47 protein-coding genes (1 of these 47 only partly in view) are annotated in these 57,671 nt (G+C 71.4%); 28 read left to right on the top strand and 19 right to left on the bottom strand.

Annotation, left to right across the window (positions count from 1 at the left end; all coding sequences use genetic code 11):
- Positions 1-885: the 3' portion of a helix-turn-helix domain-containing protein gene (locus ACIBCM_RS27735; protein ID WP_399247800.1), read on the top strand. Its footprint begins 294 nt before the window's first position; 885 of the gene's 1,179 nt are visible here — the last part of the coding sequence; its start codon lies beyond the left edge, outside the window; the stop codon is at positions 883-885.
- A gap of 492 nt (positions 886-1,377) precedes the next feature.
- Here ACIBCM_RS27735 and ACIBCM_RS27730 read toward each other — a convergent pair whose 3' ends face one another.
- The 4 genes from ACIBCM_RS27730 to ACIBCM_RS27715 form a co-directional block, all read right to left on the bottom strand.
- The gene (locus ACIBCM_RS27730; RefSeq protein WP_399247798.1) at positions 1,378-2,229 is read right to left on the bottom strand and encodes an EamA family transporter; all 852 of its coding nucleotides are present in this window, start codon (positions 2,227-2,229) and stop codon (positions 1,378-1,380) included.
- Positions 2,226-2,714, bottom strand: coding sequence for a YbaK/EbsC family protein (locus tag ACIBCM_RS27725; RefSeq protein WP_399247796.1), 489 nt, complete (start codon positions 2,712-2,714; stop codon positions 2,226-2,228). Before ACIBCM_RS27725 ends, ACIBCM_RS27730 begins: the two co-directional genes overlap by 4 nt.
- A 242-nt stretch (positions 2,715-2,956) precedes the next feature.
- Positions 2,957-4,597, bottom strand: coding sequence for a penicillin-binding transpeptidase domain-containing protein (locus ACIBCM_RS27720; protein ID WP_399247794.1), 1,641 nt, complete (start codon positions 4,595-4,597; stop codon positions 2,957-2,959).
- A gap of 129 nt (positions 4,598-4,726) precedes the next feature.
- Positions 4,727-6,451, bottom strand: coding sequence for a dolichyl-phosphate-mannose--protein mannosyltransferase (locus ACIBCM_RS27715; RefSeq protein ID WP_399247792.1), 1,725 nt, complete (start codon positions 6,449-6,451; stop codon positions 4,727-4,729).
- Between the two features lie 510 nt (positions 6,452-6,961).
- On the opposite strand from ACIBCM_RS27715, the gene rsmI reads away from it, so the two are divergent.
- The 8 genes from rsmI (at position 6,962) to ACIBCM_RS27675 (ending at position 14,256) form a co-directional block, all read left to right on the top strand.
- Positions 6,962-7,876, top strand: coding sequence for a 16S rRNA (cytidine(1402)-2'-O)-methyltransferase (rsmI, locus tag ACIBCM_RS27710; protein ID WP_399247790.1), 915 nt, complete (start codon positions 6,962-6,964; stop codon positions 7,874-7,876).
- Positions 7,877-8,005: 129 nt separating this feature from the next.
- Positions 8,006-8,437 (top strand): hypothetical protein, encoded by a 432-nt coding sequence (locus tag ACIBCM_RS27705; RefSeq protein ID WP_399247788.1) that lies wholly within the window; start codon positions 8,006-8,008, stop codon positions 8,435-8,437.
- Between the two features lie 217 nt (positions 8,438-8,654).
- Positions 8,655-9,524, top strand: coding sequence for a TatD family hydrolase (locus ACIBCM_RS27700; protein WP_399247786.1), 870 nt, complete (start codon positions 8,655-8,657; stop codon positions 9,522-9,524).
- A gap of 720 nt (positions 9,525-10,244) precedes the next feature.
- Positions 10,245-11,315 carry a ubiquitin-like domain-containing protein gene (locus ACIBCM_RS27695; protein ID WP_399247785.1) on the top strand — a complete coding sequence of 357 codons (1,071 nt, stop codon included), beginning with the start codon at positions 10,245-10,247 and terminating at the stop codon, positions 11,313-11,315.
- A gap of 19 nt (positions 11,316-11,334) precedes the next feature.
- Positions 11,335-12,219 (top strand): 16S rRNA (adenine(1518)-N(6)/adenine(1519)-N(6))-dimethyltransferase RsmA, encoded by an 885-nt coding sequence (gene rsmA, locus ACIBCM_RS27690; RefSeq protein WP_399247783.1) that lies wholly within the window; start codon positions 11,335-11,337, stop codon positions 12,217-12,219.
- Positions 12,220-12,251: 32 nt separating this feature from the next.
- Positions 12,252-13,145 (top strand): 4-(cytidine 5'-diphospho)-2-C-methyl-D-erythritol kinase, encoded by an 894-nt coding sequence (locus ACIBCM_RS27685; protein ID WP_399247868.1) that lies wholly within the window; start codon positions 12,252-12,254, stop codon positions 13,143-13,145.
- 140 nt (positions 13,146-13,285) lie between these two features.
- Positions 13,286-13,864 carry an SHOCT domain-containing protein gene (locus ACIBCM_RS27680; RefSeq protein ID WP_399247781.1) on the top strand — a complete coding sequence of 193 codons (579 nt, stop codon included), beginning with the start codon at positions 13,286-13,288 and terminating at the stop codon, positions 13,862-13,864.
- A 122-nt stretch (positions 13,865-13,986) separates the two neighbouring features.
- Entirely contained in the window at positions 13,987-14,256 is a 270-nt protein-coding gene (locus ACIBCM_RS27675) for a hypothetical protein (RefSeq protein ID WP_399247780.1), read from the top strand.
- A gap of 294 nt (positions 14,257-14,550) precedes the next feature.
- Here the strand turns inward: ACIBCM_RS27675 and ACIBCM_RS27670 are convergent, their stop codons facing one another.
- Together ACIBCM_RS27670 and ACIBCM_RS27665 are read right to left on the bottom strand one after the other, a co-directional pair.
- Positions 14,551-14,856 carry a hypothetical protein gene (locus ACIBCM_RS27670; protein WP_399247778.1) on the bottom strand — a complete coding sequence of 102 codons (306 nt, stop codon included), beginning with the start codon at positions 14,854-14,856 and terminating at the stop codon, positions 14,551-14,553.
- 90 nt (positions 14,857-14,946) lie between these two features.
- Positions 14,947-15,822 (bottom strand): glycosyltransferase family 2 protein, encoded by an 876-nt coding sequence (locus tag ACIBCM_RS27665; RefSeq protein ID WP_399247776.1) that lies wholly within the window; start codon positions 15,820-15,822, stop codon positions 14,947-14,949.
- 502 nt (positions 15,823-16,324) lie between these two features.
- Between ACIBCM_RS27665 and ACIBCM_RS27660 the strand changes: the two genes are divergently transcribed.
- From ACIBCM_RS27660 to ACIBCM_RS27650, 3 genes are all read left to right on the top strand, one after another.
- Complete coding sequence (locus tag ACIBCM_RS27660) at positions 16,325-17,299, top strand: SGNH/GDSL hydrolase family protein (RefSeq protein WP_399247775.1); 975 nt, start codon at positions 16,325-16,327, stop codon at positions 17,297-17,299.
- A gap of 628 nt (positions 17,300-17,927) precedes the next feature.
- A complete protein-coding gene (locus ACIBCM_RS27655; RefSeq protein ID WP_399247773.1) occupies positions 17,928-18,581 on the top strand; it encodes a hypothetical protein in 654 nt (217 codons plus the stop codon).
- Between the two features lie 173 nt (positions 18,582-18,754).
- Entirely contained in the window at positions 18,755-19,204 is a 450-nt protein-coding gene (locus tag ACIBCM_RS27650) for a hypothetical protein (RefSeq protein ID WP_399247771.1), read from the top strand.
- Positions 19,205-19,713: 509 nt separating this feature from the next.
- Here the strand turns inward: ACIBCM_RS27650 and ACIBCM_RS27645 are convergent.
- From ACIBCM_RS27645 to ACIBCM_RS27630, 4 genes are all read right to left on the bottom strand, one after another.
- Positions 19,714-19,926 carry a hypothetical protein gene (locus ACIBCM_RS27645; RefSeq protein WP_399247769.1) on the bottom strand — a complete coding sequence of 71 codons (213 nt, stop codon included), beginning with the start codon at positions 19,924-19,926 and terminating at the stop codon, positions 19,714-19,716.
- A 387-nt stretch (positions 19,927-20,313) separates the two neighbouring features.
- Entirely contained in the window at positions 20,314-20,667 is a 354-nt protein-coding gene (locus tag ACIBCM_RS27640) for a hypothetical protein (RefSeq protein WP_399247767.1), read from the bottom strand.
- A gap of 276 nt (positions 20,668-20,943) precedes the next feature.
- Positions 20,944-22,194 carry a helix-turn-helix domain-containing protein gene (locus ACIBCM_RS27635; protein WP_399247765.1) on the bottom strand — a complete coding sequence of 417 codons (1,251 nt, stop codon included), beginning with the start codon at positions 22,192-22,194 and terminating at the stop codon, positions 20,944-20,946.
- A gap of 130 nt (positions 22,195-22,324) precedes the next feature.
- Entirely contained in the window at positions 22,325-22,606 is a 282-nt protein-coding gene (locus tag ACIBCM_RS27630; protein ID WP_399247763.1) for a hypothetical protein, read from the bottom strand.
- Positions 22,607-23,070: 464 nt separating this feature from the next.
- Here ACIBCM_RS27630 and ACIBCM_RS27625 point away from each other — a divergent pair, with 464 nt between their 5' ends.
- Entirely contained in the window at positions 23,071-23,682 is a 612-nt protein-coding gene (locus ACIBCM_RS27625) for an SMI1/KNR4 family protein (protein WP_399247761.1), read from the top strand.
- A gap of 80 nt (positions 23,683-23,762) precedes the next feature.
- On the opposite strand, the gene ACIBCM_RS27620 is transcribed toward ACIBCM_RS27625, so the two are convergent.
- Positions 23,763-27,569 (bottom strand): DNRLRE domain-containing protein, encoded by a 3,807-nt coding sequence (locus tag ACIBCM_RS27620; protein ID WP_399247759.1) that lies wholly within the window; start codon positions 27,567-27,569, stop codon positions 23,763-23,765.
- A gap of 461 nt (positions 27,570-28,030) precedes the next feature.
- Between ACIBCM_RS27620 and ACIBCM_RS27615 the strand changes: the two genes are divergently transcribed.
- From ACIBCM_RS27615 to galK, 10 genes are all read left to right on the top strand, one after another.
- On the top strand, positions 28,031-28,399 hold the full coding sequence (locus ACIBCM_RS27615; protein ID WP_399247757.1) for a nuclear transport factor 2 family protein: 369 nt from the start codon (positions 28,031-28,033) through the stop codon (positions 28,397-28,399).
- 121 nt (positions 28,400-28,520) lie between these two features.
- Entirely contained in the window at positions 28,521-29,981 is a 1,461-nt protein-coding gene (locus ACIBCM_RS27610) for an acyltransferase family protein (protein WP_399247755.1), read from the top strand.
- A gap of 61 nt (positions 29,982-30,042) precedes the next feature.
- Positions 30,043-31,887: an ABC-F family ATP-binding cassette domain-containing protein gene (locus tag ACIBCM_RS27605; RefSeq protein ID WP_399247753.1), complete on the top strand. Its 1,845-nt coding sequence runs from the start codon at positions 30,043-30,045 to the stop codon at positions 31,885-31,887.
- Between the two features lie 664 nt (positions 31,888-32,551).
- Positions 32,552-33,973, top strand: coding sequence for a PQQ-binding-like beta-propeller repeat protein (locus ACIBCM_RS27600; RefSeq protein WP_399247751.1), 1,422 nt, complete (start codon positions 32,552-32,554; stop codon positions 33,971-33,973).
- Between the two features lie 349 nt (positions 33,974-34,322).
- Positions 34,323-36,116 (top strand): PQQ-binding-like beta-propeller repeat protein, encoded by a 1,794-nt coding sequence (locus ACIBCM_RS27595; protein ID WP_399247749.1) that lies wholly within the window; start codon positions 34,323-34,325, stop codon positions 36,114-36,116.
- Positions 36,117-36,486: 370 nt separating this feature from the next.
- Positions 36,487-37,176 carry a LuxR C-terminal-related transcriptional regulator gene (locus ACIBCM_RS27590; protein ID WP_399247747.1) on the top strand — a complete coding sequence of 230 codons (690 nt, stop codon included), beginning with the start codon at positions 36,487-36,489 and terminating at the stop codon, positions 37,174-37,176.
- Between the two features lie 334 nt (positions 37,177-37,510).
- Positions 37,511-38,104, top strand: coding sequence for a hypothetical protein (locus ACIBCM_RS27585; protein WP_399247745.1), 594 nt, complete (start codon positions 37,511-37,513; stop codon positions 38,102-38,104).
- 501 nt (positions 38,105-38,605) lie between these two features.
- Entirely contained in the window at positions 38,606-39,649 is a 1,044-nt protein-coding gene (gene galT / locus ACIBCM_RS27580) for a galactose-1-phosphate uridylyltransferase (protein WP_399247743.1), read from the top strand.
- Positions 39,646-40,605 (top strand): UDP-glucose 4-epimerase GalE, encoded by a 960-nt coding sequence (gene galE / locus ACIBCM_RS27575; RefSeq protein ID WP_399247741.1) that lies wholly within the window; start codon positions 39,646-39,648, stop codon positions 40,603-40,605. The genes galT and galE overlap by 4 nt, the downstream gene beginning before the upstream one ends.
- The gene (gene galK, locus ACIBCM_RS27570) at positions 40,602-41,708 is read left to right on the top strand and encodes a galactokinase (RefSeq protein ID WP_399247739.1); all 1,107 of its coding nucleotides are present in this window, start codon (positions 40,602-40,604) and stop codon (positions 41,706-41,708) included. The genes galE and galK overlap by 4 nt, the downstream gene beginning before the upstream one ends.
- A 151-nt stretch (positions 41,709-41,859) precedes the next feature.
- Here the strand turns inward: galK and ACIBCM_RS27565 are convergent, their stop codons facing one another.
- The gene (locus ACIBCM_RS27565) at positions 41,860-43,170 is read right to left on the bottom strand and encodes a M14 family zinc carboxypeptidase (protein ID WP_399247737.1); all 1,311 of its coding nucleotides are present in this window, start codon (positions 43,168-43,170) and stop codon (positions 41,860-41,862) included.
- 363 nt (positions 43,171-43,533) lie between these two features.
- Between ACIBCM_RS27565 and ACIBCM_RS27560 the strand changes: the two genes are divergently transcribed.
- The 3 genes from ACIBCM_RS27560 (at position 43,534) to ACIBCM_RS27550 (ending at position 47,649) form a co-directional block, all read left to right on the top strand.
- Positions 43,534-44,949, top strand: coding sequence for a HesA/MoeB/ThiF family protein (locus ACIBCM_RS27560; protein ID WP_399247864.1), 1,416 nt, complete (start codon positions 43,534-43,536; stop codon positions 44,947-44,949).
- Positions 44,946-46,229: a hypothetical protein gene (locus ACIBCM_RS27555; RefSeq protein ID WP_399247735.1), complete on the top strand. Its 1,284-nt coding sequence runs from the start codon at positions 44,946-44,948 to the stop codon at positions 46,227-46,229. The genes ACIBCM_RS27560 and ACIBCM_RS27555 overlap by 4 nt, the downstream gene beginning before the upstream one ends.
- Positions 46,230-46,827: 598 nt before the next feature.
- Positions 46,828-47,649, top strand: coding sequence for a LuxR C-terminal-related transcriptional regulator (locus ACIBCM_RS27550; RefSeq protein WP_399247733.1), 822 nt, complete (start codon positions 46,828-46,830; stop codon positions 47,647-47,649).
- Here the strand turns inward: ACIBCM_RS27550 and tamR are convergent.
- Positions 47,608-48,105, bottom strand: coding sequence for a MarR family transcriptional regulator TamR (gene tamR / locus ACIBCM_RS27545; RefSeq protein WP_399247732.1), 498 nt, complete (start codon positions 48,103-48,105; stop codon positions 47,608-47,610). The genes ACIBCM_RS27550 and tamR overlap by 42 nt on opposite strands.
- A 227-nt stretch (positions 48,106-48,332) precedes the next feature.
- Here tamR and ACIBCM_RS27540 point away from each other — a divergent pair, with 227 nt between their 5' ends.
- Positions 48,333-49,157 carry a trans-aconitate 2-methyltransferase gene (locus ACIBCM_RS27540; protein WP_399247730.1) on the top strand — a complete coding sequence of 275 codons (825 nt, stop codon included), beginning with the start codon at positions 48,333-48,335 and terminating at the stop codon, positions 49,155-49,157.
- Positions 49,158-49,345: 188 nt separating this feature from the next.
- Here the strand turns inward: ACIBCM_RS27540 and ACIBCM_RS27535 are convergent, their stop codons facing one another.
- Positions 49,346-50,029: a TetR family transcriptional regulator gene (locus ACIBCM_RS27535; protein WP_399247728.1), complete on the bottom strand. Its 684-nt coding sequence runs from the start codon at positions 50,027-50,029 to the stop codon at positions 49,346-49,348.
- Positions 50,026-51,021, bottom strand: coding sequence for an acyl-CoA desaturase (locus tag ACIBCM_RS27530; RefSeq protein WP_399247726.1), 996 nt, complete (start codon positions 51,019-51,021; stop codon positions 50,026-50,028). Before ACIBCM_RS27530 ends, ACIBCM_RS27535 begins: the two co-directional genes overlap by 4 nt.
- Positions 51,022-51,264: 243 nt before the next feature.
- Between ACIBCM_RS27530 and ppc the strand changes: the two genes are divergently transcribed.
- On the top strand, positions 51,265-54,006 hold the full coding sequence (ppc, locus tag ACIBCM_RS27525; protein ID WP_399247724.1) for a phosphoenolpyruvate carboxylase: 2,742 nt from the start codon (positions 51,265-51,267) through the stop codon (positions 54,004-54,006).
- Between the two features lie 256 nt (positions 54,007-54,262).
- Here the strand turns inward: ppc and ACIBCM_RS27520 are convergent, their stop codons facing one another.
- The 4 genes from ACIBCM_RS27520 to ACIBCM_RS27505 all read right to left on the bottom strand — a co-directional run bounded on the left by ACIBCM_RS27520 (position 54,263) and on the right by ACIBCM_RS27505 (position 57,561).
- Positions 54,263-54,733 carry a hypothetical protein gene (locus tag ACIBCM_RS27520; protein WP_399247722.1) on the bottom strand — a complete coding sequence of 157 codons (471 nt, stop codon included), beginning with the start codon at positions 54,731-54,733 and terminating at the stop codon, positions 54,263-54,265.
- A gap of 58 nt (positions 54,734-54,791) precedes the next feature.
- Positions 54,792-55,388, bottom strand: coding sequence for an aminoacyl-tRNA hydrolase (gene pth, locus ACIBCM_RS27515; protein WP_399247720.1), 597 nt, complete (start codon positions 55,386-55,388; stop codon positions 54,792-54,794).
- 219 nt (positions 55,389-55,607) lie between these two features.
- A complete protein-coding gene (locus tag ACIBCM_RS27510) occupies positions 55,608-56,207 on the bottom strand; it encodes a 50S ribosomal protein L25/general stress protein Ctc (protein ID WP_399247718.1) in 600 nt (199 codons plus the stop codon).
- A 376-nt stretch (positions 56,208-56,583) separates the two neighbouring features.
- Positions 56,584-57,561, bottom strand: a complete 978-nt coding sequence (locus tag ACIBCM_RS27505; RefSeq protein ID WP_399247716.1) for a ribose-phosphate diphosphokinase — start codon at positions 57,559-57,561, stop codon at positions 56,584-56,586.
- Positions 57,562-57,671: the final 110 nt, after the last annotated feature.

Genomic DNA, 57,671 nt, shown 5'->3' with positions numbered 1-57,671 from the left:
TCTCGTGAGGACCTTGCGGCTGGCCTTGAAGAGGCGGCACGACTCCGTGCAGGCACAAAGTATCTAGAGCTTGCGCGCAAACTGCCCACGCTGTTGGGGCAGGCAACAGCAACTGCTATGGATGCGGGTGGCGACGCCGTCGCATGGGGACAGGTAGCAGACCTCTACGGGTGCGCGTACACAGTGGCTCACCGCTTCGGTCAACCGGATCTCGCCGACATGATCGTGTCCCGCCAGCAGTGGGCGGCATCGCGCACATGGAATCCGACAGCGGAAGCCGCCGCTGCATGGAATGAAGCGGGAACTCATCAGAGTGCGGGTGCATATGGTGACGGCCTAGCGATTGTTGAGCGGGCCATCAGTCAATATGAGAATGCCAGAGGTGAAGGGCCCGAGTACGTGACCGTGCTGGGTGCTCTGCATCTCCGTGGAGTGGTTCTTGCGTCCCGGCAGAAAGAAGAGACCGCGACGCGATCGCATCTGCTTCGAGCGAAAGGTCTGTCTGCTCAGCTTCCCCGTGACTTGCTCCAGCACAATCTAACCTTCGGTGCAGGAAACACCGCACTCTACGAGTTGGCCGCCCTTGTCGAGATGGAGCAGCCCCACAAGGCTGTAGAAATGGCCGCGCCGATGCTCAAGAATATGCCTGTTGGCCTCGGGCCCGGCAGGATCGGCCGCTTCTATATTGACGTCGCGCGTGCCAGCCTTGCCGTAAAGGATCTCGCTGGTGCGGAAGCGGCACTGAGGAGAGCGTTCGAGGTGTCCCCGCAAATGACGGAGATTCACCCCATGAGCCGTGAGGTTTTGCGGGTCTTGTTTGTCATGCATCAACGCACAAGGCCCTCCCTCATGGCGATGGCCAAGCGTACCGGTCTGACCAAGTAGCTGTGGCGAGAGAGTTCACCGGATTGGCCACGCTGTCACTGTTTGAGCCCCTAACCCTTGAGGTTGGGGGGCTCGTCCACATGTCTGAGACGAGCGCTAGGGCTAGCTGAGTTCGGCACGGGCAGGTGATGGGTAGGGTGTGTTTAGAGGAAGTGCCTGCCCAGAATGTAGTCGTACACACGCGCTGAGTGCGCGCGCCCCGTGTCGATCCGGTCCCTCGCACTGCCGTCGTGTGCCATCCCGCAACTCCCGTCGTTTCGCGGATGGTTCAGGAGTGTAAGGGCTTCACGGGCGGACGGCCGCCCGTCGTCGTTTCCGGGGCCGCGCGAGGGGGACCGTAACCCGCCCGCCGGGCCGTATTCGGGCCGTACGCGGTTGCCCGCCACGGGGTCCCCGGGCGGCCGGGTGGACGGCGATACGGCCGGGGCTCCGTCAGTTCCGCGCCGCGCCCCGTTCAACCGGCCCCCGGCACAGGGCCGTTGCCCAAGACTCTCAGCCCTCCCGCAGCATCAGCCCGATGCCCACCACCATCAGCGCCGCCGCCACGATCCTCGGCGTCCCGAAGCGTTCCTTGAACAGGAGCGCCCCGATCGCCGCGCCGACGATGATCGAGGACTCGCGCAGCGCGGCCACGGGTGCGAGCGGGGCGCGGGTCTGGGCCCACAGGACCAGTCCGTACGCGGCGGTCGAGACCGCAGCGCCGAGCAGCCCGCGGGCCGCGTACGGGCGCATCCGGGGCAGGAGTTCACCGCGCAGCCGCACCAGGGCGTACAGGGGGACCAGCCCGCCCTGGAGGACCAGCAGCCAGGCGAGACAGCCGAGCGACGAGCCGGAGGCCCGTACCCCGGCACCGTCCACGACCGTGTACGCGGCGATCAGCAGTCCCGTCGCCAGCGCCGCGGCCAGTGCGGGCCACCGGGGCCGGGACCCCGTGTCCCGGATGCCCCACAGCGCCACCCCGACCAGCCCCGCCGAGCCGATGATCACCCCCGCGAGCTGCGGTCCGTTCAGCGTCTCGCCGAGGAACAGCGCCGCGGCGGCCGTCACCACCAGCGGCGCCGTACCCCGGGCGATCGGGTACATCTGGCCGAAGTCGCCGAGGCTGAACGATTTCATCAGCAGCCACTGGTAGCCGATGTGGATCAGCGCGGAGACGATCAGGTACGGCCATGCCCCGGCCTCCGGCAGGGGTGTGAAGCAGGCGAGCACCGCACCCAGCACGGCCCCGCCGCCCGAGATGAGGGTGAACGCGGTCAGCCGGTCCCTGATGGTGTGGGCGGCGGCGTTCCAGCCGGCGTGGGCGACCGCGGCCAGGACGACCGCGGCGACCACGAGCGGTGTCACCGCGCGCGCTCCCGCACATCCACCAGCGTGCCGCCCGCGTGTGCGATCAGCGTCTTGGGGTCGAGGGGGAAGACGGTGTGCGGGGTGCCGGCCGCCGCCCACACCACGGCGTGGTCCAGCAGGGCGCGGTCCGCCAGCACCGTGGTACGGGTGGCGTGCCCGAAGGGCGGTACGCCCCCGATCGCGTAACCGGTGGTCTCCCGTACGAGATCCGCGTCCGCGCGCTTGACGGACCGCGCGCCCAGTTCTTCCCGCACCCGGTCGACGTCCACCCGCGAGGAGCCGTCCATCAGCACCAGCACCGGCACCCCGTCCGCCGTGAAGACCAGCGACTTGACGATCTCGCCGACGTCGCAGCCGATCGCGGCGGCGGCTTCCGCGGCGGTCCGGGTGGCGTCCGGGAACCGGCGTACCGGCACATCGAGCCCCAGCTCTCGCAGGGCGGCGGCGAAACGGGGGTGGGCGTCGGTGTCGTGAGTGCTCATGGTGCGGCACGGTATCGGTAGCTGTAGAAGCCATGCGAGCGGATTCACCGGGGCCCGCGGGGACCTGGTCCCGAGCCCCGCCCCGCCCGGAGCCCCGTGCCCCGCTGCCCGCGACCGTGTCCCGCCCGGAGCCCCGCACCACCCCGAGCCGTGCCCCCGTACCCCGCTGCCCGCGACCGTGTCCCGCCGGGGGCGCCGCCCTCGTTGCCGCGCCGGCCCTCAGCATCCGGCCGGCCGTCGGCTCACCGCGCCCGCAGGACCTTCGCGACCACCGGGCCCGCCGCGTCGCCGCCGTGGCCGCCCGCCTGGACGACGGCAGCGGCGGCCAGATCACCGGCGTACCCCGTGAACCAGCTGTTGCTGGTGCCCTGTCCGTCGACCTCCGCCGATCCGGTCTTCGCGCCCTTGTCCCCGCTCACCGACGCCATCGCCGTCTGCCCGGTGCCATAGGTCGCCGAGGCCCGCATCAGCGAGCGCAGGGTGTCCGCCATGGAGCCCGGCAGCGGCCGCGCACGGGCGATCTCGCGGTCGTCCAGTGACGGCGGGACGATGACGGGCTGCTTGAAGCCGCCGTTCTTCACGGTCGCGCTGACGGACGCCATGTTGAGGGCGTTCATGGTGATCCGGCCCTGGCCGATGTAGGAGGCGGCCGTCTCCGGACCGGAGGACTCCGGCACCTTGCCGTCGGCGCTCACCACCCCGGTCTGCCAGTCGAGTCCGAGGCCGAAGTACGTACGGGCGGTGTCGCCCAGCGCCGTCCCGGAGATGTCCTTCCCGTCGAGCGGTTTGACGGCCTTGATGAACGAGGTGTTGCAGGACCGGGCGAAGCTCTGCTCGAACGTCGGACCGGTGAGGGAGAACTTGTCGAGGTTCTGAAAGGTACGGCCCATCCAGGTCACCGTCGCCGGGCACTCCACCCGGGAGCCGGGCCCCCGCACCAGCCCCTGGTCCAGCATCATCGCGGCGGTGACGATCTTCATCGTCGAGCCGGGCGCCTGACCGCCCAGCATCGCCGTGTTGTAGCCGTCGGAGGGCTTGTTGGCGACCGCCAGGATCTCCCCCGTACTGGGCTTGATCGCGACGACGGACGCCTGGCGGTACTGCTTCACCGCCGCCTCGGCGGCGGCCTGCACATCGGCGTCGAGCGTGGTGGTCAGCCTGCCCTCGGTGCCCCCGGCGAGGGTGAGCAGCGGCTGGTCGGGCAGCTTCCCGTCGGTGGAGGCGATCACCAGCTCGGTCCCGGCCGTACCGCCCGCCGCCTCCCCGTACTTGGCGCGCAGCGCGTCCAGGACGGGCCCCAGCGAGGGGTACTTCTCCTTCGTCAGCACCCGGCCGGCCCGGTCGACCGCCGTGATCGGCGGGGCCGACGCCCCGGAGGTCTTGAGCGTGGTGGTGGCCGTCAGCTTCGGGTGCATGACGGCGGGCTTCCAGTCGACCAGCGCCCGGCCGGTGGTGAGCCCGCGGACCACGGTCAGGTCGGAGGCGTACGTCCACTCCTTGCTCTGTCCCCCGGAGGTCACCGTCGCCCTCACCGTGAACGGCACCTTCGCGCCGAGCGGTGTTCCCGGGGTGATCACGGCCTTGGTGACCCCCGCCTCGGACCGGTATCCGGTGAGCGACGGCTCCGCCCGTACGGCGTCGTTGGTGAGCTTGGCCGCGCCCGCCGCGTCCCCGCCCGCCCAGGCCGTCAGAAAGTCCCCGGCGGTCTCGCTGATCTCCTCCGGCGTCGGCGGCCCGGTCGGCCGCTTCCCCTCACCGGACGCGGAGCCGGACCCGTTCCCGCCCGTCATATCGCCGATGAGCCGGTAGCCGCCGTACCCCACGCCCGAGGCGACCACCAGAAAGACACTTCCGACGACGGCGACTTTCGCTCCACTGCGCATGGTGTGCGGTCCCTCCCCAGGAGCCCGGCCACTTGAAGGTGTCCAAGAGTCACTTGAACGTGTTCAAGATCTGTGTCCCCTGCACATTAGGCGACGGGAGGGCATCGGCCGGAAACCGTTATGGGACCGCTACACCCAGGTGTCCAGCCACATCCGGTCGCGCCACTCGTCCACCGGGATCGGGGTGCCCGTGTAGATCGGGTGGAAGTAGATGAAGTTCCAGATGATCAGCAGCACCAGTACGCCCGCGCCGATCGCCCCGACCGCGCGGCGGCGTTCGTCGGTGCCGGGCGGGCCGAGCAGCGCGCCGGTCATCATGGCGACGGCGAGACAGACGAAGGGGACGAAGACGACCGCGTAGAAGACGAAGATCGTGCGCTCCTGGAAGAAGAACCAGGGGACCCACCCGGCCGCGATGGCGCAGGCGATGGCGCCCGCGCGCCAGTCGCGGCGGAAGAGCCAGCGCCACAGGGCGTAGCAGATGGCGAAGCAGCCCGCCCACCACAGCAGGGGCGTGCCGAGGGCCAGGACCTCGGCGGCGCACTTCTCCGCCGTGCCCGGGGGACAGCCGTCCACACCGGGCGCCGGACTCTCGTAGTAGTACGAGACCGGGCGGCCCATGACGATCCAGCTCCAGGGGTTGGACTCGTAGGGGTGGCCGGAGGTCAGGGTCACATGGAAGCGGTAGACCTCGGCCTCGTAGTGCCACAGGCTGCGCACCCAGTCCGGGACGAAGGGCCAGGAGGTCTCCCGCCCCGGGCCGGTCGAGGCCCACTGCCGGAAGTGTCCCCTGTCGGTGAGGATCCATCCCGACCAGGTCGCCACATAGGTGACCAGCGCCACCGGCACCGTCGCCACGAACGCGGGGACGAGATCCCGCCGCAGCACGGCCGCGTACGGGCGGACCGCACCCGCCGTACGCCGGGCACCCACGTCCCACAGGACCGTCAGCAGCCCGAACGCGGCCAGATAGTAGAGGCCGTTCCACTTGGTGCCCGCCGCAAGGCCCAGCATCACCCCCGCCGCGATCCGCCAGGGGCGCCAGCCGAGCCGGAGGGTCTCCGCGACCGCGGAATCGGGCCGCAGCACCCCCTCCGCGTCCGTGGGCAGCGCCGCCGCGAGTCTCGCGCGCACCCTGTCCCGGTCGACCAGGAGACAGCCGAAGGCCGCCACCACGAAGAACATCAGCACCAGATCGAGCAGCGCGGTACGGCTCATCACGAAGTGGAGCCCGTCCACCGCGAGCAGCAGCCCCGCGAGACAGCCGAGGAAGGCCGAGCGGAACAGCCGGCGGCCGATCCGGCAGAGCAGCAGCACCGAGACCGTGCCGAGCAGGGCGACCATGAACCGCCAGCCGAACGGCGTGAAGTCGAAGATCTTCTCGCCCAGGCCGATGACCCACTTGCCGACCGGCGGATGCACCACATAGCCGGGGTCCGTCGGGATCGCGACCGAGGACGGATCGCGGATCAGGTTCTTGTCGACGTCCTTCGGCCAGTTCCCCTCGTACCCCTGGTTGATCAGCGCCCACGCGTCCTTGGCGTAGTACGTCTCGTCGAATATCACCGCGTTCGGCGAGCCCAGGTTCCAGAACCGCAGGATGCCCGCGAACACCGCGACCAGCAGCGGGCCGCCCCACGCGGACATCCGCAGCAGGGCCGCCACCGTCGACGGCGGTACGCCCAGCACCGACCACAGCCGGGGGGAGGGCCGGGTGTAGGGCGGCACCAGGCGCTCACGCAGCCCGATCACGGGCCGGGGGACATAGCCGAATCTGCGCAGCCGTTGCTGCCAGGCCCCCGGCTGCTGCTCGGCGTCCTCGCCCTGGCGGGTCTGCGGCGCGGTACTGGTCACCGCGCCATCGTAGGGAACGCCACTGTGATAGGTGCGCGACCGGCCCCAGGACGACCCCGTACCGGGCCGGTCCGGCGCCGCCCGGCGGGGCCGCCCCGGCGCCGGACCGGGGGCGGGGCCCGGGTTCCGGGCGCGGGCGTGCGCCGGGGCTCCGGGCTCCGGGGCGGGAGCCCGGGGGTGGGAGCGTGGGCCGGTCCGGACCGGGCAGCCCGGGTCTCGTACGGCTCCGGGCCCGGACCCCCGCCGCCGACCCGGACCCCCGCCGCCGGGCCCGGACCCCCGTACCAGCGTCCGACCCCTCCCCGCCGGGCCTGACGCGCACCGCCGGTCAGGCCGGGCCCGGACAGCTCCACCGGACGGCTCCGCCCGCGTGCGCCCCCGGGGAGCCGTATCCGGCGGTGGTGGGCCGGGGCCCGGGTACGGGTGTCCGGGTGCCGGTTGTGCGCCGGAGCCCGGGCGGGGAATCCGGACCGGGGCCGGGCCCGGCGCGCGCCCTGGGAGGATGGGCGGGTGAGCACTGACACCCCTTCCGCCCCGCACGCCCCGTCGGCCGGCCTGCTGATCCTCGCCGGAACGCCCATCGGCGATGTCGCCGACGCCCCGCCCCGGCTCGCCGCCGAGCTGGCGGGCGCCGATGTCGTCGCCGCCGAGGACACCCGGCGGCTGCGGCGGCTCACCCAGGCGCTGGGGGTGCAGACCGGCGGCCGGGTGGTCTCGTACTTCGAGGGCAATGAGGCCGCGCGTACGCCGGAGCTGGTGGAGGCGCTCACCGGCGGTGCCCGGGTGCTGCTGGTCACCGACGCCGGGATGCCCTCGGTCTCCGACCCGGGCTACCGGCTCGTCGCCGCCGCCGTGGCGCACGGCGTCCGGGTCACCGCCGTTCCCGGCCCCTCCGCCGTACTCACCGCGCTCGCCCTGTCCGGGCTGCCGGTGGACCGGTTCTGCTTCGAGGGCTTTCTGCCCCGCAAGGCGGGCGAGCGCCTCGCCCGGCTGCGCGAGACGGAGCAGGAGCGACGCACCCTGGTCTACTTCGAGGCCCCCCACCGGCTCGACGACACCCTCGCCGCCATGGCCGAGGTCTTCGGGGCCGAGCGCCGGGCCGCCGTCTGCCGGGAGCTGACCAAGACGTACGAGGAGGTCAGACGCGGCGGACTCGGCGAGCTGGCCGCCTGGGCCGCCGAGGGCGTACGCGGGGAGATCACCGTCGTCGTCGAGGGCGCGCCCGCCGCGGCACCCGGTGATCTCGACCCGGCCGAGCTGGTGCGCAGGGTGCGGGTGCGTGAGGAGGCGGGGGAGCGGCGCAAGGAGGCCATCGCGGCGGTCGCCGTCGCGGCGGGGGTGCCCAAGCGCGAGGTGTTCGACGCCGTCGTCGCGGCAAAGAACGCGGCCGGAAAGGTACCCGGAGACGGTAAAGGACTATCGTAAAAAGCAAAGGGCAGACCGCGTCCAGGGGGACTTGGGCATGGGAAGGCCAAAGACCGCACCATTATTCGACAGGCGCTGATGCGCTCCGGCCGGAACGGCAGTCCACTGGGGCAGTGGAGAGGAGCAGGCATGAGTGAGATCACCGGCACCGCAAAGGTCCACGAGGCGTATGCCTTTGCTTGTATGCGCTGCGGGCACGGTTGGGAACAGTCGTACGAAATCGAGCACCACGTCGATCCGACCGACCCCGCCCGCCATGAATACGTCGTCTACAAGGCGGGCGGCGTACGGGTACCGTCCCCGCTGTCGAGCCCCACGTGCGCGAATTGCGATGGGCATGTCGTCAGGATCATGCGAGCCGGACAGGTCTCGTCCGTACTCGATCTGGTCGAGCGGTCGTCGCGTACGGTGCGCCCGCCGCGCGGCAAGAAGTCCCCGGACCGGAAGCCGGAGGGTGAGCGGGAGAAGGAGGGCGCGCCCGCCGAGGGGGAGCGGGAAACCCCCGCCGAGCCGCACCACTGGCATCTGTCCGACCTGCTGCACCCCTTCCACCGCAGGTAGATCCCGGGACCGGGCCGTGGCCGGGACCGGAGCGAGGCCCGGACCACGGCCCCCGGAGTGGAGAGGAAGCCGAACGGCGGACCGGCGGACCGGCGGAACTGGGGATACGGAGCCCGGAGGCACCGGGAGGCCGGGAACCCGGGGCAGCGGGGAAGCGGCCTGGAAGGACAGGGGACAGGAGGCAGGGCCCGGTCAGGGGGCTCGTAGGATCGCGTCCATGAGTGCGAAGTCCGCCCCGCCCCCGCTGCCCGAACCGCTCAGGGTTCCGGTCGCCGATTCCCACACCCACCTGGACATGCAGGAGGGCACCGTCGAGGAGGCGCTGGCGAGGGCGGCGGCCGTGGGGGTCACCACCCTCGTCCAGGTGGGCTGCGACCTCGACAGCTCCCGCTGGGCCGCCCGGACGGCGGCCGAGCACCGGGCCGTGCACGCCTCCGTCGCCCTGCACCCGAACGAGGCACCCCGGATCGTCCTCGGCGAGACCTCGCCCGGGCCCCGGGGAGGTGCGCGGGAGCCGGGCGGGGACGCCGCCCTCGACGACGCGCTCGCCGGGATCGACGAGCTGGCCGCCCTCCCGCACGTACTGGCGGTCGGTGAGACGGGGCTCGACCATTTCCGTACGGGCCCGGAGGGAATCGCGGCTCAGGAACGCTCGTTCCGCGCGCATATCGAGATCGCCAAAAGGCATGGAAAAGCACTGGTGATCCACGACCGTGACGCACATGCCGACGTTCTGCGTGTCCTCGCCGAAGAAGGCGCGCCCGAGCGCACGATCTTCCACTGCTATTCGGGCGACGCGGAAATGGCGGAGGTGTGCGCGGCGGCCGGCTACTACATGTCCTTCGCGGGCAATGTGACCTTCAAGAACGCCCAGCCCCTGCGGGACGCGCTCGCCGTCGCCCCCCGGGAACTCGTCCTCGTCGAAACCGACGCGCCCTTTCTCACCCCGGTTCCGTACCGTGGACGGCCGAATGCGTCGTACCTCATTCCGATCACTCTGCGGGCCATGGCGGAGATCAAGGGACTGGACGAGGAGGTGCTCGCCGGTGTCGTCGCGGCGAATACCGCAGAGGCCTTCGGTTACTGAGCGCTGATGAATTCGCGCCCTTTTGCGGCGCGTACGGCGTATCGACGCGACGCTGAGTAGTCGTATTGCAGGGGAGAGTGACAAACCTCCGATATCGTCCCCGCCGCGAGACCTTCGGGCGGACCGGACATACGGAGCGTCATGAGCAGAACGGGCCTTGGGGGTAGAGACGGCGGTGGCGACGGGGGCGGCGCCGGGAGGCCGACGGAGCCGTACGCGCATCCCCGCGGGCCCGGGGCCCCCGGCGACCCCGCACCGGTGCACGCCGGACCCGATACGCCTGCCGGGCCCGCCGCTCCGGCCTCCGCCCGGACGGACACCTCCGGCGGGACCGGCACCCCCGCGCCCCCCTGGACCGCCTCACCCGCTCCGGCCCCTGCCGGGACCGACGCGCTCGCCGAGACCGGCACTCCGGCAGGGTCCGGCACCTTCGCCCGGTCCGGCACGCCCGCCGATACGCCCGCCGAGGCCGACACTCGGGCCCCCGCCGGGACCGGCACTTCCGCCCGGACCGGAACCTCGACCCGGACCGGAACCTCGACCCGGACCGGAACCTCGACCCGGACCGGCACCTCCGCCGCGACTGACACCCCTGCCCCGACCGGCGCCCCTGCCCCGACCGGCGCCCGCACCCCCTCCGGGACCAGCACCCCCTCCGGGACGGACGCCCCCTCCCCGACCGGCGCCCGCACCCCCGCCCGGCCCGGGACCCTGCGCAAGGTGCTCCCGCAGGCGCTCGTCCTCGCGTTCCTCGCGGGCACCTCCACGTTCCTCGCCGCCGACAAGGCCGTCCGGCTGACCGTCGACGGCGTACCGCGCACTACGCACACCTTCGCCGACGACGTCCGGGAGTTCCTCGACGAGGAGGGTCTCGGCGTCGGCGCCCACGACATCGTCGCCCCCGCCCCTGGTACCGCCCTCGGCGGCGGGGACGAGATCGTCGTTCGCTACGGCCGCCCCGTCACCCTCACCCTCGACGGCCGGCGCCGCCGGGTGTGGACCACCGCACGCACCGTCGACGGCGCGCTGCGGCAGCTCGGGGTCCGGGCCGAGGGCGCGTATCTGTCGGTGTCCCGCTTCTCCGTGATCTCCCGCGTCGGTCTCGACCTGGATGTCCGCACCGAGCGGACCGTCACGTTCATGGCCGACGGGCGCGAGCGTGTCATCCGCACCAACGCGGCCACCGTCACCGAGGCGCTCACCCAGGCGGGCATCGCGCTCATGGGCGAGGACACCGTCTCCGTACCGCCCGCGAGCTTCCCCTACGACGGGCAGACCGTCACCGTCACCCGGATCACCGGCACCACCCGGATCCGCGAGGTGCCGATCCCGTACGACACGGTCAGGACCGGGGACCAGGCCCGGTTCGCCGGTACGGAGGTCGTCGTCCAGCGGGGAAGCGCGGGCTCCCGCCGGGTCACCGAAGCCCTCCGCACGGTCGACGGCGTCCGGCAGAAGCCGAGGCGGATCGCCGACGAGGTGGTGCGCCGGCCCGTCACCCGCCGGATCGCGGTCGGCACCCGGCCGCGGCCGCCGTCCGTGCGGGGCACGGACGGCCTGGACTGGGACGCCCTCGCGCGGTGCGAGTCCGGGGGCCGCCCGCACGTGGTGGACCCCTCGGGGACGTACGGCGGGCTCTACCAGTTCGATCTGCGCACCTGGCGCTCCGTCGGCGGCAGCGGACGGCCGCAGGACGCCTCGGCCGCCGAGCAGACGTACCGGGCGAAGAAGCTGTACGCGCGGCGGGGCGCGAGCCCCTGGCCGCACTGCGGCAGCAGGCTGAACGGCTGAGCACCCTTAGGCTGTATCGGTGAGCACCACTGAGCCCTCCGACCTCTCCGGCCCCGATGCCTCCGGCGCCCTCCTCGGACCCGCGGACATCCGCGAACTGGCCGCGGCGCTGGGCGTACGTCCCACCAAGGCACGCGGCCAGAACTTCGTCATCGACGCCAACACCGTCCGCCGGATCGTGCGGACGGCCGGTGTCGGCGAGGACGACGTCGTCGTCGAGGTCGGGCCCGGGCTCGGTTCGCTGACCCTCGCGCTGCTGGAGACGGCACGGCACGTCGTGGCCGTCGAGATCGACGATCTGCTCGCGGGCGCGCTGCCCGCCACGGTCCTGGCCCGGGTGCCCGACCGGGCCCGGCACTTCTCGCTCGTGCACGCCGACGCGATGACGGTCGGGGAACTGCCCGGCCCGCCGCCGACCGCGCTCGTCGCGAACCTCCCGTACAACGTCGCCGTGCCCGTGCTCCTCCATATGCTCGACCGCTTTCCCGGCATCGAGCGCACCCTGGTGATGGTCCAGGCGGAGGTCGCCGACCGGCTCGCGGCCGGGCCCGGGAACAAGGTGTACGGAGTGCCGTCGGTGAAGGCGAACTGGTACGCCGAGGTCAGACGCGCCGGGTCGATCGGCCGCAATGTCTTCTGGCCCGCGCCCAATGTCGACTCGGGGCTCGTCTCGCTGGTCCGCCGCGACCCGCCGAAGACGACGGCGTCCAAGGCGGAGGTCTTCGCGGTGGTCGACGCGGCCTTCGCCCAGCGCCGCAAGACCCTGCGGGCCGCCCTGGCGGGCTGGGCGGGCTCCCCGGCCGCCGCCGAGGCCGCCCTGCTGACGGCGGGCGTCTCCCCGCAGGCGCGCGGGGAGTCCCTGACGGTGGAGGAGTTCGCACGGATCGCGGAGGCGAGGGCGTGAGCGTTACGGACGGAATCGGCGCCGCGGACGGCGTGAGTGTCACGGTACGGGTCCCGGCCAAGGTCAACATCCAGCTCGCGGTGGGCGGCGCGCGCCCCGACGGCTTCCACGACCTGGCGAACGTGTTCCTCGCGGTGTCCCTGTACGACGAGGTCACCGTGCGCCCCGCGCCCGCCCTCACCCTCACCTGCGAGGGCCCGGGCGCCGCGCAGGTCCCCCTGGACCGTACGAACCTCGCGGCCCGCGCCGCCGCACTGCTGGCCGAGCGCCACGGGCTCTCCCCGGACGTCCACATCCACATCGCCAAGGACATCCCCGTCGCGGGCGGCATGGCGGGCGGCAGCGCGGACGGCGCGGGCGCGCTCCTCGCCTGCGACACCCTGTGGGGCCTGGGCACTCCGCGGTCCGAACTGCTCTCCCTCTGCGCCGAGCTGGGCTCCGACGTCCCCTTCAGCCTCCTCGGCGGCGCGGCCCTCGGCACCGGCCGCGGCGACCGGCTGACCCCCCTCGGCGTCGGCGGCACCTTCCACTGGGTGTTCGCGGTCGCCGACGGGGGGCTGTCGACCCCCGCGGTGTACGGCGAGTTCGACCGCCTCACCGCCGGCACCACCGTCCCCGCCCCCGAGGCGTCCGCCCCGCTCCTCGCCGCCCTGAGCACGGGCGACGCGCCCGCCCTCGCGTCCGCCCTGGCGAACGACCTCCAGCCCGCGGCCCTCTCCCTGCGCCCGTCCCTGCGCGCCACCCTCGACACGGGCCTGGCCGCGGGCGCGCTCGCCGCCCTCGTCTCGGGCTCGGGCCCCACGACGGCGTTCCTGGTCAAGGACGAGGAAGCGGCCCCCGCGGTCGCCACCGCCCTCCAGACCTCCGGCACCTGCCGCACGACCCGGATCGCTTCCTCCCCGGTCCCGGGAGCGGTGGTCCGCTGACGACTCGCGGGGTTCCGCTCGTCGGCCGGGCATCGGCCGTGCCCCCGGTCTCCGGGACCCGTTCCCCGGGAATCCCGGCCGGGCCCGGTTCCCCGGCGCGGGAGCGTACGATCCGGGGACCGACGAGGGAGGGGCGCGGTGTGCCAAGGGTCCGTGTGCGTCCGGACATCGACGCGGCGGCGGCGAGGATCCCCGCGGTCGGGCTGAAGAGGGAGATCTACCGGCTGCCCACGCTGCTGCCATGGGGCGAGACGGTGGACATCCTCGCGACCGGCGAACGCGGGAAGTACCGCATCCAGTGCCTGGTCGTGCTGACGAACATGCGGCTGTTCTGTTTCCGGTACAGCCTGCTGACGGGCAGGCTGGATTCGTTCCGCCACGAGGACATCAGCGATGTCGCCTGGTTTCCGCGCCGGCTGTCGGGGACCCTGAAACTCACCGTCGACGGGACACCGGAGAAGATCGTACGGATTCCGGTCTCCTCGGGGGCCGAGCTGAAGGACCGTCTGCTCGCCATCCTGGAGGCGGGCCGTGCCGGGCCCTCATCGGAGCCGTTGCCGGAGCCGTCGTCCGTGCCGGCCGATTCAGGGACGCATTCGCCCTCGCCCGAGCAGGACATCGTCAGCCGCCTGGCCACGCTCGACCGGCTGCGCGACACCGGAACGATCACGGACACCGAGTACCAGGAGCAGCGCCGCAGGATCCTGGACCGCATCTGAGCCGTCCGGATCTTTCGGGTGATCAGTACACCGGCCCGGTGTGTGGTGCCGCTCCCGTCCGCGCTCGCGTGATCGATTGCTCTCCATGCCCGGTTCCGGTGACCGGGCCCGGAAAGGAATCCATGAAGAACACCCTGGCCAAGGCGCTCGTCATCGCAGGCGCCGCACTGTCCCTGGCCGCCGTCGGGGCCCCCGCCCACGCGGAGGTCTCCGCGGGCGGCTCAGGCGAGTACATCGCCTCCGCCGAGCACCCCTTCGTCTTCGCCGCCTCCGAGGAGTACGGCTTCGCGGCGACCGACAAGGTCTTCGCCGGGGGCTACAGCTGGAACTGGGCCACCGGCACCGCGGCGGGCAGCGGCTTCGAGGGCGTCGTCTTCGTCGACGGCAACTGACGTACGACCGGGGGCCGGGCGCGGGGCCACGAGGGCTCGGCGCCCGGCCCCGGCACGTCCGGGCGGCTGCCCCGGCCCGTCCGGACCGCCGCCCCGGACGTTTCCCCATGCAGGGGCAACGGCGAACGTGACGACATCACTTCACAGGGGCGTACACCGTCGGAAACGCACTGACCGGCGTCCCACTCCACCGGGGCGCTGCGCCTCCGACCGGGCGCACGGGCCTGTGAAACTCCTCGTCAGGGACGGTACGTTCGCAGGACGGCAGGCACGACACCTCATGCATGTGGGCCGTCAAGCAGTGGGGTGTTCGCGGCCCCATCGCGCCCGCAGGACCTCGGCCCAGTCGCCGGCCTCCGGACCCGGATCCACCGGCTGCGGCACTGGGCCGGGAGCCGTCTCGATCAGGTGCACGAGCGTCCAGGCGAGGCCGTAGCAGTCGTCGGGGCCGAAGCAGGTGGCCAGGGCGGCGGCCTCTTCGGGGGCGACAGGGCGGGAGATCGCCGCCAGCTGGCGTTCACGCCGGTCGATCTCTTCCTCGCTCGCATTCCAGTCGGGTAGCGGTCCGTCGGCGACGAACGCCTGCACTTCGGTTCTCATGACCCGAATCATCGTCTCCCCTGTCGTCCCCGAAACAAGCCGCCCATCCTGGTCACGCGGTGGTTCTTCCCGCTGCCTGGGGCTCTGGCTTCAGAGGATCGGGGGGCGGCCCAGGCGGGTCATGCGCCACACCGTGCGCCATCTCATCGGCTTGCGCGGGCCGCACGACGTCCGTACACCCTCGAAGAAGCCGGCCCACCACGCCTTCAGGCCTGCCAACGACCGTGTCCGCACCAGGGTGAGCAGGATCCAGACGCCGAGATAGACCGGGATCAAAGGGGCCGGAAGCCGGCGGCGGGCCAGCCAGACCCGGTTGCGGGCGGTGAACCGGTAGTGGGCCGCGTGCCGGGCCGGCGAGGTCTTCGGGTGCTGGAGGACGAGAGCGGGTTCGTACAGGATCTTCCATCCCGCGTCGAGCGCCCGCCATGCCAGATCGGACTCCTCGTGCCCGAAGAAGAACTCCCCTGCCCAGAGACCGGTCTGTCGGAGCATCGGCATCGAGAAGGCGTGACCGCCGCCGAGGAAGGCGGTCACCGGACCGCGGCGCATCGGATCGCCCGCGCGCAGCCGGGGCACCCAGCGCCGCTCGGTGTGCCCGTGCTCGTCAGCGACCCTGAACCCGACGATCCCCAGCCGCGGGTCGTCCGCGAACAGCCGCCCCACCGTGCGGAACACATCGTCGGCGATGAGCAGTCCGTCGTCGTCCAGCTCGATGACGACATCGGTCTCGCCCGATTCGAGCAACAGCTCCAGCCCCACATTGCGGCCACCGGGGCAGCCCAGGTTCTCCTCCAGCGGGATCTTGGTCGCGTGAGTCGTGACCTCGGTGAGCGGTGTCGCATTGCCCACCAGCACCACGCGGGCCGCGGGGACATCCTGTCTCTCCACCGAGGCGAGCAGAGCCTCCAGCTCCCGTGGGCGGGTGCCCATGGTCACGATGACGACTCCGATACGCGGCAAGGGCATGGCGGCAACTCCGTGGTGGGCAGTGCCCCGATGCTACGTAGCCGGCGATGGCTCGGGCGCCACGGTGGCCGGCACCGTCTTGACCCGCGGGCCCGGCCTCCCCGGCCGCCCCGGGCTGCGGCGGCCGGGTACGAGGATGTCGAGTTCCTCGCTCGGTGCGGGGACGAGAACGAGCCGGGCCGTACGGTAACGCGCCACGCATTGGCGGAGGTTGAGTGTTCCCGGTACACGCTGGACTCAATCCACGGAGATCGAGAACAGGACAGCCGCCGCGAACCCGCGTGTCGGGCGGGGAGCATGCGCAGTCGATCAGAAACCGTCCCCGCCGTACGTAGGCACCGCGCCGGATCGGTCACATAACGGTCCTGGCCCGGCCGCATGGCGAACCGTTCCGATCAGAACGCACAACTCTCAACCAATGTGACTGTCTGTATTGAGATCGATGCGGATCGTGACGATCTAGGGTCCTGGCGACATCCATGCCGCATCCCTGGAGGATTCCATGGCACGCATCCGTACTCGTCTGGCCGTGCTGGGCTCGGCCGCAGCCCTCGCCGCCGGCGCCCTGGCGCCCGCACAACTCGCCGGAGCGCAGCCCGCCGCCGCTGCCTCCCGCCAGTGGGTCGCCCTCGGCGACTCCTACACCGCCGGGGTCATCCGGGCCGCGGGCGACACTTTCGAAGTGCCCCGTGACGGCTGCGAACGCACCGACCAGTCCTATCCGCAGGTCATCGACCGCGACCTCGGCTCGCTGTTCGAGCTGACCAACGTCAGCTGCGGAGCCGCCACGATCGAGAACATCACCTTCCGGGCCCAGGAGCCGATCGGCCGTCATCTGCCGCCCTTCTCCGAGGACCCGGACTACCCGTTCCCCGCCGTGCCTCCCCAGTCCGCGGCGGTGGGCCCCGGCACCGACGTGGTCACCGTCGGCGCGGGCGGCAACACCCTCGGCTTCGCCGACATCCTCACCCAGTGCCTGCAACTGGGCGGGGGCAGCGGCGGCGTGGGCACCCCCTGCCGGGACGATCTGGCCGACGACATCCCGAACCGGCTGAACAAGGTGAGCCGGGACTACGACGAGATGCTCACCGTCCTCCACGAGCGGGCCCCGCACGCCAAGATCCTGGCCGTCGGTTATCCCACGGTCATCCCCGAGGACACCTCCAAGTGCCAGTACAACAACTGGGAACACTTCGGCTCGATCACCCAGGGTGACCTGGACTGGCTGCGCAAGGACGTCCTCGAACCCTTCAACAAGGTCGTCGAGAAGTCGGTCGGCGCGCACGACGCCGCCCGCTTCGTCGACCTCTACGACTCCTCCCTGAACCACAGCGTCTGCGACACCGGCAAGTGGGTGGAGGGCGTCTTCACCCGCTTCCCCGACCAGCCCGCCCTCGTGCACCCCAACGCGCGGGGCCACCGCAACGCCGCCGATCACGTCGAGGCGGCGATGCTGGAAGCCATCGGCGTGGCCTGACCCGTACGGAGTTCCCTCCGCCCCCGATCGCGCGGCGAACCGCCTCCGGCACCCCACCGGAGGCGGTTCCGCGTTCCGGGCGTCTTCCGGGCAAGGCCCCCTGCGGGGTGGTTGCGCCGGCACGGCTTCCGGCACCACACCGTCCGCGAAGCCATCGCGCCGTCCATGTGTCTGTGCCTTCCCCGCGATGAGTGGACGCTACGGCGTGCCTGACCCGGTGTAATCTTCCGACTGGCTTATGACACCCGGTAGTCGGCTGGATTCACCATCAGGGGGATGGGTGGGGGAAGAGCTACAGCCACGCAAGCACAAGGAAAAGGCTGTGAGGGAGGCGCTGGAGAGCATCATGGCCTCCGGTGGATGGGTGTTGCGTCCAGGCGGCCACTGGGGTCTTTTCTCACGTGCTTATCCGGGTGTCATCGCATCTCGGTGAACGGCACTCCGCGGGTGCCCGAGAGGCATGCGCGTGACCTGGTGCGCGAAGCGAGAACCTGCCCCCTGCCGGACGACGACCCCCGCAGTGTGAAGCGTCCGTCGGAGTGAGAAGCGCTTGACGCGGTACCCAGTGGGTACCCTACTGTTGACGAGTGTCAACAGGTTGCATCGCTGAGCTGGCTGGGGAGCGACGATGAAAACCTATGTTCTGAAGTTCGAGGCGCCGGTGCCGCCTGACACGCCAGCGGTTGAGCGCACTTTTTATCATCATTTCGATGGTCTGCTGGCAGAGTCTTTCGGGCGGCTTCTGATAACCGTGTACATGGAGGGCCATCAGAATGGCGCCATGGCCGCGAAGTGCGCTGCATTTGAAATCGACAAGCATCTCGACATCATGGTCACGCGAATTGATCGTGACCTGGTCGATGCGGCAGAGATCGCTCGACGCGCCGACCGTAGCCGGGAAAGCGTGCGTCAGCTGATTCACGGCGAGCGTCGCAAGGGTAAGCCATTCCCCACTCCCGTCGGCTCCCCTCACGGGAAAAGGATCTGGGAATGGTCCATGGTGAACGAATGGTTGCGCTCTCATGTACCCGGAGCGAGCGATCCCGAGTACGGCCTCACCCGCGATGAGATGACGGTTGTCGACAACTGGTTGCTCCGCTGGGGAACCCTGTCGCGTGATCAGCACGTCGGGCTTGAGTTCTACGAGATCACTGCCCCCGTAGGTGCCCGCGAAGTACTCCACGTTCGCTCCAGTCGTGTCTCCGAGGCGTGGGTGGCTTCCTGGAACCGCGGAAGTCGAGTTGTCGAAGGCGAGCCGCTTCCCGCGGTCAGGGGCTGCTAAGGGCTGTCCCGCAATCTCCGGCGGGCGCACGACGACAGCTACGGCACCTCGCTTCGTTGTCGAAACGCCCAAATACGCCCAGTATGCGGGCGCTCCTCCGCCTTGCGATGCACCGCATCTGACGCCGCGCGCTGATCCACCGCCGATTACGGGACAGCCCTTAGGAGAATATGGTGGCTTTCACGACCAAGAACAATAGTGCACTGCGCCAATTGGCCAGGCCCGTCGATGTCCACGCGCAACTGGTGGATGTCAGATCCTTTCTGCTTCATGCGGAGATCCGCGACATGGGAGCGGCCGGCGAGCTCCAGGGGATCAAGTCGCTGGAGACGACGATGGGGGTAGGCCGGGAAAAGGGGAACCTGACTTTTCATTTCGAGTTCGAAATCATGCTTCAAGGTGCCCAGGGCAAGGATGCGGTGAAGCTGCAGGTGCACTTGGGCGCCCTCTTCGAATTCCCCGATGACGGTGATCCGGGTGGAGACGTGACAGAAGAAAGTCTCGTCGCCTTCGGTCAGACCACAGCGCGCCTCGCAGTTCACCCCTACCTGCGTGCGGCCGTCTCCGACCTCACTGCTCGTCTGGGGTGTCCTCCTGTCACTCTCGGGCTCCTGAAGCTCTGAGCGGACAGCACGCCGGTGCGTGGAGGCCGGTGCGGCGGGTCGGCCGACGTTGTGCCCGGTTCAGGGCAGCACGGGAAGGCTGACGGACAAGGTGCGGCCTTGGTTCTGACAACTCGCCTGGGTTCATGGTGAGTTCACGGAGATGTCGCGGGCGACGGGACCTTTGATGGATCCCGTACGCGGGCAGGTGCTCGGGCTGTCACTGGGCTGCCTTCTCTGGGAGGACCCCGAGCGGCCCTCGCTGGACTTCGCGGAGTGGACGCCGATCCACTGACCGTCCGCCCGGAGCCGCGAGTGCGCCCGGTGCCGGCGGGCCACGCAAGCTGAGGGCGTCCGGAGCCCGCGCGGTAAGGACACCTCTAAGTGCCACGATCGCGCGGCGAACCGCCTCCGGCACCCCACCGGAGGCGGTTCCGCGTTTCCGGCGACCGCTGGACCAGGCCCCCACCGGCCAGGCTCGGGTGACGGTCGACGCGGGTGATCCGACGCGCCCGCCTCGGGTTTCCGGCTCAGTCGGCGGTACGGGTGTGGGGGTGTTCGTGTGTTCCGGGGCCGGGTTGCAGGGTTCCGGTGTCCTGGGGGCAGGTGTAGACGGTGGTGCCGGGTGCGTCGGGGGGTTGGAGGTGGCGGACTTCGACGGGGGCGGTGGTGTGACGGTGGCAGACGGCGCAGATCGCGCTCATGGTGTTCGGGGGTCCGGTGGTCAGGCTTTCGGGGGTCATCCGGTCGCCTTCGGGCGGAGATGGACACCGTACGGGGCGATGTACAGGTTCCTGGGCCTCCCGCGCGCCGCCTGCCGACGGAAGGCGGCCCGGGCCTCGTCCTTGGTCGGGCCTGCCCAGGGCCTGGACCACGGGTTGACCCGGACGGGGGCGGTCTCGGGGCCGGGGCGGGGGTCGGTCTCGGGTGCGGGAGGCCGGTTGGCGCGGCGGCGTAAAGAAAACACCCGGGACAGGGCGCGGGTTACGGCATTGCGCATGCGGTGGTGGCTCCTTGGTACGTGGTGGGTGGCCCCCGGCCCGCCCGTGCGGGGTGGGGGCGGGCCGGGGCCCGGGTGCCGCCCCGGGGCGGCGGGTCTGGTTCCGCTCAACGGCGATGGCCCGGTTCTGTCAGGCCCGTTCGCAGGGCCGGGTGTGGAAGACGAGGGTGACGCCCGCGCCCGAGCCGGAGAACTTCACGGCCTCTTCGTACGGTTCGCCGGGCAGGATGTGCTCCCGGCAGCAGTCACAGCGCCGCAGGGCCCCGCCCGGAGCGGGGACGACACGCAGATACGCGGTCCTGATCTCACGGAAACCGGAGTGCTCCGGATTCGCCTGGGTGTGCGCGATGGCCCACGCCTCCGGGCCGAGCCCCTCCGTACACGCCTGCGACCGTCCGTCACACGAGGTGCACTCCACCTCCCGCATCGGCGCGGACACCCCGGGAGAGCGGTCCGGGCCGATGACCCAGTCCGCCCGTGTCACGACCGCCGCCACGTCACCATCGCCACCGGCACGGCCACCGCCGGACAGCGGGCACAGGCACACGGCGGAAACGCCAACGACTCCAGAACCCGCCGATCCTCGTCCCTGGGCACCACAACGGACGGGCCCACGGGATGGCGTTTCCCGTCCCGGCCCACCCGATACACCTTGATTGTCATCACCTGTCGTCCCCCGTCGCCTCAGGTCCGTGGTCAGTGGTGAGACGACGCTAAGGGCAGCGCGGGAAAGGCAGACGCACAAAGTGTGCGCCTTGGTTCAGGCCGCCAACATCCCCAGTCGCACCGCGAGTTCACTGGCCCGCCGTCTACGGCCCGGTGTCTTGGACGCGGCTTCCTCAAGAATGATCCGCTTGGCATAGCCGTTGTACGCGATGGTCTCCGGGGCGGCCTCGTGGGCCTGTGCCAGCGTGGCGAGGGCCGCGTCGGGCTGTCCGTTGAGCTGATAGGCGCGGGCCTGCTCGATACGGTGCCGGGCGCGGCGCGGTCGGGACGGTAGGGTCATGGCCTCCGAGGCGGCGGCCTGCCGTACCGACTCCCCGCCCGCGCGCAGTTCGACCGCGATGGTCAAGGCGTGGGCGCCCATGACGGCGCGCGAGAACGACGTCACGGGGTGGTAGTAGGCCTCCGGCAACCGGTCGGCCATGGCACGGGAGGAGTCCCAGTACCGCCAGGCCGTACCGGATTCACCACGACGGGCCGCGGTGTATCCCGCCTCGAACGTCAGCGCTCCGGCGATCGCGAGAACGTCATGTGACGCGTGGGACATCAGAGGCGCAAGAAACGTCAGGGCTCCCATGGTGACCGCGTCGGCCGCGTCGTAGTGTCCCGGACCCGAGTCCCGGTGCGCTTGGGCTGCGAGCCAGGCGGCTACACCGATGGTGTGAGGGTCCTCGGACTCCTGCGCCGCGACCATGCCCCGTTCGGCGATGCGCCACAGGAGCGCGGTGTCGGGCTGGTAGGCCACGAAGAACTGGGCGAGGGAGCAGACCTCGCTCAACACGCCCTGCGCGGCCCGTCGTTCGGTGGCACTGTCCGCCTGGCGTACGGCGGCCTGGGCATCCCTGATCAGCTCGGGGAGCAGCGCGCCCACAACCTCCCGGTGATCGGGCGCGGAGTGACGGGCCGCCCACGCACGGGCGAGCCGGGCGGTCAGATGGCCCACGGACGGCGCCGCGCGCGAGATGGCGAGCGGGAACGCGTCGAACGCGGCCCTCACCGCCGCGAGGCGCGGATGGCCCGGGCCGGTGAAGAGGGCGACGGGCACGGACTGGTCACCGGTGAGATCGGACAGATCCCGTACCCGCAGAATCTCCGCGAGACGCAGTACGACCTCAAGGCGCGGCACCTTCAGCCGTCCCTCCTCCAGGGCACGCACCCATGAAGCGGACTTCCCCATCAGGCCCCCGAGCTGTTCGCGGGTCTGTCCGCGCCTGGTACGGAGGATCTTCAGGCGCTGCCCGAAGGCGATGGGGTCACGGTACGGGTCCTGGCTCGCGGCTCCTCGCACGGCTTCGCCTCTTCTCCTCGCCCAGCCCGGTCACCGCCAGGGTAGACGCGATCCCGTCTCCGTTGCGGTTCTCGGCGGCGGTCATTCCGGGCCCGTTGGGCGCATCTCACCGGGTGAAATCGGTACCCGCTCACACCTCGGTGCGGGAGTTCACCACGTCCGGGCAGATCGGGCCGATCCATTCGGCGAAACGATCCCACAGCTGGGTGTCCGTCGTCCCGACGATCTCGTTGGGGTCTTCCGCGGCCTCAAGTCCGAAATGGTGGCGCAGCCACTCGCGGAACTTCGCGTTGTCCGGGCAGGGGTCGTAGTCCTCGTCGCGCTGGTTGTCATACGCAAGGCTCTCCCAGTCGCCCCAGGCGGTCCAGCCCGAGGCGAGGACGCGGAAGAACTCGCGCATATCGCGGGCCACGAGGTGGATGCCTCCCTCATCACCGAGGAAAATGACGGGCAGTGAGGCGAGATCGGTACGGTCGTCGAGCAGCCAGATCGCGTAGGTCGAGCCGGAGCGATTGGCGAGCGCGAACTCACGGAGCCGGTCGGCTGCTTCCGGGAGGCCTCAGTTGTCGCCGTAGTCCCGCAGCTCGAAGCCGGGGGCGTACGAGTGCTCGACGCTGTCGTCGAACTCCTTGAGAAGGTTCAGCTCGGGTATCGGTGAGTACATGGCGGCGAACAGTACCGGCGGCGAGGTGAAAAGCGCCGCGATGCCCGGCGCCCGCGTACGGCGCCCCGAGATCCACGGGACATGGCGTCAGGTCGAGGGCGCCGCCCCGGACACGCGCCGTACCGTGTCCGGATCGACGGCACCGGGGCCGCCGTCCTCATCCGCGTATGGGAGGCTGCGGCCGCAGGGGCATTCCTAGGAGAGGTCACGAAGTGAACTCTGTGGACGCGGCCTGGGGCCGTATCGAAGCCTGGCTGGAGCGCCACGCGCCCGCCTCACACCGGGCGTTGGGGGAGGCACCGGCAGCCGGGCAGCTCGCCGAGACCGAGCGTTCGCTGGGGTTCACCCTGCCCGCGGACCTCACCGCGCTGCTGCTCTGCCACAACGGTACCGAGCGCTACGAGGTGCCGGGCGACGACGAGGGGGAGGTGAACCCGGCGGCGTTCCTCCCGGACGGGGAGCTGTACTCCCTCGACCTCATTCCTTACGTGCACACGCTCTACACGGACGTGAACATCGGAATCGACCCCTCGGACCGCCTGTGGGTTCCCTGGGCCGGTGTGGACGACGGCCACTCCGGGCTGCTCGTCGACTGCGGAAGCGGTGCGATCGGCTCCTTCTCCCACCCCGAGGGCGTCGTCCGGGGCCGCTGGCCGTCGATGGCGGACTACCTGACGGCCGTCGCCGACGCGCTGGAGCGGGGGACGGGACCGCTGATGGATCCCGCACGCAGGGAGCTGCCCGGTCTGTCACTGGGCTGCCTCCTCTGGGAGGACCCGGAGCAGCCCTTCCTGGACTTCGCGGAGTGGACGCCGATCCACTGACCGTCCGGTCCCTGACCGCGGTGCCCCGCCGCCGATCCGGCGGCGGGGCACTCGTGGGGTTCCGGCTCCCTCCGGCCGGGCTAACGCATCTGACAGCTGATGACGTCCTGCCGGGGGTCGCAGCCCTCGAAGTGCTGCGTTCCGGGGTCGACCCAGTAGGTGTCCTTGTCGAGCAGACGGGTGGACTGCGGGAACGGGTTGGTCCCGACGCTGCCCATGCGGGACATGGAACCCGAGTTGACGTAGCCGGACATCGACGAGCGACCGCACTTCTCCGTCCACGCCGGCGGGTCGTACCGGGTGTCGTCGACGAGGTGCTCTGTGCCGTCGTCCGCCTTCAGCGCGACTGTCTGCACGCACTCGCCGCCACCGTTCGGACCGGCGGGCATCAGACCGCCGGCGCCGCCGGCCATGCCCGGGGACTCGTAGGTCGCCGCGAACGGGTACTCGTCGCACGAAATGCTGTCCGGTGTGCCGGTACTGGCCAGCTCAGGGTGCATATACGTCCTCGGGTGGTTCAGGAACAGTTTCCTCGGTACCCATCCGTCGGTGCGTTTCGACCCCGACTTGGCGCACATCACGGGCCGCGACAGTTTGTCCTTGTCGTAGCCGGTGGCGTTGCGCTCAGGTCCCGGAAGGAAGTGAAGCGGCTTCACGGGGGTCGCGCCCAGAAGCAGGTTCGCCCCCTTGAGCTGGATCAGCCAGATGTGCGCGGCCGCGGCCGGGTACTTCCTGGCGTTCACCGAGTAGCCGGGACTGTAGAGGGGCAGCACACAGCCCGCGGTCCGGTAGACCTTGTCGCAGCGCGCCGAGACGACGCCCGAAGAAGCGTGGTTGTCGGTGACGACCATGCGCGGGGTGTCCGTGGAGAAGACTGTCTGAATCTGCAGGGGCAGGTCTTTGGACAAGTCGACGTCCTTGTGGCCGGCGGCGTTGGTGACACCGCCGTTCCACCGTGTCTCGGCGTTGCCCTGCGCCATATGGTTGTCCAGCCCGGACGACCAGGACGAGGAGCGGCCCGCCTCCCAGCTGAAGCCCGCGCCGCCGTCGACGCACGCGCTGTTGCCGCAGGTGGCCAGGATGGTGAAGGCGAGGGCCTTCGGAGACGGCGGCCACGGCAGCCCGGGCATGTGGGAGCCGAACACCGGGATCATCTGAACCCAGTGCTTGACGCTGTCGCCGTTCTTGTCGAGCTTGAGCTGCCACAGCAACTCGAAGTCCTGCCGGTAGGTGACGGCCCCGTCTTGGCCGGTCACCCGCCAGTCGAAGATCAGGCAGGCTTCGGTGCGGGTGAGGTACGACTTCTGGGCCGTCAGCGTCGGGTCGCACCACGACTTGTCGAGAATCGGTCCGGTGTAGCCGGCGGCCGGTGCCGCCCCGCCGCTCCGGCCCGCGCCGTACCTCTCGACCGCGCGCGCGATGGAGGAGGCCGCCGCCCGTGACCGCTGCTGACGAGGCGTCACCGTGACCGTCGCGTCACCGTTCTTGAACGTCCTTGACTCCGTGCCGAGGAGGGGTGGCGCCGCTCCCGCCCCGTTCCGCGCCAACGCGGGTTCCCAGCCTCCCCAGCCGAACGCCGGATACGGGTTGTCCGCGTCCGGCGGATCGGGTGCGGTCAGATTCGGCTGCGGCAGTTTGATGTCGACCTTCTGTGCCCGGTTGTAGTCGCGGTTCCCAGCGGTGAACCCGTAGTTACGGACCGGCCCGGCGTTGTCGGCCCGGTCGACCGTCCGCACCTCGACCTGATGGTTGCCGTTCGCCGGGGGCGTCACCGCGAATGATGCGTGCTGCCCACCGGTGGACGCCGCCACGCTGTGCCACGCGCCGTCGTCGTTGACGCCGTCGCCGTTGTTGTCGAACGGGTCGAGGCGGTACTGCACATCCCGGGCGTCGCTCGTCCCGGTGGTCACGTCGAAGGTGCCCGCGGTGCCCGCTCCGCCACCGCCCCAGTCCTCGGGGTAGACGGCCGAGGTGACGCCCGTCGGCCTGCCGGGCGCGGTGGTGTCGACCACGAACTGGCGCCAGGGGGACCAACTGGTGTTGTAGTGGGTGCCGTCGTAGGCGTTGGTACGGAACTTGTAGGTGTGGCCGTCCTTGAGCTGCCCAGCGGGCACGGTGACATGGACGGGCGTGCCGGAGGCGGCGTACGCGGAGACGACGACGCCGTCACCGGCGGGCGTGACGATGGGCAGGTTGGTGGCCGCGTCGTAGATCTGGAAGGTGCCGTTGACGCGGTCGCCGTCCGGGTCGGTGAAGGTGTCCCGCAGGGTCGGAGTGGTGCTGTCGACGGCCCAGACGCCCGCGTACGACTTGAACGGCGGCCCGGCCTCCTGACGGGTGCCGTCGGAGGGCCGGTGGTTGTGGGTGACGGTCAGCTTGGGCTGGTGGGCCGCGTTGTTGGCGGAGTTGACGCGCTTCCAGGCCCGGGTGTCGTCGGTGGCGGCCCGCAGGCCCATGTGCCCCTGGGTGGTACGGGCCGACGCCCAGGTCTGTACGAGGGTGTCGACATCCGCGTTGATCCAGCCGTCGGGCTGGGTGGCGGTGCAGCCGGGGTTTCCTCTGGTCTGGGTGGAGGAGTGGTACTGGTGGAGCCAGGCGGGCTGGTTCGTCCAGCGTGACGCGGTCGACGCGGCGCCGGTGTCCCAGACGGTCCAGCCCTGTGCGGTGCAGTCGGTGTTGCCGGAGTGGTGGTTCCACAACGCCAGATTGGTGTCGACGATCAGGGCGTCCCGGATCGGTGTGGTGTTCCAGGTGAGGTAGGACCTGGCGGTCCGGGCGGTGCCGTCGGGGTTGTGGGTGCCGGGGTTGCCGAGATCGAGTTCGGTGTCCGTGGACAGATCGGTGGTCTCGCCGTGCTGGACATAGGTGTCGAAGGTGTTCGCCAGGGCGGAGGTCGAGGGGTCCACGGTGACGGGGTAGGCCGTCGCCGGATCGGCGAGGAACGCGGCGCTCGGGGTGATGACCAGGTCGACCGCCCCGTGGCCCCTGTCGACGACCTTCATACCGACGCGGGCCCTGCGTGTGTGCTCCCCGGACGACTTGTCGACGGTGGAGTCCCACATGACGGGGGCGGGCATCGTGGCCCGGAGCCTGCCGGTGCGGGTGTCGGTGAACGAGACCGAACCGTCCCGGTTCGACTTCGCCGCAAGGCCCTTGGCCTTGACGGGCAGGGTGTACGTGTACGGGCCCGTGGGCTTGCGGGTGATCTCCACGTACTGCTCGAAGCCGGTCCGGGTCGCCTCGACGATCACGTCCGCGCCGGGGACGGCCTCGTGGTACCTGGCGGTCGTGCCCTTCAGCACGGGCCGGGGGAGTCCGCCCTTCCACTGGAGGGTCACCCGGCCCTCGCCACTGCCCAGGGTGACGAGATCGCGGGGCGCGGACCGCTGGGCGGCGCTCAGCGAGGCGGGCGCGCTGCCGCCGGCTCCCGCCAGGCGCAGGCCGCTGGGGTGCCGTTTCGCCATGACGGTTCCGTCGGCGCCTGCCGTGAGCGTGACATCGACCGTCTCCCACTTCCCGCCGCGCCAGACCCGTTCCGGAGCGGCGGTCAGTTCCGTCGTCAGTGTGCCGTCGGGGTTCGCGACCGTGAAGCTGGTGGCTGTCGTCTCGTCGTACGCCACGACCTTGCTACCGGTTCGTTTCGCCTCGGTGACCGCCCACGCCATCGAACCCCTGGCGTGCTCGGCCGCCCACGCCATGTCGGACGCGAGAGTGTCCGCCGCCGACGGGGCGGACGGGGTGGACACCTTGTCGGATAAGGACTCCGTCTCGGGGACCGCCGCCGCCGAGCCGCCCGCGGCGACCACGAGCAACACGGCTCCGACCGCCAGCGCGGGCCTGGCCCCGGTGCGGGTGCGCTCGCCTGGTGTGCGTCTGCGTTCAGCCATGAATCCTCTTTCCTCTCTGCGACAGCAAATGCGACATGCGTGCGAATGCGCACAGTCGGAGGACTCTAGGCGGGGCCGTCGGGAGCGTGAAGACGAATTACGGACACGCGGAACGGGTCGCTGCCCCCGTCGGATCGGGCCGGCCGCTCGGAGTGCGCGCCATGCGGACCCGCACCGCGCCGCGCGCCCCCGACCCGGAGCTGATGACGCGGCTGATCGACGCGGCGGGCAGGCACGCGCGGCCGGCGTACGGGACCGGCGGCATCGGCGGACGGCGGTTCCGGCGCCGTCCGCGCCCCGGCGCCTCCGCCGCGATGACCCGCGTGATTACCCCGGACGTAATCGACCCGGACAGGTGGCCCCGAGCAAGCTGAGGGCATCCGGAGCCCGGGCGGTGGGGAAACCCTCCCCGGCTCCGGTGTCACCGGCCCGTACGCAACGCACTCAGGAGAGCGATTCATATGTCCGTGCACGAGAACGCCGTCGTCCGCTACCTCGCCGCCTGGAACGCCCAGGGGCCCGAGGACATCGCCGAGGCCGTCGCCGACGCCTGGACCGAGGACGGGAGCTACACCGATCCGCTGGCCGATGTCGCCGGGCACGAGGGCGTCGCCGCGGTGATCGCCGCCGCACACGAGCAGTTCCCCGGATTCGAGTTCCGGCAGCTCGGGGAGGTCGACGGGCACCACGGGACCGCCCGCTTCAGGTGGGAGCTGGTGTCCGCGGCGGACGGCTCCGCGCCCGTCGCCGGGTCCGATGTGATCGAACTCGCCGAGGACGGCCGGATCCGCAGGGTGTACGGGTTCCTGGACCGCGTCCCCACGAGCTGAGACCCGGCGGGACGGTGGCGGGCGCGCACCGGCCGGGTAACCGGGGGTGCCTTCCGTACTCAGAGCGGAGCTGAGTACGGGAGCGCTCACCGGACGGGGCCGGGCGCGCGACGGTACCGGTATGGGAACTACCGTTCGTGAACTCGCCGCCGCCACCCCCGGTACGCGGGACCGGTACGTCGATCTGCTGCGGGTCGCTTCCCTCGGGGTCGTGGTGCTCGGGCACTGGCTGATGGCCGCCGTCACCGGGGACGGGGTCGGGAATCTGCTCGCCGTGGTGCCGGAGCTACAGGTGCTGACGTGGGTGCTCCAGGTGATGCCCGTGTTCTTCTTCGTCGGCGGGTTCTCCCACGCGCTCTCGTACCGCTCGCTGAGCCGGAAGCACCCCGGGAGCACCGGGCTGTACGCCGTGTTCCTGCGGGCCAGGCTCCAGCGGCTGCTGAGGCCCACCATGGTGTTCGTCCTCGTGTGGGGTGCCGCGGCGCTGCTGGTGCAACTGCTGGGCGGGGACGGGGGACTGACCGGGGTCGCACTGCGGCTCGTGGCGCAGCCGCTGTGGTTCATCGGGATCTATCTGGCGATGGTCGCGCTCACCCCGCCGCTGCTGAGGCTGCACGAGCGGTATGGATGGGGAGCCTTCGGCGGGCTGCTCGCTGGAGCCGCCGCCGTGGACACCGCGCGGTTCGCGCTGGGCGTTCCGTATGTGGAGTTCCTGAACTTCGTCTTCGTATGGCTGGCGGTCCACCAACTCGGATTCCTCCGGGCGGACGGGAGGATCCGGATACCGGCGGCCCTCGCGGTCGGCGGACTCGCGGGGGCCGCCGCACTCGTGGCGTACGGGCCCTATCCGCTGTCCATGGTGGGGATGCCCGGCGAGAAGGTGTCCAATATGGCGCCGCCGACGCTCGCGCTGCTCTGCCACGGGCTGTGGCTGGTCGGCGCGGTCGAGCTGCTGCGGGAGCCGGGGACCCGGCTGGTGCGCCGGGCCCGGGTCTGGCGCGGGGTCGTGGCCGCGAACGGGATCGCGATGACCGCGTTCCTGTGGCATCTGACCGCGATGCTCGGGGTGTACGGCGTGCTGCTCGCGCTCGGGGCGGGGCTGTCCGAGCCGGCGTCCGGCGCCTGGTGGGCGGGGACCCCCGTCCGTATCGCCGCCGCCGCGGTCCTCACGGCCGTTCTCGTCGCGCTCTTCCGGGGCTTCGAACGGCCGGCTCCGGCCGGGGGCGCCCCGGCCCGGGGCCCCCTGACCTCGACCGCCTCGACCGCCTCGGTCTCCGGCGTCCCGGCCCCGCGTGGCCCCGGCCTCCCGGAGAAGCCCGGTGCCGTGCCCGGCGCGGGCGCTCCCGCCGTCGGCGCGACGGCACGGGCCGGGCGTTCCGGACCGTCCGGACCGTCCGGGCCGCTCGCCGCGATCGGGGTCGCGCTGTGTCTCTTCGGGGTGCTCGGGCTGTCCATGGTCGGCTTCGGCGGCATGCTGGACGGCAGGTCGGCGACGTTGATCGCGGTACCGGTCACCGCGCCCGTCGCCGTGGCCATGGCGCTCGCCGGGTGGCTGCTGGTGGAGCGGGGCGGGCGCTCCTGAGCGTTCCGCGCGGCGACTACCCTGGTAGGTCGATGCTTCCCCCGCCCGTATCAGGAGAGTAATGGCCGTCAATCTGGTCAATGTCGAGGCCGTCAGCAAGGTGTACGGAACGCGTGCCCTGCTCGACACCGTGTCCCTCGGCGTCTCCGAGGGCGACCGTATCGGCATCGTCGGCCGCAACGGCGACGGCAAGACCACCCTCGTACGGCTGCTCGCGAAGCTGGAGGAGCCCGACACCGGCCGGGTCACCCAGAGCGGCGGGCTGCGGCTCGGGGTGCTCACCCAGCACGACTCGCTCGACCCCGGGGCGACCGTCCGCCATGAGGTGATCGGCGATCTCGCCGACCACGAGTGGGCCGGGAACGCCAAGATCCGGGATGTGCTGACGGGACTGTTCGGCGGGCTCGACCTGCCCGGTTTCCCCCAGGGCCTGGACACCGTCATCGCCCCGCTCTCCGGCGGTGAGCGCCGCCGGATCGCGCTGGCGAAGCTGCTCATCGCCGAGCAGGACCTGATCGTCCTGGACGAGCCGACCAACCATCTCGACGTCGAGGGCATCGCCTGGCTCGCCGGGCACCTGCGGGGCCGCCGCTCGGCGCTCGTCTGCGTCACCCACGACCGGTGGTTCCTCGACCAGGTCTGCACCCGGATGTGGGACGTCCAGCGCGGTGCGGTGTACGAGTACGAGGGCGGCTACAGCGACTATGTCTTCGCCCGCGCCGAGCGGGAGCGCATCGCGGCGACCGAGGAGGCCAAGCGGCAGAACCTGATGCGCAAGGAGCTGGCGTGGCTCAGGCGCGGGGCCCCCGCCCGTACCTCCAAGCCCCGCTACCGCATCGAGGCCGCCAATGAGTTGATCGCCGATGTGCCGCCGCCGCGCGACACCAGTGAGCTGATGAAGTTCGCCGGCGCCCGGCTCGGGAAGACCGTCTTCGACATGGAGGACGTGACCGTGCAGGCCGGGCCCAAGGTGCTGCTGAAGCATCTGACCTGGCAGCTCGGCCCCGGTGACCGTATCGGCCTGGTCGGGGTGAACGGCGCGGGCAAGACGTCCCTGCTCAGGGCACTCACCGAAGCCGCCGTCAGCGATGGCGAGACCCAGCCCGCGGCGGGGCGGATCGTGGTGGGCCGGACCGTGCGGCTGGCGTATCTCTCCCAGGACGTCATCGAACTGCCCCCCGGGCTGCGGGTGCTGGAGGCCGTCCAGCAGATCCGTGACCGGGTCGACCTCGGCAAGGGCAGGGAGATGACCGCGGGGCAGCTGTGCGAGCAGTTCGGCTTCGGGAAGGAGAAGCAGTGGACGCCCGTCGGCGATCTCTCCGGCGGTGAGCGCCGCCGCCTCCAGCTGCTGCGGCTGCTGATGGACGAGCCGAACGTCCTCTTCCTCGACGAGCCCACCAACGACCTCGACATCGAGACGCTGACCCAGCTGGAGGACCTGCTGGACGGCTGGCCGGGCTCGATGGTCGTCATCTCGCACGACCGGTTTTTCCTGGAGCGGACGACGGACCGGACGTACGCGCTGCTCGGCGACGCCACCCTGCGGATGCTGCCGCGCGGTATCGACGAGTATCTGGAGCGGCGCCGGGCGATGGTCGAGGCGGCGGTTCCGGCCGCCGCGTCCGCCTCGGGACCGGGCTCCGGCGCGGGCCCGGGTACGGGCTCCGCGGACCCCGCGGTCCGGGTGAAGTCGGCCGGGGAGCAGCGGGCCGCGCAGAAGGAGTTGCAGCGGATCGAGCGGCAGCTCGACAAGCTCTCCGCGAAGGAGGCATCACTTCTTGATCGGATTGCCGAGAACGCCACGGATTTCGAGCGGGTGGCGAAACTCGACGCCGAGCTGAGGGAACTCGCGGGGGAGCGCGAGGAATGGGAGATGCGCTGGCTGGAGTTGGCCGAAGACGCATAGTCGGCGGGGCGGGTATTGAGTCGTGACGGCCGCGTGCAGGTCTCGTAACAACGCCATCACAGGCCCGTCAGTCCTTGGGTACAGCGCGGACCGGCCAACGGTTTGACATGGCACGGGTGATAGAAAGAAAGTCCGCTCGACTGCCGTGAGAACGCGGATCCATGTCCGAAAACGCTCCTTTCCGGGATACGGCACATGCGACAGAAGTGCGCACCGGAACAGCGGGGGAGGCTGTCGGACAGCGGACCGTATGAAGGGGGAAGCGCTGATGTCTCAGCCGCCCAGCCAGCAACCGCCGGGGGGCTTCGGAGCACCCCAGGACCCCCACCAGGGGGTTCCTCAGCCGCCGCCTCAGCCGCCCCAGGGGCCGCCGCCTCAGGCCCAACCGCCCCAGCCGCCGCAGGGCCCGCCGCCGGGGGCGCCCGGTCAGCCCCCGGCGCCGCCCGCGGGTCCTCCCGCCGGTTACGGCTACCCGGGCCAGCAGGGTCAGCCGGGTCCGTACAACCAGCCCGCCGGCCCTTACGGACAGCAGCCCGGCCCCTACAACCAGCCCCCGGGGCCCTATGGCGGATGGCAGGGCCAGCCGCAGTTCCCCGGACCCCCGACCGGCCCCGGAGGCCACCCGGCCCCGCCGTCCGGCGGCGGCGGATTCTTCAGGAGCAAGGTGGGGATCGTCATCGCCGCGGTGGTGGCCGGGCTGCTGGTCATCGGCGGCGGCAGCTACTTCGTCCTCAGCGGGGACGACGAGAAGGACGACAAGCAGAAGAACGTCAGCAAGAGCGACGATCCGAAGCCCTCGGCCTCCGAGTCCGTCGACCAGGGCGACGGCACCGGCACCGGCGAGGGCGAGGAGGACCTCAATGCCGGGCGCAAGCCGGGCGACGCCAAGGCCCTCTTCGTCGCCAAGAACGACGTCGACCTGCCGAGCGGCGGTGCGGACGTCTTCGGCCCGTGGGTCGCCGGTGACACCGTCGTCAAGGCGATGTACCGCAGCGTCGTGGGGTACTCGGTGACCGACGGCAGCAAGAAGTGGACGGTGCCGCTCACCACCGAGGTCTGCGCGGCCACCACACACCCGTCCACCGACGGGAAGGTCGTCATCGCGGTCAAGGACGGTCCCACGGAGAAGGCCAAGTGCCTCGACCTCCAGTTGATCGACCTCACGACCGGCAAGGTGGGATGGAAGAAGACGATCCCGAAGGGGACCGGATTCCTGTCCTTCTCCGACTTCACGCTCAACATCAGCGGCAACACCCTCGCGGCGGGCGGTACCGGCGCGTCCTTCGGCTTCTCGATGACCGACGGCCGCCAGCTCTTCCAGGGGCCGAAGAGCGGCTGCAAGCCCTTCGCGTTCGCGGGCGGGCCGAGGCTGCTGGCGGCCCTGAGCTGTCCCACCAAGGACTACAACAAGCCCAAGCACCAGCTCCAGGAGGTCGATCCGGCGACCGGCAGGGCGAAGTGGACGTTCGACGCGCCCAAGGACTGGGAGATCGACAAGGTCTACTCCGTCGACCCGATCGTCATCTCGCTGATCCAGCGGGAGCCGAAGATGTGGGCGGTCTTCGCGATGAAGCCCGACGGCACGGTCCGCTCGCAGATCGACGGCGGCAAGGACAAGTACCGCATCTCCTGCGGCGGCGCGTTCGTCATCTTCGGGCAGAACCTCGAAGGCTGCACCGGGGTCGCCGCGGACGCGAACACCTTCTACATGCCGACCGACTCCGCCCGCGCGGGCGGCCCGAACGAGGTCGTCGCGTTCAACCTCGACACCGGAAAGCCCAAGTGGCGCACCCCGTCCGGCGGTGACACCGGGCTGGTGCCGCTGGGCATGGAGGGCGGCAGCGTCGTCGTCTACCGTGAGCCGTCGTACGACTCCGGTGGCGCGATCGCCACGATCGCCCCCGCGGGCGGTGCGCCGAAGGTCGTGCTCCAGCACCCCGAGGGCGCCGCGGACGTCGAGAACTCCTTCTACTCGGCCCGCTATCTCTACTCCGGTGAGCGCTTCTTCATCGCGGCGGGCCGGGTGAGCGCCCGTAACGACACGGAGGAGATGCGGACCGCGACGATGATGGCCTTCGGCAAGTGACCTGCCGTCCTCGCGTGCCGCACACGCGGCCCCGGTACGCGGTCCGGCCGGCGGGCGGGTACGTCCGCCGTCCGGGCCGGTACATCGGCCTTCCGGGCCGGTACATCGGCCTTCCGGGCCGGTACGTCCGCCTTCCGGGCCGGTACGTCCGCCTTCCGGGCCGGAACATCTCCCGTCCGGGCCGGTACGGCGCCGCACCGGAGCGCCCGCTTTCCGCGGCGGTACGCCGTTCGGCTCCGGGCCGGAGCGCCCGGGGCCCGGCCCTCTCCTCTCTCTCCTTCCTCCCCTCCCTCTGCTCCCTCTGCTTCTTTCCGCTTCTTTCTGAGTCCTTCTCCGAGGTAGCCACGCCATGACACAGCCGCCGCCCCCGCCGCCCAACCAGCCTCCGCAGGGGGGAGGGTTCGGCGCGCCCCAGGATCCTCCGCCCGGGGGGTTCGGGCCGCCGCCCCCGCCGCCCCAGGGACAGCCGCCGCAGCCTCCCCAGGGGCAGCCCGGTTACGGGTATCCGCAGCAGCCCCTGGGCCAGCCGGGATACGGATACCCCGGGGCCCCGGGCGGGCAGCCGGGCCAGCCGGGTTACGGCTTCCCGCAGCAGCCGGGCCAGCCGGGTCAGCCCGGGTACGGGTATCCGACCCAGCCGCAGTACACGGCACCGGGGCCCGGCGGCGGCAAGAAGCTCAGCACCCAGATGCAGATCATCATCGCCGCCGCGGTCGCCGTGGTGTTGATCATCGGCGGCGGCGTCTGGTTCGCCGCCTCCCGGGGCGACGACGGCGGCAAGAAGGACGAGGCCGAGAACAGCTCCGGCAAGACGTCCGAAGGTGCCACCGGCGGTGAGGGCGAGAAGCCGCCCGCGGACGGCGACGGCAAGGAGAAGGCCCCCGCCAACGTCAAGTCCAAGGTGGCGTTCCAGCTGCCGGAGCCCAAGATCAGCGACATCACCAGCGTCAAGGGCTCCTGGGTCACCGACAAGGCGTACGTCAAGCCGGGTGTCGACTCGATCGTGGGCTACGACCCCGCCAAGGGCACCGAGCTGTGGAAGCTCCCGCTCGCGGGCCAGGTCTGCGGTGCGTCCCGCCACCAGAGCGCGGACTACAAGACCGCGATCCTCTTCGAGGCGGCCAAGCGCACCGGGACCGGGATCCAGAACTTCCAGCCGTGCACCGAGGTCGGTGTCATCGACATGACCACCGGCAAGCTGCTGTGGAGCAAGTCGATCACCACCGCCGCCAGCGGCGACCGCAAGGTCCGCTTCGCCGAGGTCACCATGAGCGGCAACACCGTCGCCGCGGGCGGCCTCGACGGCGGCGCGGCCTTCGACCTCACCAGCGGCGCCGTCCGCTGGAAGCCCAATCCCGGTCAGGACAACTGCGCCGACCAGGGTTACGCCGGCGGAGCCGCGCTCGTCGCGGTCCGCAAGTGCGGCGACTACGGCAGCGAGCAGGTCTCCATCCAGCCGGTCGACCCGAACAACGGCACACCCAGGTTCGAGTACAAGATGCCCACGGGTGTGGAGTACGCGAGCATCATCAGCACCAAGCCGCTGGTCGTCGCGGCCGATGTCGGCGACACCGGCAAGTTCGGGATCTCGGACTTCTTCTCGATCGACGACTCGGGCAAGCTGCTGGCCAAGATCTCGGCCACGGGTGACAAGTTCGAGGCGCGCTGCCGCTCCACCGAGGTCGAGTCCTGCACCAAGGTCGTCGTCGGCAACGGCCGTATCTATCTGTCGACCGCCGAGCACCGGGGCGGGGCGGAGTACGGCCGTACCAATGAGATCGTCTCGTACGACCTCGCCACCGGGAAGCCGCTGCCGGGGCGCGCGGACGCCGGTGACAAGTACCAGATGTTCCCGCTCCGCATGGACGGCGGCCATCTCATCGCGTACAAGGTGCCCCCTTACGACAAGGGCGGCCAGATCGTCAGCATCCACGGCGGCACCCTCAAGTCGACGGTGCTGTTGGAGAATCCGGCGGAGAAGCCGGTGCGTGACGCGGAGACCAGCTTCACCCCGGAGTACGGCGAGTATGTGTACGCGAACGGCAGGCTGTTCATCAGCGCGGTGCTGATGAGCAAGCCGACCGCGAACAGCTCGGCGTACGGGAAGGAGTATCTGGCGGTGGGCTTCACGACGGCCGACTGAACCGCCGGACGGCATGGCGGCCGGCCTGCCCGCTGACCTGGCGGCCGGTCGGCCCGCGTCCGGCCCGCGCCCGGCGTGGGACACGCTCGGCGGCCGCTCGGCGAAGCCGTCGGGGCAGAGCCGTCGGCGGGGCCGGACGGGACCCGGAACGGACTGATCCGCCGATCAGTAGCGGCCCGGCGCATTCGGGGTATCCGAGGCGCCGGGCCACTGCTTTTCGGTCATGCTGTGGTCATGCCATGGTCATAAGTAGCCCTGTTTGGCGAAGAATTCCGCACTCTGGGGGACTTCTGCCAAGTTAGGGGCGCGCAAAGTCGAACAAGCGTGTAGCTTGCCGGGGCAAACGGCAACGGGGGATGGGGGTTGCTCGATGGGCGTTCGGCTCATGGTGGTCGACGATCACCGGCTGCTCGCCGAGGCACTCGCCTCGGCGCTGAAGCTGCGGGGGCACCGGGTGCTCGCCGCGGCCGCGCCCGCCGTGGGCGCGGCCGAGCTGGTGGTGTCCAGGGCGCCCGAGGTGTGCCTGCTGGGCACGGCGACGCCCGCCGAACCGGGGGCCTTCGACCCGATCGTGAAGATCAAGCGGGAGCGGCCCCAGGTGGCCGTGGTGGTGCTCGGGCCCGTGCCCAGCCCCCGGGGTATCGCCGCCGCGTTCGCGGCGGGCGCGTCCGGTTATGTGCGCCACGACGAGCGCATCGAGGGCGTCGAGCGCGCGATGGTCAAGGCGCGGGCCGGGGAGGCGGTGGTGGCTCCCCAACTGCTCCAGGGCGCGTTCGCCGAACTGCTCAATCCCGTCGCCCAGCCGGACGACGAGGGCCAGCGGCTGCTGCAACTGCTCACCCCGCGCGAGGTGGAGGTGCTCGTCAGGGTCGCGGAGGGCGAGGACACCCGGCTGATCGCCGCGGGGATGGGCATCGCGCCGAGCACCGCCCGCACCCATGTGCAGCGGGTGCTGATGAAGCTGGGCGTCGGCTCCCGGCTGGAGGCCGCCGCGCTCGCGGCGCGCACCGGGCTGCTGGACCGGGCCGCCCTCGCGGCCCTGCCGCCGGACGGCCGCTGACCTGGACGGCCGCTGACCCGCGCGGGCCCGTCGCCTCAACACGGGGTGATGGGTCGTTCCCGTGAGGAGCCCGGGGGCGCGCGGTGTGAGGAGTACGGGGGCGGATGGCGCCGCCACCGCTGGTCCTGGTTTCTCTCCCGGGGTCCGGTGATCGCCGACGCCCTCGGCAAGGCCGTATTCTGGCCATTCCGCGCAAGCGGGGGAGGGGCGGCTGTCCGGGCGGAACGTTCTGCTTCGGTCAGGCCGCGAGAAAGACACCCGGCGCCGGACGCGTTCGGTGATCTCGATGTGTTCGGGCCGGGCGGGTACGGAACTTCGGGGAAGCGGGGAAGACATGCGCAGGTGGATTCGGGCTGTTCCGGCGGTGGTCGGCGTGGTGGCGCTGGCGGCGGGCGTGACCGGCTGCACCGACAAGAGCGGGGAGAAGAAGGGCAAGGCGCGGGCCTCCGCGCCGGCCGAGGAGAAGACGGCGTACCGGCTCGGTGAGGCCAGCCCGCCGCAGGAGAGCACCCAGACGGCGTCCGACGGGGCGATGTTCACCGTCACTCCGACCCGGGTGGCGACCGGCACCAAGACCGACATGGACAATTCGGGGCTTCAGAAGGACGAGAAGAACGGTCCGCAGATCCCGGTCTTCGTCTGGACGACGCTCACCCACAAGAGCGGCCCGGCGATGGAGGTGGACGACATGGACGACGATCTGGTCGTCCGGACCGCGGCGGGCATGCGTACCAAGGCGCTGCTCGTGATGTTCGGGAAGGCGGAGTGGCGGAACTGCCCGGACGCCGCCGACGGCAAGAAGCTCTCGGCCGGGCAGTCGGCGCAGATCTGCACCGCGTTCCTCGTGCCGGAGGGCCAGACGGCCGCGGCGGTGGAGCTGACGCAGGGCTGGCACAAGAAGCCGCTGGAGTGGGCGGCGGGGGCCTGACGGGTCGGCCGGCGAGGGGGCCGGGTCTTCGGGGAGCCGGGGGTACGGGTTCCCCGGTTTCGGGGGGGCTGTCCCGGGCCCCGCGTCTCAATCGCCGGCGAGGCTGGGTTTTCCGGGTTGCCCTGGGTGTCGGGTTTCTGCCGGGTGTGTGCGGGCTGGTTCCTGGGGCTCTGTCCTGGACCCCGCGTCTCAATCGCCGGCGAGGCTGGGTTTCCCCGGTCGGCAGGCCGGGATTCCCGGGGTGCTCGGGACTGACCCGGCCCCGCGCCTCGAACGTCGCCGGGGCTGGGTTCCCCCCGGTCGCTCGGCCGCCCCGGGGCCGGGACTCCGTCGCTGGTGAGGCTGGAATTTCCGGGCCGGGGGCACCGGATAACGTCACTTCACCGTTTATGGCGATATACAGAGGCATAACCCGGACAGGCGCACCGGTCCATTGACGGTGCCTGTTCGTTTGTGGTTCTTTATGCGCGGTTGTGTGAGGGAGGGTGAGGGGAGCCCGCCGTGAAGAAGACGTCGACCCGGCTCGCCGACGGTCGTGAGCTGCTCTACTACGACTCCCGTCATGACACCGTACGCACGGACGCCGACCGGCGCCCGGCCGGACCCGTCGCCACCGGTTCCGAGATCCGCCGTGATCCGCTGCTCGGCGACCGGGTGGTGATCGCGTCCCACCGCCAGTCCCGTACGTACCGTCCGCCCGTCGGTGAGTGTCCGCTGTGCCCCTCCCGCGACGGCCTCCTCAGTGAGATCCCGGCGGCCGACTACGACGTCGTCGTCTTCGAGAACCGTTTCCCCTCCCTCGCCGGGGACACGGGCCGCTGCGAGGTCGTCTGCTTCACCTCCGACCACCACACGTCCTTCGCCGACCTCGGCGAGGACCGGGCCGCGCTCGTCCTGGACGTCTGGACCGACCGCACCGCCGAACTCACCGCACGCCCGGGGGTCGAGCAGGTCTACTGCTTCGAGAACAGGGGCGCGGAGATCGGGGTGACCCTCGGCCATCCGCACGGCCAGATCTACGCCCTGCCCTTCGTCACCCCGCGCACCGCGCTGATGCTGCGCTCCGCCGCCGACCACCGCGCGGCCACCGGCCGGAACCTCTTCGACGACATCGTCGCGCGCGAACTCGCCGACGGCGCACGTCTCGTCCTCACCGGCCCGGAGTGGGTCGCCTTCGTCCCGTACGCCGCTCACTGGCCGTACGAGGTGCATCTCTACCCCCGGCGGCGCGTACCCGACCTGGGCGGTCTCGATGACGCGGCACGGGCCGCGTTCCCCGGCGTCTATCTGGAACTCCTCCGGCGCTTCGACCGGATCTTCGGCCCGGTGGAACCGCCGACCCCCTATGTCTCGGCCTGGCACCAGGCGCCGGCGCGGGCGGAGGGCCGGGACGGTTTCGGGCTCCATCTGGAGCTTTTCACCATTCGACGGAGTTCCGGCCGGCTGAAGTTTCTGGCGGGTACCGAGTCCGGTATGGACGTTTTCATCAACGATGTGCCGCCGGAAGCCGCGGCCCAGCGACTGCGGGAGGCAGCGAGCGCATGAGCAAGTACCTGGTGACGGGCGGGGCGGGGTACGTCGGCGGTGTCGTCGGCCGCCTGCTGCTGGAGGCGGGCCACGAGGTCGTCGTACTCGACAACCTCTCCACCGGATTCCGCGAGGGCGTCCCGGACGGCGCGGAGTTCATCGAGGGCGATATCCGCGACGCCACCAAGTGGCTGGACGACTCGTACGACTCCGTGCTGCACTTTGCCGCGTACTCCCAGGTCGGCGAGTCGGTCACCAGACCCGAGAAATACTGGGACAACAACGTCGGCGGCACGATGGCACTGCTCGCCGCGATGCGCGCGGCCGGGGTGCGCAGGCTCGTCTTCTCCTCCACGGCGGCTGTGTACGGGGAGCCCGCCCGCACCCCCGTCACCGAGTCCGACCCCACCGCCCCCACCAGCCCCTACGGCGCCTCCAAGCTCGCCGTCGACCATATGATCGGCGGCGAGTGCGCCGCCCACGGGCTCGCGGCGGTCTCCCTGCGCTACTTCAACGTGGCCGGTGCGTACGGCGGCTCGGGCGAGCGCCATGAGCCCGAGTCCCACCTCGTACCGCTGCTCCTCGACGTCGCGCTCGGCCGCCGTACGTCGATCTCCGTGTACGGGAACGACTACCCGACCCCCGACGGCACCTGTGTACGCGACTACATCCATGTCGCCGATCTCGCCGAGGCCCATCTGCTCGCGCTGGACGCCGCCCGCGAGGGCGAGCAGCTGATCTGCAACCTCGGCAACGGCAGCGGTTACTCGGTGGCCGAGGTCGTCGAGACCGTCCGCGCGGTGACCGGGCATCCCGTGCCGGCCACCCCCGCCCCCCGGCGCCCCGGGGACCCGGCGGTGCTCGTCGCCTCCGCCGCGGTCGCGCGGGAACGCCTCGGCTGGGCGCCCCGGCGGCCCGCCCTGGCGGACATCGTCGCGGACGCCTGGGAGTTCGCCCGGACGCGGCAGTCATGACGGAGGGCGTCTGGGCCGCTCCCGGCCGGGTCAATCTGATCGGTGAGCACACCGACTACAACGACGGCCTCGTCCTGCCCTTCGCGCTGCCGCACACCGTCGTCGCCACGGCCGCGCGCCGGAGCGACGGCGTCCTGCGGCTGCGGTCGGCAAACGAACCCGGCGGGGCGGTCGAACTGCGCGTCCGCGACCTCGCGCCCGGCCATGGGCCCCGCGGCTGGACGGACTACCCGGCGGGCGTCCACTGGGCCCTGAGCACGGCGGGCCACCGCCTCGGAGGCGCGGACCTCTCCTTCGAGTCGGCCGTCCCGGCGGGGGCGGGGCTGTCCTCGTCCGCGGCGCTGGAGGTCGCCACCGCGCTGGCTCTCAACGACCTGTACGGACTGGGCCTGGACCGGCCCGGACTGGCCCTGCTCTGCCGGCGCGCGGAGAACGAGTACGTCGGCGCGCCCGTCGGCATCATGGACCAGACCGCCTCCGCCTGCTGCACGGCCGGTCACGCGCTCTACCTGGACACCCGGGATCTGTCCCGGCGCCCGATCCCGCTGGATCCCGGCGCCCACGGCCTCACCCTGCTCGTCGTCGACACCCGTGTGCGGCACGCCCACAGCGGAGGCGAGTACGCCGGGCGCCGGGCGGGCTGCGAGGCCGCGGCGGTGGCGCTGGGGGTCCCGGCGCTGCGGGACATCGGACCCGCCGGTCTCCCGGACGCCCTCGAACGGCTCCCGGACCCCCGCGCGCGGGCCCTGGTCCGGCATGTGGTGACGGAGAACGCCCGGGTGGAGCGGGTCGCGGACGCCCTCGTGTCCGGCGCGCTCCCCGCCGTCGGGCCCCTCCTCACCGAGAGCCACACCTCTCTGCGCGACGACTTCCGGGTCTCCTGCCCCGAACTGGACCTCGTCGTCGAGTCCTCCCTCGTGGCCGGGGCGCTGGGCGCCCGGATGACCGGCGGCGGCTTCGGCGGCTCCGCGATCGTCCTCACGGAGAGCGTCGGGGCGGAAGCCGTCACGGCCGCGGTGGAATCGGCGTTCGCGTCCGCGTCGTACGAGCCGCCGGTGATCTTCGCGGCGAAGGCGTCGGAGGGCGCGAGAAGGCTGGCCTGAGCGGTCGGCCCGTACGAGCGGTGGGCCCATGAGCGGCCCGGTCCGGGGGACCGGCGGAACCCTGACCGGGCCGGTGCCCGGAGATCCGGTGGACCTGCCGACCGGCCCGTGCGGCCCGTACGTGCCCGGCGCCCGGTGGCCCGCCGGACCGTCAGGGACCGTCACCAAGAAGGCCGGTCCCCAGCGCCCGGTCCGTGATGCCGAGCATCGTGGAGACATGCAGCTCCGCCTGGGTGGCCACCGGGAGCCAGCGGGGCGAGAAGGCGGTCTCGAACTCCCGGGACCAGCCGTCCAGCAGGGCATCCAGGGCGGCGAGCGCCTGCGCGGGACCCCCGGGGGCGAGGGCGCGGCGGGACATGGCCGCCGCGCGCAGGGTGATCCGGCGGGCCGCGATGCCCAGGGAGGCACGGTTGCCCGCGGTCGTCCCCATCGCGGCCGCCGCCGCCCGGGGCGGGCTCAGGGAGTGCCAGGTGCCGGCGATCGCGGGGCAGACGTCCAGCAGTTCACGGGCGGCGGCGGCCAGGGGGCAGGCCGCCGTGCCGGGGCCCTCGGGCAGCAGGCCGCCGAGCGCCTTCTCCACCTGTTCGACACGGTCGAGGAGCAGTTCGCACGCCGTGGCGACCTCGCGCTCGGGGTCGGTCACGGGCCGGGGGTCGCTCACGGCTCCCGCCGCCCACATGGGCGCCTCGGCGACGACGGAGACCGTGCCGTGGCGCATGGCGTACATCCAGGTCGCCTGGGCCGAGAAGCCGCCGGGGTCCCGCTCGCTGGTGCCGCTGCCCTCGGGCAGCAGCAGCACACCGGGGGAGTCCGCGATCCAGTCCACACCGTCGTACGGGCGGAACTCCAGGGGTACGTCCAGGGCGGCCGCGGCTTCGCGGAAGGCGTCCGGGGCGCCCGGGACCGGGCCGGTGAGCTGGACGAAGGCGCCGCCGACCTCATGGCCGTGGAGGGAGAACTGGAGCCGGGGCCGCAGCTCGTCCAGCAGCGAGATCAGGGCCCGTGACTCGGGCATCAGGGAGTCGCGATCGCCGCCCTCGGGCGGGAACTCCGGCTGGCTCGCGGCGGCGGGCCGGAAGAAGCCCCGGTAGTGCTCCCGCAGCGAAGGCCGCTCGGACGGCCACGGCTCGTTGAGGGCGGCCCCGTCCGGGTCAAGACAGAGCAGCAGATGCCAGCTGATGTCCCGGGCGCCGAGCAGATCGCCCGAGCAGAGACGGTCGGCGAGGCGCAGACAGGCCGCGCCGCCGACGGGTTCGTTCGCATGCGCCCCGGCGACGGTGAGGACGTGGCGCGTACCGTGTCCGAGCGACAGCAGCCACAGCGGCCGGCCCGCCCGCGAAGCTCCGACGCTGCTCAGCCGCGCGATCCCGGGCCGGCGCGCCGCCAGTGCCCGTGCGTGGTCCGTCAGTTGCTCCGTGGTCGGGTAGCCGTTGGGGTATCCGGGCGCTGCCGTGTCGGACATGGTCTCCTCGTTCGCCGCCGGGGCGTGTCGTTGGGGAACGACGCGGGGCCGGCGCGGTGAAGTGCGCCGGCCCCGCTGCCAGGACCCGTCCACGGGATCAGGTCCTCATGGGCCGCGACCGGTCAGGAACCGGTCGAGTTGCTGTTCTCCGTCGTTTCCTTCTTGTCCAGGGGACGGATCTCGATCTTCTGTGCCATGTCCACTCCTTACGTCAACTTGTGTGTACGTCGGGGGATTTGGTGATACATCGGGATCTCGCGATCCCGCTTGTAAAGCGTCGGCCGCCGCGTTCAGAGTGTCAAGGAAAGGTCGAACGGCGGAAGGAATCACGTGGTCTCGGTCGCAGTGATGAAGTCCCCCCGGATCAAGCCCGAGCACCGTCCGTACCGCACCGGCGACGGCAATGTGCGCATCGGCAGCGTGGTGTACGGGATCGGCGCGGAGATCCGTGACCAGCAAGGATGGGTCTGGTCGCTGACGGAGGCGATGGACGGCACCCGTGCCCCGGGCGCGGTCGTGGCCGAGGTCGCCCGCACCCATCCGGCCGTGTCGGCCGAGGACGTCCGCCAGGCGATGGAGGACCTCCTGGCGGCGGGATACGTCGAGGACGCGGGCGCGGCCGTCCCCCCTGAACTGTCCGCACGCGAACGCGACCGCTACAGCCGGGGCGTCACCCTCCTGCGCTGGATGGACCGCACTCCCCGCACGGGCCTCTGGGAAGTCCAGCTCGCTCTGCGCGCCTCCCGGGTGCTGCTCGTCGGCGTCGGCGGTACGGGCGGCTACGCCGCGAGGGCGCTGGTCGCCTCCGGTGTGGGCCGGCTGCACTGTGTGGACCCCGACACCGTCGAGCTGTCCAACCTCAACCGGCAGCCGCTCTACCGGGAGAGCGACATCGGCAGGTCCAAGGCGGAGGCCGCCGTGGAGGTGCTGCGGGCGCTGAACTCCGATGTGACCGTGACGGGCGAGGCCCGCGAGGTGCGGGGGCCCGGGGAACTCGCCGCGCTGCTGACCGCCGGAGCACCGTCCCCGGCGGCCGCCTCCCCGCACGGCCCGGCGCACGGCTCTCCGGACGGCCCCGCCGGCGGGGGACCTCACGGCGGCCAGGGCGGGGGACCCTCCAGCGCACCCGGCGGCGGCCCCGGCGCGGGCTACGACCTGCTGGTCATGGCCGCCGACCGGCCGCCGGAGATCCGCCGCTGGGCGAACGGGGTCTGTCTGGAGCTCGGTCTGCCCTGGGTGGAGGCCGGTTACCGGGGTCCGCTCGCCACCGTGGGCGCGTTCGTCCCCCGCCGGGGCGCCTGCTGGGAGTGTCTGCGGGCCACCGAGATCGAGGGCCGTGATCTGCGGCTGGCTCCCGGCCAGGACGAGGAGATCGCCTCCCCGCGCATGCCCTGGAACCCCGCCGACGCGGTCACCGCGGGACTCTCCGGCAGCCTCATGGCCCATGCGGCCCTCGCCCTGCTGACCGGAGCGCCGCCCTTCGAACCCGGCTGCCGGATCGGGGTGAACCTGATGGTCCCGGGCGAACCCATCACCGCGCGATCCGCCCGCCGCCCGGACTGCCCCGCCTGCGGGGACGCGCCCGCACAGGAGGGGGCGGAGCCCCGGGAGGCGCTGGAACCACAGGGGCCGCCGGAGTCACGACACCCCGGGCAGCCGCAGGGCCCGCAGGAGTCACAGGAGCCGCCGGGCCCCTCCTCGGGGGAGCCGCCGGGGCAGCCCGGCCCTCCGGCGCGGGAGGTGTCGGCGCGGGAGACGTCGTCCGCGGAGCACGCGTGACCGGCGGCGGTGCGCCGGGGACCGGGACCGGGACCGACGCGTCCGGACCGGCCCCGGTGGCCGACGGGACGGCGTACGTCCGCTTCCATGAGCTGGCCCGCCGCCACGAGGGCGGGGAGTGGATCGTCGGCCGGATGGACACCGGCGACTTCGTGGCCCTGCCCGAGGTGGGCGTCCGCGCCATCGAACTGCTGGAACAGGGCCTGACCGTCGACGGCGCGGCCGAGCGGCTGCGGGAGGAGACCAGGGAGGACACGGATGTCGTGGACTTCGTCGGAGCCCTGGCGGGACTGCACTTCGTGGCCGAGATCAACGGACGGCCGGTCCCCTCCCCGCCCCCGCCGAAGCCCAGTCTGCGCTGGCTGCGGCCCCGGCATGTGCGCTGGACGCTGAGCCCGGCGGTCCCCGTCGTCGTCGCCGCGCTGGTCGCGGCCGCCCTCGTCGTCCTCGTCCGCAGACCCGATCTGTCCCTCGGCTACCGGAGCCTGCTGTGGCACCCCCGGGGCAGCGCGGTCATCGCCCTCAGTGCCGCCGCGGGCTGGCTGATGCTGGTACTGCACGAGTGCGCGCATCTCGCGGTCGCCCGCGCCACCGGCGTACCCGCGCGGATCCGGCTCGGGACACGTCTGCAGTTCCTGGTCATGCAGACCGACATCAGCGGGATCGAACTCGCTCCCCGCCGCCATCGCATCACCGCCTATCTGGCGGGCATGGCCCTCAACCTGACGGTGTCCTCGGCCGCCGTCCTGTGCGCCTCCGCGACCGGGCCGGGGACGACGGCCCGCCGGGTACTGCTGGCCGTGGCGCTGATCGTGGTGCTCTCGACGCCGTTCCAGTTCATGGTCTTCATGCGTACGGACGTGTACTTCGTGCTCCAGGACGTCCTCGGGTGCCGCAACCTCTACGGCGACGGTCTGGCGTACGCCCGCTACACCGCCCGGCGGCTGCGGTACGCGGCCCGGCGGCGCGGGAAACCGCCGAAGGACCCGACCCTGGGACTGCCCGCGCGGGAGCGGCGGGCGGTCCGCGCCTACACCCCCGTCCTGGTGGTGGGCACCGCGCTGTGTCTGGCGTTCCTCGCGGCGGTGACCCTGCCCGCCGACCTCACCCTGATCGGCCGGGCCCTGAACGGCTGGGGAGCGGACCGCCCGCTCGCCGACAAGCTCGACGCGGCGGCGGTTCTGCTGGCGCTCGGGGGCGTGCACACCCTGTGGGCGGTGACCTGGTGGCGCAATCGCCGCCGCGCACGCCGTCTCCGTGCTTCCGCGCGCGGGGCATGAGGTCATCGGCACGCGGGACATGACCACAGGCGCACCCGGACGGGACGACTCCCGTACCGAGACACCACGACTCCGTACCGAGACACCACGACTCCCGTACCGGGACACGACCACTCCCGTACCGGGGATCACGGCCACTTCCGCAGCGAGAACCGGTCACCGACGCACCCCGGACATGACGTCCAACGGGCCGCGCTCGTGACCCCGGCCGCGCACCGGCCCGACGCCGGGCCCAGGACCCGATCCCGGTCACGGACCCGGTACCGGACGCGCCCCGGGCCCGTATCCGGGCCGCGCGGCCTGCCCGTCCGGTGCCGGAACAGGCCCGGACCGCGGGTTTTCGCCACACCGGACGCATCCGGCCCACCATGAACACGCCGGGACCACCAGTTCTGCAAATACACTTCCCCTCCCGCCGCCCGGCCGTACTCTGATGCTCAGCGCCGGTGGGGGCCGGTGTTGATCAGGGGGCGAGACAGCCGGGTACGACGCCCGGGGCGGGGTATCAGTGACAGCGCGGCGGCGGCCGGGCGGCGCTGGCGCACCCGTCCGGGTGGCGTGCCCCGCGCCGAGCCGTCCTCCGACACAGGGGGTGTCTGTGGTCCGTATCCGGGTCCTGGTGGTGGATGACCACCGAATCTTCGCCGAGTCACTGGCTGCCGCGCTCGCGGCCGAGCCCGATGTCGATGTCTCCGCCGCCGGCAGCGGTCCCGCGGCCTTGCGGTGCCTTGAGCGGGCGGCCGCCGAGGGCCGGGGTTTCGACGTCATGCTCGTGGACGCCGATCTCGGCACGGGCATCGTCCAGGGCGCGGGCCTCGCGGCGGCGGGGACCGCCCCCGCTCCGGGGCACGGCTCGCGTACGCCGGTCGCCCGCGCCGTCGCCGACGACGGCGAGGACGGTCTGGTCGACGGCATAGCGCTCGTCTCGGGGGTGCGCTCCGGCCAGCCCACCGTCCGCAGTGTCGTGCTCGCGGAGAAGGACGACCCCCGCCGGGCCGCCCTCGCGCTCCAGGCGGGCGCCTCCGGCTGGGTCGCCAAGGACTGCTCGCTCCAGCGGCTGCTCGCGGTCATCAGAGGCGTGCTGCGGGACGAGACGCATCTGCCGCCCGCGCTGCTCACCGGTGTGCTGCGCGAGCTGACGGCCGCACGTAAGCACCGCACGGAGAGCGAGCGGCTGGTCGAGTCGCTCACCCCGCGCGAGCGGGAGGTCCTGCGGTGCATGGTCGCGGGCCTGGGGCGCAAGGCCGTCGCCGAGCGCCTGTTCCTGTCGCCGCACACCGTCCGGACGCATATGCAGAACGTGCTGGGCAAGCTCGGTGTGCACTCCACCCTCGCCGCGGTGGCACTGGCGCGCCGGGCGGGCGTCGGCCCGGTGGACCTAGCCGGGGATGTTGTCGAACGGGGCGGTCAGCTGGCGTAGCAGCGCCGCCAGCTCCGCCCGCTGGGCCCGGGACAGCTCGGCGAGGATCGCGCGCTCCTGGGCGAGCAGCCCGGCGAGCGCCTGGTCCGCCCGGTCCCGGCCCTCGGCGGTGAGCCGTACGAGCACACCGCGCCGGTCGCTGGGGTCGGGCAGCCGCTCCACCAGATTCCTTTTGGCCAGCCGGTCGATGCGGTTGGTCATCGTGCCGGAGGTCACCAGCGTCTGGGTGAGCAGTTGTCCTGGGGAGAGCTGATACGGCGCTCCCGCGCGCCGCAGCGAGGTGAGGACGTCGAATTCCCACGGTTCGAGCTGATGCTCGGAGAAGGCCAGCCGCCGCGCCCGGTCCAGATGACGGGCCAGCCTGGAGACGCGGCTGAGCACCTCAAGCGGTTCCACGTCGAGGTCAGGGCGCTCGCGGCGCCACGCTGCGACCAGTCGATCGACCTCGTCCTCCATGACGATCAGTGTAAAGGGTCCCTCGACATGAAGTCTCTTGACATCAAGAGACCTTCTGGTGGATCGTGGGCCGCTGAGTGCGGTTCGTGGAACCGGGACGGGCGGACCCCCGTTCCTTTTCGGTCAGCCGCGCCTTGAGCCGTCCCGCTCTCAGCCGTCCTGCCCTCGGCCGTCCTGCTCTCAGTCAGCCGTGCCTTCAGTCATCCGTTCCTGTGAGGGATCCGAGCATGCCTTCCGAACCGATCTGGGACCCGCACCAGTACCTCCGGCACTCCGGACACCGCACCCGCCCCTTCCTCGATCTCCTCGCCCGGGTTCCCGAACCGCCCCGGGGGGACGGCGCACCCGTCCGTATCGCCGACCTCGGCTGCGGTGCCGGCAATGTCACCGCCCTGCTCGCCCGGCGCTGGCCCCGCGCCCGTATCACCGGCTTCGACAACTCGCCCGAGATGCTCGCCCTCGCCACGAGGGACCACGCGGGCCCGGCACCGGGCGGCGGCCGGCTCGACTTCCGGCCCGCCGACGCGGCCCACTGGACACCGGACGAGCCGTACGACCTGATCGTCTCCAACGCCGCGCTCCAGTGGGTGCCCGGCCACGCCGAATCCTTCGCCCGCTGGATCGGCGGTCTCACCCCCGGGGGCACCTTCGCCTTCCAGGTGCCCGGCAACGCGGGCGCGCCCAGCCACACCCTCCTCGCCGACCTGTGCGGGCGCGCCCCCTGGCGCGAACGCCTCTCCGGCCGGGGGCTCGGCTCCGTCTTCGTCCTCGACCCGGCGGACTATCTCGCCCGCCTGGTGGACCTCGGCTGTGAGGCGGACGCGTGGGAGACGACCTACGCCCAGCTCCTCACGGGCGACGACCCGGTCCTCGACTGGATCAAGGGCACCACCCTGCGGCCCGTCCTCACGGAGCTCGCGGACGACGAGGACGCGCTGAAAGCCTTCCTTGGCGAGTACCGGGCGCTGCTGCGGGAGGCGTATCCGCCGGGCCCGCACGGCACGGTCTTCCCCTTCCGCCGTATCTTCGCCGTCGCGACGAAGCCCCGCTGACGCGTCCCCGCCGGTTCCGTCCCCCGGAGCGGCCGCGCAGGGGTGTCCGGGATGTCCGGCGGTACGGCCCCGGACGGCCTGGCTCGGTTCTCCCCCGGACTCCGTCCGGGGGGATCCTCACCGGGGGCATGGCCTCCATCCGCCGGGGCAGGGGCGGTACCAGCCAGGGGCGGCCCCCGGTACCGGGATCAGTTCTTGCGGTGGCCCATCAGCCGGGGCTTCGGCTCCAGGCCGTCCAGGCCGTGCCAGGCCAGGTTCACCAGATGCGCCGCCACCTCCGCCTTCTTCGGGCGGCGCGCGTCCAGCCACCACTGGCCGGTCAGCGCGACCATCCCGACCAGTGCCTGCGCGTACAGCGGGGCGAGCTTCGGGTCGAAGCCGCGGTTCTTGAACTCCATGCCGAGAATGTCCTCGACCTGGGTCGCGATATCGCTGATCAGCGAGGCGAAGGTGCCCGTCGACTGGGCGACCGGGGAGTCCCGTACCAGGATCCGGAAGCCGTCCGTATAGGTCTCGATGTAGTCGAGGAGGGCGAACGCGGCCTGTTCCAGCAACTCACGCGGGTGCCCGGCGGTCAGCGCGCCTGTCACCATGTCCAGCAGCTGGCGCATCTCACGGTCGACCACCACCGCGTACAGGCCCTCCTTGCCGCCGAAGTGCTCGTAGACCACGGGTTTGGAAACGCCCGCCTTGGAGGCGATCTCCTCCACCGAGGTGCCCTCGAAGCCCTTGTCGGCGAAGAGCGCGCGGCCGATGTCCAGCAGCTGTTCGCGGCGCTCCGCACCGGTCATCCGCACCCGGCGCGTGCGCCGTCCCGATGACCGGTTCCTGTCCGTACCACTGCTGCCGTCGGTCGCCACGTCCTCCATCATGCCGTGTCGGCGGCTTCGGTGGTCCTGCGGGAGTCGATCCGCGAGGCCGTCGGCCAGCGCACGTCATAGGCCCACCCCAGCCGCTCGAACCAGCGGATCAGCCGGGCGCTGGAGTCCACCTGACCCCGCAGAACGCCGTGCCGGGCGGAGGTCGGATCGGCGTGGTGGAGGTTGTGCCAGGACTCTCCGCAGGACAGGACCGCGAGCCACCACACGTTGCCGGAACGATCACGTGATCTGAACGGGCGCTTGCCGACCGCGTGGCAGATCGAGTTGATCGACCAGGTCACATGGTGCAGCAGCGCGACCCGTACCAGCGAGCCCCAGAAGAACGCCGTGAACGCGCCCCACCACGACATCGTCACCAGCCCGCCGACGAGCGGCGGGATCGCCAGCGACACCACGGTGTAGAAGACGAAGTGGCGGGAAATGCGGCGGATGGCCGGATCCTTGATCAGATCCGGGGCGTATTTCTGCTGCGGGGTCTGTTCCTCGTCGAACATCCAGCCGATATGCGCCCACCACAGACCCTTCAGCAGCGCGGGCACACTCTCGCCGAACCGCCACGGGGAGTGCGGATCGCCCTCGGCGTCCGAGAACTTGTGGTGCTTGCGGTGGTCCGCGACCCAGCGCACCAGGGGGCCCTCGACCGCCAGCGAGCCCGCGACCGCGAGAGCGATCCGCAGCGGACGCCTCGCCTTGAACGAGCCGTGCGTGAAGTAGCGGTGGAAGCCGACCGTGATGCCGTGGCAGCCGATGAAGTACATCGCGGCCATCAGACCGAGGTCGAGCCAGCTCACCCCCCAGCCCCAGGCCAGCGGCACCGCCGCCAGCACGGCCAGGAAGGGAACCGTGATGAAGAGCAGCAGGGTGATCTGCTCGATCGACCGCTTGCTGTCCCCGCCGAGCGTGGCGGACGGGAGGGCAGCGGCCGGATCCGGGCCGGCCGGAGCCTTCGGGACGTCGTCGAGCAGGTCGGGGCTTGTCGTCATGAATGGTCCCCTGGGGGGTGAGAGACGGGGGGTGGGAGAAGGGCGTACGGGATACGCGGAAGGGCCGGGCTACGGGTGCGTAACCTACGGCAACGTAAGTATGGCAGCGCGCAGCCTCGCGGCAAGAGGCCCTGTCGACGGCGCCGGGCGGACGGACACCTATCCTGGACCGTGTCGGACAGCGCGGTCCGCAGCCTCCAGTACCCCTCCAGACGTGCTCAAACACTGCAAGGAGCCGCACCTGTGAGCAGTGCCGACCAGACACCCACGGCCAGCGCCGAACTCCGTGCCGACATCCGCCGACTGGGCGACCTCCTCGGCGAGACGATCGTCCGACAGGAGGGCCCCGACCTGCTCGACCTCGTCGAGCAGGTGCGAGCCCTGACCCGCAGCGACGGCGAGGCGGCGGCGCGGCTGCTCGGCGACACCGATCTGGAGACCGCGGCCAAGCTGGTACGCGCGTTCTCCACGTACTTCCATCTGGCCAATGTCACCGAGCAGGTGCACCGGGGCCATGAGATGCGCGAGCGGCGCGCCGCCGAGGGCGGACTGCTGGCCCGTACCGCGGACCGGCTCAAGGACGCCGACCCCGAGCATCTGCGCGAGACCGTGAAGAACCTGAACGTACGCCCGGTCTTCACCGCCCACCCCACCGAGGCCGCCCGCCGCTCGGTGCTGAACAAGCTGCGCCGGATCGCCGGACTGCTGGAGCGGGACGCGGGCCGGGGCGCCGGCCCCGCCGACCGGCGCCGCTGCGATCTGCGGCTCGCCGAGAACATCGACCTCATCTGGCAGACCGACGAACTGCGTGTCGTCCGGCCCGAGCCCGCCGACGAGGCGCGCAACGCGATCTACTACCTCGACGAACTGCATGCCAACGCCGTCGGCGACGTCCTGGAGGACCTCGCCGCCGAACTGGGGCGCATCGGCGTCGAACTGCCTCCCGGCACCCGTCCGCTGACCTTCGGCACCTGGATCGGCGGCGACCGCGACGGCAACCCCAATGTCACCCCCAAGGTGACCTGGGACGTCCTGATCCTCCAGCACGAGCACGGGATCACCGACGCGCTCGACCTCGTCGACTCCCTGCGCGGACTGCTCTCCAACTCCATCCGCTACACCGGGGCGACCGAGGAACTGCTCGACTCCCTCCAGACGGACCTGGAGCGGCTGCCGGAGATCAGCCCCCGCTACAAGCGGCTCAACGCGGAGGAGCCGTACCGCCTCAAGGCCACCTGCGTCCGGCAGAAGCTCGTCAACACCCGTGACCGCCTGGCCAGGGCCTCCGCGCACGAACCCGGCCGCGACTACCTCGGCACCGCCGAACTGCTCGCCGATCTCACCCTGATCCAGACCTCCCTGCGGGCGCACCGCGGCGGACTCTTCGCCGACGGCCATCTGGACCGTACGATCCGCACGCTCGCCGCCTTCGGCATCCAGCTCGCCACCATGGACGTACGCGAGCACGCGGACGCCCACCACCACACCCTCGGCCAGCTCTTCGACCGGCTCGGCGAGGAGTCCTGGCGGTACGCGGACATGCCCCGCGAGTACCGGCAGAAGCTGCTCGCGAAGGAACTGCGCTCCCGCCGGCCCCTCGCGCCCACCCCGGCGCCGCTGGACGCGGCGGGCGAGAAGACCCTCGGGGTCTTCCACACGGTCCGGGAGGCGTTCGAGCGCTTCGGGCCCGAGGTCATCGAGTCGTACATCATCTCCATGTGCCAGGGCGCCGACGACGTCTTCGCGGCGGCCGTGCTGGCGCGCGAGGCCGGGCTGCTCGACCTCCACGGGGGCTGGGCGAAGATCGGCATCGTCCCGCTGCTGGAGACCACGGACGAGCTGCGCGCCGCGGACGTCATCCTCGACGACATGCTCTCCGACCCCTCCTACCGGCGGCTCGTCTCGCTGCGCGGCGATGTCCAGGAGGTCATGCTCGGCTACTCGGACTCGTCGAAGTTCGGCGGTATCACCACCTCGCAGTGGGAGATCCACCGGGCCCAGCGGCGGCTGCGCGACGTGGCCCACCGCCACGGTGTGCGGCTGCGGCTCTTCCACGGCCGCGGCGGCACGGTCGGCCGGGGCGGCGGCCCCTCCGCCGAGGCGATCCTCGCGCAGCCGTGGGGCACGCTGGAGGGCGAGATCAAGGTGACCGAGCAGGGCGAGGTCATCTCCGACAAGTATCTGATCCCCTCCCTCGCCCGGGAGAACCTGGAGCTGACGGTCGCGGCCACGCTCCAGGCGTCCGCCCTGCACACCGCGCCCCGGCAGTCGGACGAGTCGCTGGCACGCTGGGACGCGGCGATGGACACCGTCTCGGACGCGGCGCACGCGGCCTACCGCCGTCTGGTGGAGGACCCGGACCTGCCCGCGTACTTCTTCGCCTCCACGCCCGTGGACCAGCTCGCCGAACTCCATCTGGGCTCCCGCCCGTCCCGCCGCCCGGACTCCGGCGCCGGGCTCGACGGGCTGCGGGCCATCCCCTGGGTCTTCGGCTGGACCCAGTCCCGGCAGATCGTGCCGGGGTGGTACGGGGTGGGCTCGGGTCTCAAGGCACTGCGGGAGGCCGGGCTGGACACCGTGCTGGACGAGATGCACGGACGGTGGCACTTCTTCCGCAACTTCCTCGCGAATGTCGAGATGACCCTCGCGAAGACCGATCTGCGGATCGCCCGGCACTATGTGGACACCCTGGTGCCCGAGCAGCTGAAGCATGTCTTCGCCGCGATCGAGGCGGAGCACGAGCTGACCGTCGCGGAGGTCCTGAAGATCACGGGCGGACAGCGGCTGCTCGACTCCAACCCGGTCCTCCAGCAGACGTTCGCGATCCGGGACGCCTATCTGGACCCGATCTCCTATCTCCAGGTCTCCCTCCTGGCCCGCCAGCGGCGCGCCGCGGAACGGGACGAGGAGGCGGACCCGCTGCTGTCGCGCGCGCTGCTGCTGACGGTGAACGGGGTCGCGGCGGGGCTCCGCAACACGGGCTGACCCGTCACCGGGTCCGTATCGGGGACTGACGGAGTGCTGCCCGGCGTGCGAGAAGCGCGCCGGGCAGCGCCGTCCCGGCCGCCTCCGCCTCCGCCGGGTCGCCACGGGGTCCGGCGGCGGGGGCCACGGATCCGGCCGGGGGTGGGCGGGTCCGGGTTCAACGGACGCGACCCGGGCCGGGGCAGGTGTGCCGGGCCGGGTGTTACGTGGCGGGCCCGGGTTCAACGGACGGGACCGGTCCGGGCGGGCCGGGGCCTCAGAGGGTGAGGAAGGCCCCCACGAGCAGCGCCCCGCCCGTCGCCGCGGTCGCCCAGGCGAACCGGGGCAGTCCGACACCGCCGCCGATGATCAGGGCCGCCAGGACCAGGGCCCCGCCCAGGGGGAGCCAGGCGTGGAAGGCACCGCCCGCGCCGGTGCGGACCACTTGCGAGGTGCCGGGCTTCACGACGACGTCCAGCGTCGCGCCCTTCCTCACCGCGACGGAGTTCTCGATCGTCATATCCGTACGGGGCGGGGACGAGCCCTCGGGGTCGTACCGGCCCGTGCAGGTCTCCGAACCGCAGGCCGAGACCGTGATCGTGCCGTGTTCACGGCCCTTCGCCAGCAGGATGTGCTGCGCCGTACCCCACGAGGCCCAGAATCCGGCGGCCAGCAGCAGTACGGCCACCGCGCTCATCACGGCCCGGCGGCCGTGGAGCAGCGCACGCCGGGAGGTGCTCCGCTTCATGGGGCGCGATCCTTGAGTATGTGACCGCGCTCAGTCAACCCAGGTCAATGGGGACGTTTCAGGAGTTGTACGTACTCTGCGCGCGTTCCAGGCCCTCGCTCACCAGACACTCCACGGCGTCCGCGGCACGGTCCGTGAAGTAGTCCAGTTCCTTGCGCTCGGTGGCGGAGAAGTCCTTGAGCACGAAGTCCGCGACCTGCATCCGGCCGGGCGGGCGGCCGATGCCGAACCGTACCCGGTGGTAGTCGGGGCCCATCGCCTTCGTCATCGACTTCAGACCGTTGTGACCGTTGTCACCGCCGCCGAGCTTCAGCCGGAGCGTGCCGTAGCCGATGTCCAGCTCGTCGTGGACCGCGACGATGTTGGCCGTCGGGATCTTGTAGAAGTCACGGAGCCCGGTGACCGGCCCGCCGGAGAGGTTCATGTACGACATGGGCTTGGCCAGCACCACCCGCCGGCTCGCCGGCCCGGGGGCGCCGATCCGCCCCTCCAGGATCTGGGCCTGCGCCTTCTGCGCCCGCTTGAAGCTGCCGCCGATGCGCCGGGCGAGCAGGTCGGCGACCATGAAGCCGACGTTGTGCCGGTTCGCGGCGTACCCCGGTCCCGGATTGCCGAGGCCCACGATCAGCCAGGGGGCGTTCGCGTCGGTCGTCATCTGCGCGTCTCCATCAAGAAAGCCGGCGGCTGCGGAAGGGGGCGTTCCGGGTTCCGGGACGTCCGTGGTGGACGCGGGCCCGGGGGATTCCCCGGGGGGGTGGGCAACGGGGTCCCGGGGACATGGGTTCCGGGCGCGGGCACGGGGCCGAGGAGTACGAGGCCCGGAAGAGCACGGGAGCGGGCCACCGCGGATCCGCGGTGGCCCGCTCCCCGGGGCTCACGCCTCCGCGGGCTCCTCGCCCTCGGCGGCCTCGCCCTCAGCGGCGGGCTCCTCGGCCTGCGCGGCCAGGACCTGGAGGACGACGGTGTCCTCGTCGACGGCCAGCGTCGTACCGGACGGCAGCGGGATGTCCTTCGCCAGCACGGAGGCACCGGCCTCCAGCCCGGCGACGGAGACCGTGACGGACTCCGGGATGTGGGTGGCCTCGGCCTCGACCGACAGCGTGTTGAGCACGTGCTCCAGCAGGAAGTTGCCCGGCGCCAGCTCGCCCTCGGCCTGGACGGGGACCTCGACGGTGACCTTCTCGCCGCGCTTGACCAGCAGCAGGTCGACGTGCTCCAGGAAGCCCTTCAGCGGGTCGCGCTGGACGGCCTTGGGGATCGCCAGCTCGGGGGAGCGGCCCTCGATGTCCAGGGAGATCAGCACGTTCGGCGTGCGCAGGGCGAGCAGCAGCTCATGGCCCGGCAGCGTGACGTGGACCGGGTCGGTGCCGTGGCCGTACAGAACGCCGGGAACCTGGTCGGCACGGCGGACGCGACGGGCGGCGCCCTTGCCGAACTCGGTACGGATGCCGGCGGTGAGCTTCACCTCGGACATGTGCACTCCTCGTATGACAGACGTGTGACGGATGAATCGAGTGGTCACCCGGCCATGAACGGCCTGCTACGCCTGCTACGAAGAGCGCGTCGATAACGGACCGCCGCACCTGGAGTGCGGCCTCCCTCGCCGAGCAACTTCGACAGTCTACGCAAGTCGGTGTCCGCCCACCCAATCGATCATGGGGCCGGTAGATACCCGGGGCGGGGGTGCTGGACGAACCGGGAACGAGACTCAGGCCCCGGCCCCGGACAGACGACAGGGCCGCAGCCTCCGAAACCGAAGGCCGCGACCCTGTCCCCATGGGCCCGGCGAGTGAGCCGCAGCGGCACTCCCTCCGCCGAGAGGCCCGGCGAGTGAGCCGAGCCTCAAAAAATCAAGCCTGCTCCTCGAAGAGGCTCGTCACCGAACCGTCCTCGAAGACCTCGCGTACCGCGCGGGCGATCGTCGGTGCCATCGACAGCACCGTGATCTTGTCCAGCTCCAGATCGCTGGGGTCGGGCAGGGTGTTGGTGAACACGAACTCGCTCACCTTGGAATTCTTCAGCCGGTCCGCCGCCGGGCCGGAGAGCACCCCGTGGGTGGCCGTCACGATGACGTCCTCCGCGCCGTTGGCGAACAGCGCGTCCGCCGCGGCGCAGATCGTGCCACCGGTGTCGATCATGTCGTCGACGAGCACACAGACCCGGCCCGAGACATTGCCGACGACCTCGTGGACGGTCACCTGGTTGGCGACATCCTTGTCACGGCGCTTGTGGACGATCGCCAGCGGTGCGCCGAGCCGGTCGCACCAGCGGTCGGCGACCCGGACGCGGCCGGCGTCGGGGGAGACGACGGTGAGCTTGGCGGGGTCGACCTTGGCGGCGACGTAGTCCGCGAGGATCGGCAGTGCGAAGAGGTGGTCCACCGGCCCGTCGAAGAAGCCCTGGATCTGGTCGGTGTGCAGATCCACGGTGAGGATCCGGTCCGCGCCGGCCGTCTTCATCAGATCGGCGATCAGCCGGGCCGAGATCGGCTCACGGCCGCGGTGCTTCTTGTCCTGGCGGGCGTAGCCGTAGAAAGGAACGATGACGGTGACGCTCCGGGCGGATGCTCGCTTCAGGGCGTCGATCATGATCAGCTGTTCCATGATCCACTTATTGATGGGAGCCGTGTGGCTCTGCATCAGGAAGCAGTCGGCACCGCGGGCGGATTCCTGGAAACGGACGTAGATCTCGCCGTTCGCGAAGTCGAAGGCCTTGGTCGGCACCAGACCGACACCCAGTTGATGTGCGACTTCCTCGGCCAGCTCGGGGTGGGCGCGGCCGGAGAAGAGCATCAGTTTCTTCTCGCCGGTCGTCTTGATCCCGGTCACAGCACTGTCTCCTCAGAGGGGTGTTCTCTGGCCGCGGGGCAGCACAGGGCGTGCGGACGCGAGCCAGCCGAATTTGTGTGCACGTATCACGGTACGCCGAGTTCGGCGCA

It is taken from the genome of Streptomyces sp. NPDC051018 (assembly GCF_044456085.1).
GTDB lineage: Bacteria > Actinomycetota > Actinomycetes > Streptomycetales > Streptomycetaceae > Streptomyces.
This window is presented reverse-complemented; position numbering and strand designations above follow the sequence as displayed.

Excerpts from the sequence above, each read along its gene's own strand:
- ACIBCM_RS27535 (WP_399247728.1), bottom strand. The coding sequence starts at position 50,029 with ATGATGGAGGACGTGGCGACCGACGGCAGCAGTGGTACGGACAGGAAC.
- ACIBCM_RS27675 (WP_399247780.1), top strand. The coding sequence starts at position 13,987 with ATGAAGAACACCCTGGCCAAGGCGCTCGTCATCGCAGGCGCCGCACTG.
- ACIBCM_RS27720 (WP_399247794.1), bottom strand. The coding sequence starts at position 4,597 with ATGCGCAGTGGAGCGAAAGTCGCCGTCGTCGGAAGTGTCTTTCTGGTG.
- ACIBCM_RS27705 (WP_399247788.1), top strand. The coding sequence starts at position 8,006 with ATGAGTGAGATCACCGGCACCGCAAAGGTCCACGAGGCGTATGCCTTT.
- ACIBCM_RS27510 (WP_399247718.1), bottom strand. The coding sequence starts at position 56,207 with ATGTCCGAGGTGAAGCTCACCGCCGGCATCCGTACCGAGTTCGGCAAG.
- ACIBCM_RS27530 (WP_399247726.1), bottom strand. The coding sequence starts at position 51,021 with ATGACGACAAGCCCCGACCTGCTCGACGACGTCCCGAAGGCTCCGGCC.
- pth (WP_399247720.1), bottom strand. The coding sequence starts at position 55,388 with ATGACGACCGACGCGAACGCCCCCTGGCTGATCGTGGGCCTCGGCAAT.
- ACIBCM_RS27670 (WP_399247778.1), bottom strand. The coding sequence starts at position 14,856 with ATGAGAACCGAAGTGCAGGCGTTCGTCGCCGACGGACCGCTACCCGAC.
- ACIBCM_RS27645 (WP_399247769.1), bottom strand. The coding sequence starts at position 19,926 with ATGACCCCCGAAAGCCTGACCACCGGACCCCCGAACACCATGAGCGCG.
- ACIBCM_RS27655 (WP_399247773.1), top strand. The coding sequence starts at position 17,928 with ATGAAAACCTATGTTCTGAAGTTCGAGGCGCCGGTGCCGCCTGACACG.
- galE (WP_399247741.1), top strand. The coding sequence starts at position 39,646 with ATGAGCAAGTACCTGGTGACGGGCGGGGCGGGGTACGTCGGCGGTGTC.
- ACIBCM_RS27605 (WP_399247753.1), top strand. The coding sequence starts at position 30,043 with ATGGCCGTCAATCTGGTCAATGTCGAGGCCGTCAGCAAGGTGTACGGA.
- ACIBCM_RS27725 (WP_399247796.1), bottom strand. The coding sequence starts at position 2,714 with ATGAGCACTCACGACACCGACGCCCACCCCCGTTTCGCCGCCGCCCTG.
- ACIBCM_RS27585 (WP_399247745.1), top strand. The coding sequence starts at position 37,511 with ATGCGCAGGTGGATTCGGGCTGTTCCGGCGGTGGTCGGCGTGGTGGCG.
- ACIBCM_RS27610 (WP_399247755.1), top strand. The coding sequence starts at position 28,521 with ATGGGAACTACCGTTCGTGAACTCGCCGCCGCCACCCCCGGTACGCGG.
- tamR (WP_399247732.1), bottom strand. The coding sequence starts at position 48,105 with ATGGAGGACGAGGTCGATCGACTGGTCGCAGCGTGGCGCCGCGAGCGC.
- galK (WP_399247739.1), top strand. The coding sequence starts at position 40,602 with ATGACGGAGGGCGTCTGGGCCGCTCCCGGCCGGGTCAATCTGATCGGT.
- ACIBCM_RS27540 (WP_399247730.1), top strand. The coding sequence starts at position 48,333 with ATGCCTTCCGAACCGATCTGGGACCCGCACCAGTACCTCCGGCACTCC.
- ACIBCM_RS27660 (WP_399247775.1), top strand. The coding sequence starts at position 16,325 with ATGGCACGCATCCGTACTCGTCTGGCCGTGCTGGGCTCGGCCGCAGCC.
- ACIBCM_RS27565 (WP_399247737.1), bottom strand. The coding sequence starts at position 43,170 with ATGTCCGACACGGCAGCGCCCGGATACCCCAACGGCTACCCGACCACG.
- ACIBCM_RS27615 (WP_399247757.1), top strand. The coding sequence starts at position 28,031 with ATGTCCGTGCACGAGAACGCCGTCGTCCGCTACCTCGCCGCCTGGAAC.
- ACIBCM_RS27590 (WP_399247747.1), top strand. The coding sequence starts at position 36,487 with ATGGGCGTTCGGCTCATGGTGGTCGACGATCACCGGCTGCTCGCCGAG.
- ACIBCM_RS27520 (WP_399247722.1), bottom strand. The coding sequence starts at position 54,733 with ATGAAGCGGAGCACCTCCCGGCGTGCGCTGCTCCACGGCCGCCGGGCC.
- ACIBCM_RS27665 (WP_399247776.1), bottom strand. The coding sequence starts at position 15,822 with ATGCCCTTGCCGCGTATCGGAGTCGTCATCGTGACCATGGGCACCCGC.
- ACIBCM_RS27595 (WP_399247749.1), top strand. The coding sequence starts at position 34,323 with ATGACACAGCCGCCGCCCCCGCCGCCCAACCAGCCTCCGCAGGGGGGA.
- ACIBCM_RS27620 (WP_399247759.1), bottom strand. The coding sequence starts at position 27,569 with ATGGCTGAACGCAGACGCACACCAGGCGAGCGCACCCGCACCGGGGCC.
- ACIBCM_RS27700 (WP_399247786.1), top strand. The coding sequence starts at position 8,655 with ATGAGTGCGAAGTCCGCCCCGCCCCCGCTGCCCGAACCGCTCAGGGTT.